A 54,520-nucleotide genomic window follows, 5' to 3' on the forward strand; every position below is an offset into this window, starting at 1 on the left:
TTCTGCTGGGTGCTCATGCGAGTCCCTGCTTCTTCAGGTCGGCCGCCAGCTCATAGAGCCCGCCGAGGTCGACGCCGCCGGCCAGCCGGGGCAGCTCGTACGTCGGTCGACCGAGCTGGGCCACGACGGCGCGCTGGGCGTCCTCGAGCGCCCGCCGCTCGGCGTGGTCGTGGGCCTCGGCGAGCAGCCCGTCGACGAGCCCGTCGGCGACGTCCACGCCGGCCTCCTCGAGGTCCGTCGCGACCCGGCTCGCGTCCAGCGTGCCGTCGCGGGCGGCCTCGAGGTCGGCAGGCGAGATGTCACGCGGACGCACCAGGTTGACGATGACGGCGCCGACCGGCAGCCCGGCCCGGGTGAGCTCGGCGATGCCGTCGGCGGTCTCCTGCACGGGCATCTCCTCGAGCACGGTCACCAGGTGCACGACGGTGCGCGGGGAGCGGAACAGCGTCATCACGGTGTCCGCCTGGCTGCGGATCGGGCCGACCTTGGCGAGCCCGGCGAGCTCGTCGTTCACGTTGAGGAAGCGGGTGATCCGGCCGGTGGGAGGTGCGTCCAGCACCACGGCGTCGTAGCTGATGGCGCCCTTGTTGCGGCTGTTGCGCCGGACCGCCTCGAACACCTTGCCGGTCAGCAGCACGTCGCGTACGCCGGGGGCGATCGTGGTCGCGAACTCGATCACGCCGAACCGGTCCAGCGCCCGCCCGGCGCGACCGAGCTTGTAGTACATCGAGAGGTACTCCAGCAGGGCGGACTCCGGGTCGATGTGCAGCGCGTGCACGACCCCGGGCGGCGTCCCGTTGTGGCGGAGGCCGGTGGCGATCCGGCGCTCGGCGTACGGGAGCGGGTCGACGTCGAACATCCGCGCGATGCCCTGCCGTCCCTCCACCTCGCAGAGCAGCACCTGCTGGCCCTGGGAGGCCAGGCCCAGCGCGAGCGAGGCGGCGACCGTCGACTTGCCGGTCCCGCCCTTCCCGGTGACGACGTGCAGGCGCACGCGCGACCAGTCGGCGTCGGACGTCGGCGCAGCCATGCCCCGAGCCTAGGCGACGGCCGTGCGTCCTAGGATCACCCGCATGGACAAGGTGGTGACCTCGGCCACAGAGGCAGTGGCGGACATCCCGGACGGCGCGACGCTGTCGGTGGGCGGCTTCGGGCTCTGCGGCATCCCGTCGGTGTTGATCGACGCGCTGCTGCAGGCGGGTACGACGGACCTGGACGCGGTGTCGAACAACTGCGGTGTCGACGACTGGGGGCTGGGCCGGCTGCTGGGGGAGCGGCGGATCCGGCGGATGATCTCCTCCTACGTGGGGGAGAACAAGGAGTTCGCGCGGCAGTACCTCTCCGGCGAGCTGGAGGTGGAGCTGACCCCGCAGGGCACGCTGGCGGAGCGGATGCGCGCCGGCGGGTCGGGCATCCCGGCGTTCTTCACCGCGACCGGCGTCGGCACCCAGGTCGCCGACGGCGGGCTGCCGTGGCGGTACGACGATGCCGGCAACGTGGTCGTGTCGTCGCCGCCGAAGCAGACGCAGACCTTCGACACGGCCGAGGGTCCGAAGGAGTTCGTGCTCGAGCACGCGATCGTCGCGGACTTCGGGCTGGTGCGGGCGTGGAAGGGCGACCGGCACGGCAACCTCGTGTACCGGGACTCGGCGCGGAACTTCAATCCGCTCGCCGCGATGTGCGGGCGGGTCACGATCGCGGAGGTCGAGGAGCTGGTCGAGCCCGGTGAGCTGGACCCGAACCAGGTCCACACCCCGGGGGTGTTCGTGCAGCGCGTCGTGCCCCTGACCCCGGAGCAGGCCGCGGACAAGCGGATCGAGAAGAGGACTGTGAGGACCCGCGCATGAGCTGGTCGCGTGAGGAGATGGCCGCGCGGGCGGCGTCGGAGCTGTCGGACGGGTCGTACGTCAACCTCGGGATCGGACTGCCGACGCTGGTGCCGAATTACGTCGGTGACGACGTGGAGCTGGTGCTGCAGTCGGAGAACGGGATCCTGGGCGTGGGTGCCTATCCCTGGGAGGGGGAGGAGGACCCGGACCTGATCAATGCCGGCAAGGAGACCGTCACGCTGCGGCGTGGGGCGTCGTTCTTCGACTCCGCCACCAGCTTCGGGATGATCCGCGGCGGCAAGATCGACGCCGCGATCCTCGGCGCGATGCAGGTGAGCAGGGCCGGTGACATCGCGAACTGGATGATCCCAGGGAAGATGGTCAAGGGCATGGGCGGCGCGATGGACCTGGTCCACGGCGCCAAGCGGGTGATCGTGCTGATGGAGCACGTCGCCAAGGACGGCTCGCACAAGATCGTCGAGGAGTGCTCGCTGCCCTACACCGGCCGCGGCGTGGTGCAGCGGATCATCACCGACCTCTGCGTCATCGACGTCATCTCCGAGGGGTTGCGCCTCGTCGAGCTCGCGCCCGGGGTCACCGAGGACGAGGTCCGCGAGAAGACCGAGCCCGAGCTGGCCTGATGCGGATCGCGGTCGCGGGCGGCACCGGCGTCGTGGGGCACCACGCCGTCGAGGTGGCGCGCGAGCGCGGCCACGAGGTCGTCGTCCTGACCCGGTCGGCGGGAGCGGACCTGACCACCGGCGAGGGGGTCGCCGATCGGCTCGCCGGGGTCACCGCGGTCATCGACGCGACCAACGTCCGCTCGCAGCGGCGGGCCGCCGCGGAGGCGTTCTTCGCCGGCGTGACGCGCACCCTCCTCACGGCCGGACGGGACGCAGGAGTCGGCCACCACGTCGTGCTCTCGATCGTCGGGATCGACGACGTGGACAGTGGCTACTACGCCGGCAAGCGGCTCCAGGAGCGGGTCGCCGCCGAGGGCGGGGTGCCGTGGAGCGTGCTGCGGGCGACGCAGTTCCACGAGTTCGCCCAGCAGGCGCTCAGCTTCGCGCGGCTCGGCCGCTTCTCGCTGGTACCGCGGATGCTCAGCCAGCCCGTGGCGGCCCGCGAGGTGGGCGCGGCACTGGTCGACCTGGCGACGGGGGACGCTGTCGGCCGGGCGCCGGACCTCGCCGGGCCGGAGGTGCACCAGATGGTCGACCTCGCGCGCCGGGTGGCGGAGCGGGACGGGCGGCGCGTCGTACCCGTGCGGCTGCCCGGGAGGGCCGGCGCCGCGATGCGGTCCGGCGCGCTGCTGCCACGCGGGGACGGCCCGCGCGGCCGGATCACGTTCGACGAGTGGCTGGCATCGCGATGAGCGATGAGTTCGGCCGGGAGAAGGGGTCGGTGGGGACATGAGCATCATCGCGAGCATCACGGTCTCGGTCGACGGCTACGTGACCGGGCCGGACGACGGTCCCGAGCTCGGCCTCGGGCGTGGCGGGGAGCGCCTGCACTACTGGGTGATGGGTGGCCCCTGGACCTACGGCGGCGAGCACGACTTCGCCATGAGCGACGCCGACAAGGCGTACTACGAGCCGCTGGTCGCGCGACTCGGCGCGGGCATCGTGGGACGCGGGATGTACGACGCGGCCGGCGCCTGGGGCGGCGCGAACCCGTTCCCCGGCACCCTCGTCGTGCTGACCCACCGCATCGAGGACCAGCCTGACCCGGCCAACGGCTTCCACTTCGTCAACGGCCTCGACCACGCGCTGGAGGTCGCGCGGACCGACGCGGGCCACCGCGACGTGGCGATCGGCGGTGGCGCGGACCTCATCCGGCAGGCCCTGAGGGCGGGGGCCGTCGACGAGCTGGTGATCTCGACGGCGCCGGTGATCCTGGGCGCGGGCAAGCGGCTGTTCGACGGCTTCGAGGAGGACGTCGACCTGCGCATCCGCAGCGTGCACCCGTCGGAGTGGGCGGTGCACACGACCTACGACGTGCTCCGTCGACCGGACGGCTGACCCGTCCGGGCCGCCGTGACCACGGCGAGGACCGCGACCGCCGCAGCGAGCACGTAGACGGAGGCGAACGGGTCGATCCCGGCGGCCTTCGTGGTGGCGAAGACGACGCCCGACACCGAGAGCGCCAGCGCCCCGCCGAGCGAGTCCGCGATGGACAGGGCGGAGGAGTTGAAGCCCCGGTCCGAGTCCGACGACGCGGCGAGCATCGCCACGCCGGTGCGGGGATAGCCCAGCCCCATGCCGGCGCCGGCCACGACGTACGCCGCCATCGCGAGCGCCCAGGGGACGTGGATCCGGACGGCGAGCGCGAGGGCGACCGTGCCGACCAGCAGCAGCGCGCAGCCCCAGCGCATCACCGCGACGTCGGACACCCGGCTGCCGAGGCGGGACTGGACCTGGCTGGCCGCGGCCCAGGTGAGCCCGACCGCGGTGAGGGCGAGGCCGGCGATGCCCGGGGTGAGGCCCCACTGCTCCTGCAGGACGAAGACGATGTAGGCCTCGGCGGCGAAGAACGATGCGCTCATCAGGCCGCGGGTGCCGATCACCGAAGGCAGTCCGCGACGGGCCAGGAGCGAGCCGGCGGGCAGCAGCTTGCGCAGGGCCAGCAGCACGACGACCGCCGCGGGCGGGAAGACGCCGAGGGTGAGGACGGCGACGGCTCCCACGAGCGCCCACGCGAGACGGGACCGGGGCGCCGGCTCGCCGGCGGGCGGCGTGCCGACGCTGCGGAGGGCAGGTGCGACGAGCGCGGCGGCGCAGGCGGCCAGGGCGACGGCGCCGAGGAACACCCCAGCGCCAGCCGGCGGTGTGGGCGACGAACGCCGCGAGCGCAGGGCCGAACAGCGACGGCAGCACCCAGGCCGCGGCGAAGCTCGCGAAGATCGCCGGCTGGAGGACCCGCGGGAAGACCAGGCCCACCAGCACGTACAGGCCGACGGTCAGCGCGCCGCCGCCCAGGCCCTGGAGCACCCGGCCGGCGACCAGCACCTCCATCGACGGCGCGAGGCCGCAGACGACCAGCCCGAGGGCGAACAGCGCGAGCGACGCGACCAGCGGGACGGCGGGGCCGCGCCGGTCGCTCCAGGCGCCGGCCGTGACCATGCCGACCACACCGCTGGCCAGCGGCGCCGCGAACGACAGCGCGTACAGGCCGACCCCGTCCAGGTCGGCCGCGACGGTCGGCATCACGGTCGTCACGGCCGTCGCCTCGAACGCCACGAGTGCGCAGAGCGCGAACATGCCGACCGTCGTGACGGCGTACGCCGGCGAGAGCAGCCGCGGCCGGGCCGCGGCTGCTTCGGTGAGGGTCACGGATGGACGGTAGGACCTCAACCGCGGTCGAGGTCAACAGGATTCGCCCGCGACTGACCGTGGGTGGACCCCGGTCGGTCCACGAGTAGGGTGCCGAACATGACCAAGTGGGAGTACCTGACGGCGCCGATCCTGACGCACGCGGCCAAGCAGATCCTGGACAACTTCGGGGCGGACGGGTGGGAGCTGGTGCAGATCGCGCCGGGCATGAACCCGGAGAACCTGGTCGGCTACTTCAAGCGGCCGGTGCAGGCATGAGCGCCGTCGAGGACCGGCTCGCCGAGCTCGGGCTGATCGTGCCGGAGGTGCCCGCCCCGGTGGCGGCGTACGTCCCGGCCGTGGTGTCCGCCGACCTCGTGTTCACCTCGGGCCAGCTCCCGATGAAGAACGGCGAGCTGATGGTCACCGGGAAGGTCGGCGGCGAGGTCAGCGTGGAGGAGGCCGTCGCATGCGCCGAGCAGTGCGCGCTGAACGCCATCGCCGCGGTGAAGTCGATGATCGGTGACCTCGACCGGGTCGCGCAGGTCGTGAAGGTCGTCGCGTTCGTGGCGTCCACGCCGGACTTCACCGGGCAGCCCGGGGTCGCCAACGGCGCGTCCGAGCTGTTCGGCAAGGTCTTCGGCGATGCCGGCGTGCACGCGCGGTCGGCCGTCGGCGTACCCGTGCTGCCGCTGGACGCACCGGTCGAGGTCGAGATCGTCGTCCGCGTCGGCTCATGAGGATCCCGCTCCCGCCGGTCCAGCTGCCGGACCGGCTGGTCGCGGTCGCCCGTGAGTTCGAGGACGGGCGGCAGACGCCGGCGGAGCCGCGGAACGCCGCCACGGTGATCCTGATGCGCCCCTCGCCGGACGGGCCGGAGGTGTACTACCTGCGCCGCCAGGTCTCGATGGAGTTCGCCGGCGGCATGTGCGTCTACCCCGGCGGCGGTGTCGACCCGCGCGACTTCGACTCCACCGTGGCCTGGGCCGGTCCCGCTCCGGCCGAGTGGGCCGCAAGACTCGGGTGCGACGAGGAGACCGCGCGGGCGCTCGTGTGCGCCGCCGTACGCGAGACGTTCGAGGAGTCCGGCGTGTTGCTGGCCGGTACGTCGCCCACCGACGTCGTCGCCGACACGACCGGTGACGACTGGGAGGCGGACCGGGTCGCGCTGGAGTCGAGAGCCCTGTCGCTGACGGAGTTCCTGAACACGCGCGGCCTGGTGCTCCGCACCGACCTGCTGGGGGTGTGGGCCGCGTGGCTGACCCCGATCTTCGAGCCGAAGCGCTACCGCACCTGGTTCTTCGTCGCCTCGCTGCCCGTCGGGCAGGTGACCCGCGACGTGTCGACCGAGTCGTCGTCCGTGGCGTGGATCCCGGCGCGGGTCGCGGCCGACCAGGCCGACGCGGGCGACCTCGCGCTGATGCCCCCGACGTACCTGACGTCGATGGAGGTCGGTTCGCTCGGGTCGCCGGAGGAGGTGCTCGAGGTGGCGGCGTCGAGGTCGGTGGAGATGTTCACGCCGTCGGTCGAGCCGCTCGGCCCGGGCTGGACGCTGTCGATGCCGGACCGGCTGCGGCCGCTGGTCAGCGCGCGGCGCCGCGCATGACACCCTGGGGGGGCGGGGCGTACGGGTCCCGCGGGCGCTGCCTGCTCGCGCCGAACCCCGGCGTGATGACCCTGGACGGCACCAACACCTGGGTGCTGCAGGAGCCCGGCTCCTCGGCGTCCGTCGTGGTCGACCCGGGGCCGCTCGCGGACGGGCACCTCGACCGGCTCACTGCCGAGCTCGGTGACGTGGCGCTGGTGCTGCTGACGCACCACCACTTCGACCACGCCGAGGTGGCCGTGGAGTTCGCCCGCCGCAAGGGCTGCGCGGTGCGCGCGCTGGACCCGGGGTTGTGCGTGGACGCGCCGCCGCTCGTCGACGGCGAGGACCTGCTCGTCGACGGGCTGTCGCTGCGGGTGCTCACGACCCCTGGTCACACCGCCGACTCGGTCTCGCTGGTGCTGCCCGCCGACGGCGCGCTGCTGACCGGCGACATGGTGCTCGGCCGCGGGACGACCGTGGTCGCCCACCCCGACGGGCAGCTCGGCCCGTACTTCAGCTCGATCTCGCGGATGCGATCGCTGGTCCTCTCCGGGGAGGTGCGCACCCTCTGGCCCGCGCACGGCCCGGTCCTCGACGACGCCCTCGGGGTGCTCGACTTCTACCTCGCGCACCGTCGCGAGCGGCTCGCCCAGGTCGAGCGCGCGCTCGCCGAGCTGTCCGTCCCTCTCTCGCCCGGGCTCGCGGCGGACCCGACCCTGCCCCGGCGCGTGGTCGAGGTCGTGTACGCCGACGTCGACGAGTCGCTCTGGGGCGCCGCGGAGCTCTCCGTCCGCGCCCAGCTCGCCTACCTCGCCTCCCCTTGAGCCGGGGGTTCTGACGGTCGACTCGACCGTCAGAGGTCCCGACTCAACGGGCGCGACGGGCCAGGCGCTCGACGTCCATGATCACGACCGAGCGGGGCTCGAGGCGGAGCCAGCCGCGCGAGGCGAAGTCGGCGAGGGCCTTGTTCACGGTCTCGCGGGAGGCGCCGACCAGCTGGGCGAGCTCTTCCTGGGTGAGGTCGTGGTGCACGTGCACGCCGTCGTCCGCGGTGCGGCCGAACCGGTCGGCGAGGTCGAGCAGCGCCTTGGCGACCCGGCCGGGGACGTCGGAGAACACCAGGTCGGCGACCACGTCGTTGGCCTTGCGGAGCCGGCCGGCGAGCTGGGCGAGGAGACCGCGGGCCACGACCGGGCGGCCCTCGAGCCAGCGCAGCAGGTCCTCGTGGGAGAGCGACGCGAACGAGGCGTCCGTGACGGCCGTGACGGTCGCCGAGCGCGGGCCCGGGTCGAAGAGCGAGAGCTCGCCGAACATCTGGCCGGGGCCGAGGATGGCGAGCAGGTTCTCCCGGCCGTCGGAGGACGTGCGGCCGAGCTTCACCTTGCCGTCGAGCACGATGTAGAGCTTGTCGCCCGAGTCACCCTCGTGGAACAGCACCTCGCCGCGGCGCAGCTTCGTCTCCGCCATCGACGCGCGCAGCGCGGTCGCGGCCTCGTCGTCGAGCGCGCTGAACAGCGGGGCCTGGCGCAGTACGTCGTTGTCCACGAATCCTCCTGGTGCGTCGACCCGCGGCACACGGGTACGCCGCGAATCCTATCCAGTGGGAAACTTCACAGGAACCAGCCGGTCGGGCGGGTCGCCATCCGGCACCGAATCGGTCGTGTCGGCGCCTCGCCGTACGCTGGGGCGCGTGCCCGCCCCCGTCGCCGCCGAGACCCGTACCGGCCTCGTGCGTCGTGCCCGGAAGATCAACCGGATCCTGGGCGAGACCTACCCCGACGCCACGACCGAGCTGGACTTCGACGACCCCTTCCAGCTGCTCGTCGTCACCGTGCTGAGCGCGCAGACCACGGACAAGCGGGTGAACGCCGTGCGGCCGACGCTGTTCGCCGCCTACCCGGACGCGAAGGCGATGGCCGCGGCCGACCGCGCGACCCTCGAGGGCATCGTCGGGCCGCTCGGGTTCTTCCGCGCGAAGACCGAGTCGCTGCTCAAGCTGAGTGCCGCCCTCGTCGAGGACCACGACGGCCAGGTGCCCCCGCGCCTGGTGGACCTGGTCAAGCTCCCCGGCGTCGGCCGCAAGACCGCGAACGTCGTCCTCGGCAATGCCTTCGGCATCCCCGGCATCACCGTCGACACCCACTTCGGCCGGCTCGCCCGCCGGTTCGGCTGGACCGCGGAGACCGACCCGGTCAAGCTCGAGCACGCGGTCGGCGAGCTGTTCCCGAAGAAGGACTGGACGATGCTCAGCCACCACCTGGTCTGGCACGGCCGCCGCGTCTGCCACTCGCAGAAGCCCGCCTGCGGGGCGTGCCCGGTGGCCAGGCTCTGCCCCTCGTACGGCGAGGGCCCCACCGATCCCGTCGTCGCGGCCAAGCTGGTGAAGACCGAGGGCAGGGCATGAGGCGTCTCCTGCCGGCCGCGCTCGTCGCGGCCGTGCTGGTGCTGGCCGGATGCACCTCGGACGACGTCCCCGCGCCGGGGGCCGCGAAGATCGACGTCGACACCCCGCAGCTGCGCCAGCTGAAGGCCGACGCCGGGATCGAGCCGTGCACGCCCGGCACGGGCGACCCGGTCGACGGCGGGCTCCCCGAGGTCACGCTCCCGTGCCTCGGCGGTGGCGACGACGTCGAGTTGGCGACCCTTCGCGGGCCGCTGATCCTCAACATCTGGGGCGAGTGGTGCGGCCCCTGCCGCAAGGAGATGCCTGCGGTCGCGGACTTCTACCGGCGGTACGGCGACCAGGTGCCGGTCATCGGCATCGACTATCAGGACCGGCAGACCGGGCCGGCCATCGAGTTCGCGCAGCACGCCGGGGCCACCTACCCGCAGCTCGCCGACACCCAGGGTGCACTCCGCGCGCAACCACCCGTGCCGGCGCGCGTACCCGTTCCCGCGTTCCTGTTCGTGGACGCCGACGGGACCGCATCGCTGGTGACCGGCGGCATCGGCTCCGCCGACGAGCTGGTCGAGCTGGCGAACCAGCACCTCGGGACCGACCTGTGATCCCCGACTGGCTCGAGCCGGTCCGCGCGGGCGCGGCGGCGATCTCGGCCGACGACCTGACCCGGTTCACGCCGCCACCGGGGGGAGATGCCCGCGAGGGCGCCGTCCTCATGCTCTTCGGCCAGGGCCCGCGCGGTGGCGAGCTGCTGCTCACCGAGCGCGCGCACGACATGCGGTCGCACCCGGGGCAGGTCTCGTTCCCCGGCGGTTCGGTCGACCCGGGCGAGTCCGCGGTCGAGGCCGCGCTGCGCGAGGCGCAGGAGGAGATCGGGGTGGAACCCGTTTCGGTGGAGGTGTTCGGGCAGCTGCCCGAGCTGTGGCTGCCGCCGAGCAACTTCGCGGTGACCCCGGTCCTCGGCTGGTGGGCCGAGCCGGCGGCGGTGAGCATCGTGAGCCCCGCCGAGGTGCACGCGATCCACCACGTGCCGATCGAGGAGCTCCTCGACCCCGAGCACCGGGTGATGGTGCAACACCCGCGGATCGGCTACACGAGCCCCGGGTTCCTCATCGGCCCGGCCAACGACGTCATCCTGTGGGGGTTCACCGCGGGGATCATCGCCCGGTTGTTCGACTTCCTCGGGTGGACGCGCCCGTGGGACGAGACCCGGGTCCGCGATCTTCCGGCGTACATGCTGCAGGCTGACCCCCGACGGTCGCGTCTCCTGGACATCGAGGACGAGCCCGAGGACGACCCGGACCACGAGGAGGACGACGGGTGAACCTGCTCGACTGGCTCCTCATCGTGCTCGTCCTGGCGTACGCGCTCTCCGGCTACTGGCAGGGCTTCATCACCGGTGCGTTCGCGACGGGCGGCCTCCTGCTCGGTGGCCTGTTCGGCGTCTGGCTGGCGCCGGTCGCGCTCGGTGACGCGAACCCGTCGCTGATGGTGTCCCTCGGCGCCCTGTTCATCGTGATCCTGTCCGCCTCCCTGGGCCAGGCGACGCTGCAGTTCGCCGGCACCCGGATCCGCGACCGGATCACCTGGCAGCCCGCGCGCGCCCTCGACGCGATCGGCGGCGCCGCGTTGAGCGCGGTGGCGGTGCTGATCGTCGCCTGGGCGCTGGGTGTCGCGATCTCGGGCTCGCGGATCACCGGGATCACGCCGCTGGTGCGGAGCTCGGCGGTCCTCGGGGAGGTCGACGAGGTCCTGCCGGCCTCTGCGGGCAACGCGTTGCAGGCGTTCAACGACGTGGTCGGCACCAGCTTCTTCCCGCGCTACCTCGAGCCGTTCGCCCCGGAGCGGATCGTCGACGTCGGCCCCGGCCCGAGGCGACTGCTGAGCGACCCGGACGTCCAGCGCGCCGAGACCAGCGTGCTCAAGGTGCGCGGCACCAACGAGTGCGGCAGGGGCGTCGAGGGCTCCGGCTTCGTGTACGCCGCCAACCGGCTGATGACCAACGCACACGTGGTCGCCGGCATCGATGATCCCGAGGTGGTCGTCGGCGACAGCACGGTCGACGCGGAGGTCGTCTACTACAACCCCGACATCGACGTCGCGGTGCTCGCCTTCGACAGCGGTGACATCCCGCCCCTCGACCTGGACCACCACGCCGAGGCGCAGGACGGGGTGGCCATCCTCGGTTACCCCCAGGACGGCCCGTACCGCGTCGAGCCGGCCCGGATCCGGTCCGAGCAGCGGCTCCGCTCGCCGAACATCTACGGCGACGGCGCGGTGATCCGCGAGGTCTTCTCGCTGCGTGGCCGGATCCTGCCCGGCAACTCCGGCGGGCCGATCATCACGTCGGCCGGCGACGTCGCGGGCGTCGTGTTCGCCGCGTCGGTCACCGACCACGACACCGGCTACGCCCTCACGACCTCCCAGGTCGCCCAGGCGGCCGCGACCGGGCAGAGCAGCTCGGCCCAGGTCTCCACGGGCGACTGCGCCGGCTAGCGACCCGCGCGGCGAGGCCGGGTCAGCTCTCGCCTACGACTGGCCCTTGAGAGCCCTCGGGATCTCGCGGCCCTGGCCGATCGCGCGCTCGGGCGCCCTGACCTGCTTGACCTTCCGCACCCCGATGTAGCCCAGCAGCGCGGCGACCAGCATGTAGAAGCCGAACACGATCAGGAACGCCCAGTGCAGGTCGAGACCCTCGCCGTTCCAGTTGATGAAGTAGGCGATCGACACCGACAGCATGATGATCGCGAGGACGATCAGGAAGGCCGCGCCGGCGAAGAGGCCGATGCCCGTGCCGCCGGCCCGGACGCTGACCTTGAGCTCGGACTTCGCGAGCTGGATCTCCTTCTGGACCAGGGAGGAGATGTCCCTGGTGGCGTCGTGGACCAGCCGGCCGATGGTCGGATCGGGCTCCTGGACCTGGTTGCTCGCCATGCGCGTCACCCTATCGAACCCTCAGCCCGCGTCGTCGTCGTGCTCGTAGACGTCGGGTACCCCGTCCCCGTCGCTGTCACGCTCCTCCTGCTCGCAGATCCGCCGGTACACCCGGTTCCGCGTGCGCAGCACCACGCTCGCGACGAGCACGGCGACCAGCGAGCCGACCAGGACGCCGACCTTCGTGGTGTCGTCCTCCGACGTGCCGTGCCCGAACGCGAGCTCGCCGATCAGCAGCGACACCGTGAACCCGACGCCCGCGAGGATCGCCATGCCGGTCACGTCGACCCAGCTCAGCTCGTCGTCGAGGTCGGCGCGGGTGAACGTCGACAGCAGCCAGGTGGATCCGGTGATGCCGATCGTCTTGCCCAGGACGAGGCCGCAGACGATGCCCAGCGCGAGCGGGTCCGTCAGCGCGTCGCGGAGCCCGGACAGGCCGCCGACGTCGACCCCGGCCGCGAAGAACGCGAAGACGGGTACGGCGATCCCCGCCGACACGGGGCGGACGACGTGCTCGATCCGGTCGGCCCGGCGCACCGGGACCGTGAAGCCGAGCAGCACACCGGCGACGGTCGCGTGCACGCCGGACTCGTGCACGAACGCCCATGCCAGCACCGCGAGCGGAACGAGCGCCCAGGCGCCGTACCCGCGCCGGACCAGCACGCCGAACGCGGCCAGCGGCAGGGCAGCCGCGAGCAGCCAGAGCAGGTGCAGCTGGTCGGTGTAGAAGAGCGCGATCACCGTGATCGCGAGCAGGTCGTCGACGACGGCGAGCGTGAGCAGGAAGGTGCGCAGCCCCGTCGGCAGGTGCGTGCTGATCACCGCGAGGACCGCCAGGGCGAACGCGATGTCGGTCGCGGTGGGGATGGCCCAGCCGACCAGGTTGTCGGTGCCGAGGTTCCAGAGCACGAAGACCAACGCGGGGACGACCATCCCACCCACCGCGGCGATCACCGGCAGTGCGGCACGCCGTGGATCGCGCAGGTCGCCGGCGACGAACTCGCGCTTGAGCTCGAGGCCGGCCACGAAGAAGAAGATCGCGAGCAGCCCGTCGGCCGCCCAGCCGCCGACGGTGAGGTCGAGGTGGAGGGCGTCCGGCCCCACCACGGTGTCGCGGATCCGGAAGTACGCGTCCTGCCACGCGCTGTTCGCCCACACGAGGGCGACGGCGGCTGCCGCGATCAGCAGCACGCCGCCGGTGGTCTCGGCGCGCAACACCTCCGCCGTGCGCGAGCTCTCGAGGAACGAGCCGCGCGTGAACAACCGGCGCTGCGGCGTGGACTGGCTCATGGTGCTCCTCGGGGTCGGCGAAGGACTGCCGACCAGACTTCCCGGCGCACCGGGAGCCACCCTACAAGCGCATCAGTCCTCGGCCTTGCCGGAGTCGATGCCCTCCGAGATCATGTCCATCACCGACGAGTCGGCCAGCGTGGTCACGTCACCGACCTCGCGGTGCTCGGCGACGTCCTTCAGCAGGCGGCGCATGATCTTGCCCGAGCGGGTCTTGGGGAGCTCGGGGACGATCATGATCTGGCGCGGGGTCGCGATCGGGCCGATCTCCTGGCGGACGTGCTTGCGGAGCTCGGCGACGATGTCCTCGCCGCCGTCGCCGGCCTCCTCGCGCAGGATCACGAAGGCGCACACGGCCTGGCCGGTGTCCTCGTCCTTGGCGCCGACGACCGCAGCCTCGGCGACCTTGGGGTGGGAGACGAGCGCGGACTCGATCTCGGTGGTCGAGAGCCGGTGGCCGGACACGTTCATCACGTCGTCCACGCGGCCCAGCACCCAGATGTCGCCGTCGTCGTCCTTCTTCGCTCCGTCCCCGGCGAAGTAGTAGCCCTGGTCCCTGAAGCGGGCCCAGTAGGTGTCGATGAAGCGCTCGTCGTCCCCCCAGATGGTGCGCAGCATCGAGGGCCACGGGGCGGTGAGCACGAGGTAGCCGCCCGACCCGTTGGGTACGGCGTCGCCGGCCTCGTTGACCACCTCGGCCGAGACGCCCGGGATGGGGGTCATCGCCGAGCCCGGCTTGCCGCGCGTGACGCCCGGCAGCGGGCTGATCATGATCATCCCGGTCTCGGTCTGCCACCAGGTGTCGACCACGGGGGTGCGGTCGCCGCCGATCACCTGGCGGTACCAGATGTAGGCCTCGGGGTTGATCGGCTCACCGACCGACCCGAGGATCCGCAGCGAGGACATGTCGTACCGGTCCGGGATCTCGCGGCCCTGCTTCATGAACGAGCGGATCGCGGTCGGCGCGGTGTAGAAGATCGTCACGCCGTAGTCCTGGATGATCTTCCACCAGCGGCCCCGCTCCGGACTGTCCGGCGTGCCCTCGTACATCACCTGCGTCGCGCCGTTCGCGAGCGGCCCGTAGACCATGTAGCTGTGGCCGGTGACCCAGCCGATGTCGGCGGAGCACCAGTAGACGTCGGTCTCGGGCTTGAGGTCGAAGACCGCCCAGTGCGTGTACGACGTGCCGGTCAGGTAGCCGCCGGTGGTGTGCAGGATGCCCTTGGGCTTCCCCGTCGTGCCCGAGGTGTACATGACGTAGAGCGGGTGCTCGGCGTCGAACGCCTCCGGCGTGTGCTCGGTAGAGGCCGCGTCGACCGCGTCGTGCCACCAGACGTCCACGTCGTCGTTCCACTCGACGTCCTGCCCGGTGCGCCGGACGACGAGCACCTTCTCGACGGTGTGGCCCTGCGCGGAGGACTTGGCGCGCGCCTCGTCGACCGCCGGCTTCAGCGCGGCCGCCGCGCCGCGGCGGTAGCCACCGTCGGAGGTGATGACCACCTTGGCCTGGCAGTCGACCAGGCGCGAGGAGAGCGCCTCGGAGGAGAACCCACCGAACACGACCGTGTGTGGGGCGCCGATCCGCGCGCAGGCCAGCATCGCGATCACGGCCTCGGCGATCATCGGCAGGTAGATCGCCACCCGGTCACCGGTGCCGACGCCGAGCTCGGTCAGCGCGTTGGCAGCCTTGCTGACCTCGTCCTTGAGCTCGGCGTAGGTCAGGTCGCGGGTGTCGTCCTCCGGCTCCCCGATCCAGTGCAGCGCCACCTTGTCGCCGCGGCCCGCCTCGACGTGCCGGTCCACGCAGTTGTACGACGCGTTGAGCCGGCCGCCGACGAACCACTTCGCGAACGGCCGGTCGTCCCAGTCCAGCACCCGGTCCCACTTCTCGTCCCAGGACAGGCGCTCGGCCTGCTCGGCCCAGAACGCCTCGGGGTCCTGAGCGGCCCGGTCGTAGGCCTCGGCCCGGAGGTTCGCGTGCTCGGCGATCTCCGCCGGCGGCTCGAACCGGCGGTCCTCCTTGAGCAGGTTGGAGAGGGTCTCTTCGCTCACGATCACTCCTCGATCGGGTAGGGACGAGGTGGCACCCGCCACACTAGTCAGCGAGTGGCGACGGGGAACACCTGACGCTTGTGGGTGAACGCGGTGACCCCGGCCAGCGAGGCGTACCAGGCGGCCAGGGCCGTGGCCACGCCGCACCAGCCGCCGATCTTGCTGATCGTCTCCGAGGTGGCGAAGTCGCCGATCGCGAGCAGGAGGAACGTGATCGTCAGCAGCACGAAGACCGCGAGCACCGCGCCGCTGACCCGGGTCGCCGCGATCGTCATGTACGCCGTGAAGATGCCCCACGCCAGCAGGTAGAGCCCCACGGTGTTGCTCACGTCGCCCTCCGGCGAGCCGGTGAGATCGGTGTGCCCGGTCAGCCACCAGAACGACACCCAGAAGGCGCCGTACGACGCGAACGCCGTCGCCCCGAAGGTGTTGCCCTTCGCGAACTCCCACATGCCGGCGGCGAACTGGGCGATCCCGCCGTAGGCGAGCGCGAGCCCGAACACCACCGGCTCGACCTTGAACAGGCCGGTGTTGACGAAGCTCAGGACGAACGTCGTGAGTGCGAACGCGGCGAGCCCGAGAGGCGCGGGGTCCGCGATGTAGGGGCCGCGGACGGGGACCGGGCTGGCTTCCTGGCTGGCTTCCTGGGTGGTCGTCATGGAGATCTCCTCACGCGTGGTTGCGGAGGATCGCCCGGTCGGCTCGCCCGAGGGTGGCCGCCCGAGGCGGTCCACGGCCGCCCGTACCCGATGGACCGGATCGACAAACTCGTGAGGCCGTGAGCGCGTGAGACCGAGCTGCCCTCGCGCCGGTCGGGCCCGGCGATCGAGCTGGCCGGCACCAGCTGGCGGTCAGCGGAAGTCGATGAGCAGCACGTCGGAGTCCGAGCCGTCGTCGGCGATGGGCTCCTCCGCGGTCTGCGGGGCCGGCTCCTGCCCGCGGTCGAGTGCGGTGGCGCGGAAGCAGCGGGTCTCGTACGGCAGCTGCATGCCGTCCATGCCGCGACCGTAGTCGTCGTAGAAGGCCACGATCTCGGCCAGCCGGTCCGCGCGCGCGTCCTCGTCGAGCACCGCGAGGGTCGAGCGCGACAGCGCGAGGTCCTGGATGGAGTCGCGGTCGACGACCTGCCAGTGCCGGAACGTCGTCTCCTCGACGGAGCCGAAGAATTCGTTCGTGGCCAGCACCTGGTCGCTGCGGTGGGTGTCCTGGTTGCCCAGCAGCACGCCGAGCCGGCGCACCCACGGGATCCGCTCGTCGCGCAGGTTCCACGTGACGGCCAGCCGGCCGCCCGGCCTGAGGACCCGGGCGATCTCCGGGAACGCCCGGTCGTGGTCGAACCAGTGGAATGCCTGGGCGACCACCACGACGTCGTACGACGCGTCCGGAGCGGGGATCTCCTCCGCCCCGGCCACCGAGGTGGGAACGTCGGGCAGCCGCTCGCGGAGCCGCTCCAGCATCTGCTCGTCGGGATCGGTCGCGTGCACGTCGTGGCCGAGCCCCACCAGCACCTCGGTGAGCTTGCCGGTGCCGGCGCCGAGCTCGAGGACCGTGGTCGGCTGCTCGCCGACCAGCCAGGCGGCCGCCTCGCGCGGGTAGGAGGGGCGGGCGCGGTCGTAGGCGTCCGCCACGGAGCCGAAGGAGCGGGAGGGATCGGTCATCGGACTCACCGTACCCGCCGATACGGTGGGATCTCGTGAGCACAGACCCGCTGTCCCGCCTGGCCTCCCTCGAGGGCGTGCCGTCGGCGTACGCCGCCGTTCGCGACGGGATCGACGTGATGCTGCGCGACCGCGGCCTGCGGCGTACCTCGCCCGAGACGACGATCGAGTCGCTGCTGCGCGGCGCCCACGCGAGCGGCGTGCTCGAGGGGTCGGCCGCCACGCTCGCCGAGGTGCGCGCGGGCGCGGGGGACGAGGTGACGCTCGACGCGGTGCGGGTCTCGACGGAGCTGCTGTCCCTGTCCCCGTCCCTGTCCCGGTCCCCGCTCCAGGCGCTGGCGCGGATCCACGCGCTGGCGGCCGCGGGGCTGCCCGAGGAGACGCGCGGCCGACCGCGCGACGGCGACGCCGCCGATCGGCTCCGCGGCGTCGGCGAGCTGCTGGTGCGGCCGACCGGGGCGCCGTCGCTGCTGGTGGCCGCGGTCGTGCACGCCGAGCTCGCGACCGCCGCGCCGTTCGGCTCGCACAACGGCATCGTCGCCCGCGCCGCCGAGCGGCTGGTGCTGGTCGCGCGCGGCGTCGACGAGAAGTCCCTGGTCGTCCCGGAGGCGGGGCACCTGGCGCTCCGGGCGGCGTACGAGTCCAACCTGCGGGGGTACGCCGAGGGCGGTCCGGCCGGCGTGCACTCCTGGCTGCTCTACGCCGCGGAGGCGTACGCGGCCGGCGCGGAGGCGAGCCCGCTGCGACGGGCAGCCGAGTAGCCGAGGTCTTCGGCTCAGTCGGTCTCGCGCGACGCGATCCGCGCCTTCGACGCGGCTGGGGTCATGGGCCTCGAGACGCGCCGTCGCGGCCTCCTGCGTCGGTCGCGGGCGCTCCTCGGCCTCCTCGCGCGACGCGACCCGCGCCTTCGGCGCGGCTCGCTGCGCTCGGACATGCGAACGGCACCCGGCGTTCGAGTTCGTTGGTCCGGGTGCCGCCGCTGACACGTGAATCCGTGGGCTACCAGGCGTGCATCATCAACTACTGCCCCGGGAGTATCCCGGTCCGGCAAGCGCCCTGTAGGAAGGGTAGATCGCCGCGTGGGTACCCGGCTCACGTGCTGCACTGTTGAGTTCTGCCACCCTGTCTACGCCTCTTCACCCAGACCTTCAAGGGGCCTCGAGGGGTTGACAGCCGGGCCACGTCTCTGCCGGTCGGCAGGTCCGGCAGGCAGAGGTCCGATGGGGTGACAGGGGCCGCCCAGCGTGCGGCTCGCGCCGCCGGCCTCCGGCAAGGTGGAAGGTTCCGGTGGTGGCTACACGTCGAGCCGGCGGCGGCGGGCGCTCGCCCAGAGGACGCCGCCCACGGCGACCATGCCGCCGACGGCGAGCGCGGCCAGGGTCGGGCCCGCCGGCGGCAGCGGGACCCGGGAGCGCAACGCGACCGGCTTGGTGAAGACCAGCACCGGCCAGCCCTTCTCCGCGGCGATCCGGCGCAGCTCCTTGTCGGGGTTCACCGCGTGCGCGTGACCGACCGCCTCGAGCATCGGGACGTCGGTGACCGAGTCGCTGTAGGCGTAGCTGTTCTCGAGGTCGTAGCCCTGCTGCGCGGCCAGCTCCTCGATCGCGCGTGCCTTCTCCGCGGCGTAGGCGTAGTACTCGATGCCGCCGGTGTACCGGCCGTCCTGGATCTCCATCCGGGTCGCGACCACGCGGTCGGCGCCGAGCATCGCGGCGATCGGCTCCACCACCTCGGCGCCGGACGCCGAGACGATGACGACGTCGCGGCCGGCGAGGTGGTGCTCCTCGATCAGCGACACCGCCTCGTCGTACACGAGCGGGTCGACGACGTTGTGCAGCGTGTCCGCGACGATCTCGCGGACGGTGGCGACGTCCCAGCCGGCGCACAGCTGGGACATGAACTGCCGCATCTTCTCCATCTGGTCGTGGTCCGCGCCGCCGACGAGGTAGACGAACTGCGCGTACGCCGAGCGGAGCACCGCGCGGCGCGAGATGAGGCCACCGGCCTGGAAGGGCTTGCTGAACGCGAGCGTGCTCGACTTCGCGATGACCGTCTTGTCGAGGTCGAAGAAGGCCGCGGTCGGGCGGAACGCCATGCGGCCATCGTAGGCGGTGGCGACCCACCTACTGTCCACAGGATCCGTCTGGAACGCCCTTGTCCACAAGGGCTCTCGGCTTCGGTGCGCCCGGTCTGCGTTCGCGGGAAGCATCGACGCATGACCGCACCCCTCGTTGTCACCCGTGACCAGGCCCTCCTCGACGAGCTGCTCCGCCTGGCCGCCGCGGCCGGCGTCACTCCCGACGTCGCCGCCGACGGCGGTGCCGCGCTGCGTGGCTGGACGGCCGCGCCGCTCGTGCTCGTCGGCTCGGACGTGGCCGAGGACCTGGCCCGCATCTGCCCGACCAGGCGGCCGCGCGTGTACGTCGTCGCGTGGGGCGTGGTGCCCGACGAGATGTTCCGCACCGCGCTCGCGGTGGGCGCCGAGAGCATCGCCCAGCTGCCGCGCTCGGAGGCGTGGCTGACCGAGCTGCTCACCGACCTCGGGGACCCGGGCGGCCCGTCGGCCGAGGGCCTGCTGGTCGGCGTGGTGGGCGGGAGCGGTGGTTCCGGGGCGACCACGTTCGCCTGCGCCCTCGGGCAGGTCGGGGCCCGGCGCGGGCGCGCGCTCGTCGTCGACGCGGACCCGCTCGGCCCCGGCCTCGACCGGGTGCTCGGGCTCGAGGACCGGGACGGCGTGCGGTGGGACGGGCTCTGCGACACCACCGGGAGGCTCAGTGCCCGGGCGTTGCGCGAGGCGTTGCCCCGGCGCGACGACCTGGGCGCGCTGACCTGGCGGGCCGGTGGTCCCGGCACCCTCCAGGCGTTCGCGGCGCGCGAGGTGCTCTCGGCGGCGCGGCGCGGCCACGACCTCGTGGTGGTCGACCTGCCGCGCACGCCCGACCCGCTGGTCGACGAGATCGCCGCCCGCTGCGACCGGCTGCTGGTCGTCGTGGTCCCCACGGTCGTCGGCGTGGCGTCGGCGGTTCGCACGTGCGCCCGGCACCGCGACCCGACCACCGTGCGGCTGGTCCTGCGAGGGACCGGCATCGACCCGCTGCAGGTGACCCGCGCGACCGGCGTGCCCGTGCTGGCGACGATGCCCGAGCAGCGCGGCCTCGACGAGGCGATCGACCTGGGGCTCGGCCCGGTCCGCTCCCGCCGGGGAGCGCTCGGCCGGACGGCCACGGCGGTGCTCGACCAGCTGTGCCTGCTGCGGGCGGCGGCGTGAGCACGCTGCCGCTGGACGACCTCGAGGCGGTCCGCGACCGGCTCGCCCGGAGCCCCGGCGAGCTCACCCCGCACCGGGTCGCGGAGGCGCTCCGCGAGAGCGGCCGACCGGTCGGCGACGCCACCGTGCTCGCGGTCTACGAGACGCTGCGCCGCGACGTGGTCGGCGCAGGGCCGCTCGAGCCGCTGCTCCGGACGCCGCACGTCACCGACGTGCTCGTGAACGGCCCCGACCACGTCTACCTCGACCGCGGTGCCGGACTCGAGCCGACCACGGTGCGGTTCCCGGACGAGGCGGCGGTGCGCCGCCTGGCCCAGCGGCTCGCCGCCCTCGGCGGCCGGAGGCTCGACGATGCCACGCCGTACGCCGACCTCAGGCTGCCGGACGGCACCCGCTTCCACGCCGTCCTGGCGCCGCTCGCGCGGCCCGGCACGCTGGTCTCGCTGCGCGTGCCACGGTCCCGCACGTTCACGGTCGACGAGCTGGTCGACGCCGGCACCCTCACCCCGGACACCGCCCGCCTGGTGCTCGCGGTCGTCGAGGCACGGCTCGCGTTCCTGGTCAGCGGGGGCACCGGGTCCGGCAAGACCACCCTGCTCGCCGCGCTGCTGTCCCGCGTGGCCGCTGACGAGCGGATCGTCGTGGTGGAGGACGCCAGCGAGCTCCGGCCGGACCACCCGCACGTCGTCGCCCTGGAGGGGCGACCCCCGAACATCGAGGGGGCCGGTGCCGTCGAGGTCCGCACCCTGGTCCGGCAGGCACTCCGGATGCGGCCGGACCGGCTGGTCGTCGGCGAGGTCCGCGGCGCCGAGGTCGTCGACCTCCTCGCCGCGCTCAACACCGGGCACGAGGGTGGCTGCGGGACCTTGCACGCCAACTCCGCCGTCGACGTGCCCGCCCGCGTCGAGGCGCTCGCGCTCGCGGCCGGGCTCGGACGGGACGCCGCGCACAGCCAGCTCGCCTCCGCCGTTCACGTCGTGCTGCACCTCGGGCGTGGTGCCGACGGCGTCCGCAGGCTCCGTCAGGTCGCCGTCCCCGATCGGCGGCCTGACGGTCTCGTCTCGATGGTGCCCGCGCTCGAGATCGACGACCGCGGCGTGGCGACCCCTGGACCGGCCGCCGCCGCACTCGCCGCCCGGGTCGATCGGTGACCGCCGTCGCCGCGACCAGCGCGGCGCTCGCCGTCCTCCTCCTGCTGCGACCGGTCCCTCGCACGGAGCCGCTCCGCGGACCGCGGCCGCTGCTGCTCGCCGTGCCGGCGCTCGTGCTCGTGGCCCTCGTCGTGCCCCGCCTCGGCGCCCTGGTCCTCGTGCTCACCGGCGCCGCGCTCGGTGGGCTGGGGCTGTGGCGGCGGCGCCGACGACGACGCGAGGCCTCCCTGGTCGCGGGCCACGTGCTGGAGACCTGCGAGCTGCTCGCGGGGGAGCTCGCCGCCGGACGACCGCCGGGCGCTGCTCTCGACCGTGCGGCGACGGCCTGGCCGCCGCTGGGGCCGGTCGCGGAGGCGTTCCGGGTCGGTGCCGACGTGCCGTCGGCGCTCCGGGCGCTCGGAGACGGGCTGGACGGCGCCCGCGACCTGCGAGTGGTCGCGGGCGCCTGGCAGGTCGCGCACCGCACCGGTCAGGGACTCGCCTCCGCCGTCGACCGGGTCGCCGACACCCTGCGCGCCGCCGCCGCGACCCGGCGGCTGGTCGAGGGAGAGCTCGCGTCGGCGCGGGCCACCGCGCGACTGGTCGCGGGCCTGCCCGTCCTCGCCCTGCTGATGGGCACCGGCGCCGGCGGGGACCCGTGGGGGTTCCTGCTGCGCAGCCCGGCAGGCCTCGCCTGCCTGGCCGGTGGTCTCGCCTTCGGCCTGGCCGGGCTGTGGTGGATCGAGGCGATCGCGGCCGAGGTCGAGGACCGGTCGTGACCACCTGGGTCCCGGTCGCGGCCGCGGCCGCGGCGGCGGCGCTGGCGCTCCCGGTCCGGCCGGTCCTCCGGCACCGGGTTGCAGCGGCACCGCCGTCCCCGGCGGTCGGGTGGTTGCACCGGCACCGGCTGGTCTGGAGCGCGCTGGCCGGCCTGGGTGCCTTCCTCTTCCTCCAGGGCCCGGCCGCGCCGGCGGTGGGAGTGGCCGCGGCGGTCGGCACCTGGGTCGCGGTCGGCCGGGCCGAGCCGGCCGACGTCCGCCGACGCCGGGCCGAGGTCCGGCGGGACCTGCCGCACGTGGTCGACCTGTTCGCCGCCACGCTGCGCGGCGGTGCCGCGCCCGGCGACGGGGTGGCCGTGGTGTCAGCGGCGTTGCCCGGCGCGGCGGCCGACCGGCTGGGCACCGTGGCGGCCCGGCTGTCCCTCGGCCTGGACCCGGTCCAGGTCTGGGAAGGCCTCGCGGAGGACCCGGACCTCGGCCGGCTCGGTCGCGCGCTCGCCCGCGCCCAGGCCTCGGGGGCGCCGGTGGTTACGGCGGTGGAACGGCTCGCCGACGACCTGGCGAGGTCGGCTCGTGCCGAGACCGAGGAACGCGCCCGCGCCGTCGGCGTGAAGGCGGCACTGCCGCTCGGGCTGTGCCTGCTGCCCGCGTTCCTGCTGGTCGGGATCGTGCCCCTCGTCGTCGCCCTCCTGAGCGCGCTCGACCTTGGATGACAGCCCACCTCCCGTCCACCGCGACCGCGGCGACGGCGGACTCCACAGCAGGGCCGGCAACCAGGGCGAACGGTCCCCGCGATCGCGGAGGGTCGACCCGTCGGCCGCACCGAGCGGTCGGGATCGGAGACCCAGATGACCCACCCCCTTCGCCACCACCGTCACAACCGCCGCAGCCGTCGCGAGCAATGCGGCATCACCACCGCGGAGTACGCCGTCGGCACCGCAGCCGGCGCGGGGCTCGCCGGCCTGCTCTACAAGCTGCTGACCGGCGGGTTCGGTGACCAGCTCCTCAAGACCCTGTTCGATCACGTGCTCGGGCTGCTGGGCATCGGATGACCCGGCCGGCCCGGCACTCCGACCGGGGCGCCGCGACCGCCGAGCTGGCGATGGTGCTGCCGCTGCTGATCGCGGTCACCCTCGGCCTGGTCTGGCTGCTCGCGGTCGGCGCCGCGCAGGTCCGCGCCGTCGACGCCGCCCGGGAGACCGCCCGCGCGGCCGCCCGGGGTGACGCGGTGGCCGAGGCCGTGGCCCGTGGCGAGCGGGTCGCCCCGGAGGGCAGCCGGGTCAGCGTCCACGACGACGGCGACCAGGTGACCGCCGTCGTCGTGGGCCGGGTCTCCGGCCCGGGCGGGCTGTTCGGACGGCTGCCCGGTGTCACCGTCAGCGCCCAGGCGGTGGCGGCCGTGGAGGACTCGTCGCCGTGAGGGGCGAGCGGGGATCGGCCACCCTGTTCGCGGTCGCGTGCCTGGCGGTGTTGATCCTGCTCGGCGCCGCGCTCGGCGTCGTCACGGCGATGGTCCGCGCCCACCGGGCCGCGCAGTCGGCGGCCGACCTCGCGGCGCTCGCGGTCGCCGATGCGGTCGGCACCGGCCGCGACCCGTGCTCCGCCGGAGCGGTGGTCGCGGCGGCGAACGACGCCCGGCTGGTCGCCTGCGACCTGGTCGGCCGCGACGCCACGGTGACGGTGACGGTGGGCGGCCCGCACTGGCTCGGCCAGGTCGCCGACCTCTCCGCCGACGCCCGCGCCGGGCCCGCCTGACTAGAAGGAGCGCTCCTCGCGGTCCTGCTCGTCCTTGCGCTCCTCGGCCTCGCGTCGCTCGAGCTTCTCGTGGAGCTCGTTGAGCTGCTTGCTCTCGCGGCGCTGGCGGAGGGTGCGCTTGGTGCCCCACTTGGAGAACCCGAAGCCCCACACGATCGCGAGGCCGGCGCCGAGGCCGACGAAGAACATCGCCGTCGCACTGAGGTCCACGCCGAACAGCTCGGTCGAGCCGTCGGCGGTGAACAGCGCGCCCACGACGGCGACCGCACCGACACCCATCAGCAGCAATCCGAGGACGACCATGGCCGGACCCTACGGCCCGCCGAGGAGCACGTCGAGGAGGGCGGCCGCGCCGGCCTTGTCGAGCGGGTTGTTCTGGTTGCCGCACTTGGGGGACTGGATGCACGACGGGCAGCCCTCGTCGCAGGCGCACGAGAGGATCGTGTCGCGGGTCGCGGTCAGCCATGCCCGGGCGGCCCCGAAGCCGCGCTCGGCGAACCCGGCACCACCCGGGTGCCCGTCGTAGACGAACACGGTGAGCCGTCCGGTGTCGGGGTGCACCGCGGTCGAGACACCGCCGATGTCCCACCGGTCGCACGTGGCGAACAGCGGCAGCAGCCCGATCGAGCAGTGCTCGGCGGCGTGTGCGGCGCCGGGCAGGTCGCGGCCCGTGAGCCCGCCCTCGGCCAGGGCGTCGTCGGGGACGGTCCACCACACGGCCGTGGTGCGCAGGGACCGCTCCGGCAGGTCCAGCGGCTCCTCGCCCAGCACGTCACCGCCGGGCTGGCGGCGCTTGAGGAACGACACCACCTGGTGGGTGACGTCGACCTCGCCGAAGGAGAGCCGGCAGTCCCCCCACGAGGCGTACTCCCGCTCGCGCACGATCGCGATGTCGGTGACCTCGCGGGCACTGGTCGAGTAGCTCGGATCCGCCCGCTCGATGACCGCCACGTGCTCCTCGAGGTCGAGCGAGCGCACCAGCCAGGTCTCGCCGCGGTGCACGTAGACGGCGCCGGCATGGGCGGTGCCGTGCGCGCTCGAGGCGTCGACGGTGCCGATCACGCGTCCGGTCTCCGCCTCCACCAGCTGGACGGGCGAGCCGCCGGTCGACCGGATGTCGGCGAGGTCGCTGGCCCGGCGGCGGTCGGTCCAGAACCAGCCGCGGGGCCGGCGGCGCAGCAGCCCGCCCTCGGTCAGCGCGTCCACCACCTCAGCGGCGGTCGGGCCGAACAACGGCAGGTCGGCCTCGGTGAGCGGTGCCTCGTACGCGGCCGCGCACAGGTGCGGGCCGAGGACGTAGGCGTTCGACGGGTCGAACACGGTCGCCTCGACCGGGGCGCCGAGCAAGGCGTCGGGGTGGCTGACCAGGTAGGTGTCCAGCGGGTCGTCACGCGCGACCAGCACGCCGAGCGCATCCTGCGCGCCCCGGCCGGCGCGGCCGACCTGCTGCCACAGCGCGGCACGGGTGCCGGGGAAGCCCGCCATCAGGACGGCGTCGAGGCCGCTGATGTCGATGCCGAGCTCGAGTGCGTTGGTCGCGGCCAGCCCCGTCAGCTCGCCGCGGCGCAGTGCCTCCTCGATCGAGCGGCGCTCCTCGGGCAGGTAGCCGCCGCGGTACGACGCCACCCGGCCGGGCAGCGAAGGGTCGACCTCGGCGAGCAGCTCGGCGGCGGTCATCGCGACCTGCTCGGCACCGCGACGCGAGCGGATGAAGGCGAGGGTGCGGATGTCCTCCGCGACCAGGTCCGCGAGCAGGTCGGCGGTCTCCGACGACGCCGCCCGGCGCACGGGGGCGCCGTTCTCGCCGGTGAAGGACGTGAACGGCGGCTCCCAGAGCACCAGGGACACCTCGCCGCGCGGCGAGGCGTCGTCGGTCACCGCGAGCACGTCGAGGCCGGTCAGCCGGTGCGCGAACACCTCCGGGTCGGCGACCGTCGCCGACGCGAGGACGAACGTCGGGGCCGCGCCGTACATCGCGCAGACCCGGCGCAGCCGGCGCAGGACGTGCGAGACGTGCGCCCCGAAGACGCCGCGGTAGTGGTGGCACTCGTCGACGACGACGTACTGGAGCGAGCCGAGGAAGGACGTCCAGCGCGCGTGTCCGGGGAGCAGCGACCGGTGCAGCATGTCGGGGTTGGTCAGGATGTACTCGGCGTGGTCGCGTGCCCAGTCCCGCTGGTCGCGGCTGCTGTCCCCGTCGTGGGTGGTGACCCGGACGTCGAGGCCGAGGGCGGAGATCCCGGCGAGCTGGTCCTGGGCGAGTGCCTTGGTGGGTGCGAGGTACAGGACGGTCGCGCCGCGCTGGCCCCGGGCGCCGCGCGAGCCACGCACGGCCGACAGCGCGGGCAGCTGGTAGCCGAGGCTCTTCCCGGACGCGGTGCCGGTCGCCATCACGACGTGCTGACCGTGGTGCGCCGCGTCCGCCGCGGCCGCCTGGTGCTCCCAGGGGCGGGAGACCCCGCGTGCCGAGAACGCCGCGACCACGTCCGGGGCCGCCCAGTCCGGCCACTCGGCGTGTCGGGCGGGGCGTGCCGGCAGCACCTCGAGGTGGCGCAGCCGGTCCTCGCGGCCGGGTACGGCGGCGAGCCGCTCGACCACGCCGGCCACGCCGAGGGGTCGGGATCCGAGCGCCGAAGTCACCTCGCCATTGTCCGCCACGGCACCGACAGGCCGGCCCGCGGGCAGCCCATGGGCAGTCGGTGGAGAGGTTCCCGGGAGCGGCGCGACCGGCCCGACTGTCCACTACTTGTGCACACAAGGGCGCGGGCGTGGTTTCATTGTGCAGGCCGGATGTCGGGGTTCACGCCGCGACGCCTCCGGCGACCTGACCAGTAGGACCGGGGAGACATAGGTGGACCTGACTCTGACGACGCGCGACGCCGGTGGCAAGACCATCGTTGCCGTCGGGGGCGAGATCGACGTCTACACGGCCCCGAAGCTGCGCGACAAGATCACCGAGCTCGTCGCGAGCGGTGTCTACGACATCGTCATCGACATGGAGGAGGTCGAGTTCCTCGACTCCACCGGCCTCGGCGTCCTCGTGGGCGGCCTGAAGAAGGTGCGCGCGCACGACGGCTCGCTCCAGCTCGTCTGCAACCAGGACCGGCTGCTCAAGATCTTCCGCATCACCGGGCTCGCGAAGGTCTTCGTGATCCACGACTCCGCCGACGCGGCGCTGGCCGGCAACTGACCTCCGCAACGGGCCCGTCGTCACCTGACGACGGGCCCGTTGCGCATTTCTCCCCCGTCACCGGACCCCTTGTGTGGGTCGGGTCACATCCCGGTGCCCACCCGGGGCGTGCCATGCGTAGACTCCGGCGCGTCCGTGAGATCTGCATCACTCCATCTCTTCCAGGAGGAAGCGCATGACGGGGATCGCTCCCGCTGTCGTCGAAGTCTCCGGAGGCAATCTCGTCCTGGTCATCGTCGTCGCACTGATCGCGCTGGGCGCGCTCGCGATGGCGGCGATGTTCCGCCAGGAAGTACTTGCCGCCGGTGAAGGCACCGACAACATGAAGAACATCGCCCAGGCGGTGCAGGAAGGTGCGAACGCCTTCCTGCAGCGGCAGTTCCGCACGCTCGCGGTCTTCGCCGCGATCGCGTTCGTCCTGCTGCTCGCGCTGCCAGCCGACGACGCCACGGTCCGGATCTTCCGCTCGGTGTTCTTCCTGGTCGGCGCCGGCTTCTCGGCCTCCGTCGGCTACCTCGGCATGTCGCTCGCGGTGAAGGCGAACCTCCGGGTCGCCGCCGCCGCGCAGGAGTCGGGCCGCGAGACCGCGATGAACATCGGCTTCCGCACGGGTGCCATGGTCGGCATGCTCACCGTCGGCCTCGGCCTGCTCGGCGCGAGCATCGTGGTGATCCTGTTCCAGGAGCACGCGCCGCACGTGCTCGAGGGCTTCGGCTTCGGCGCCGCGCTGCTCGCGATGTTCATGCGCGTGGGCGGCGGCATCTTCACCAAGGCCGCCGACGTCGGTGCCGACCTGGTCGGCAAGGTCGAGAACAACATCCCCGAGGACGACCCGCGCAACGCCGCCACCATCGCGGACAACGTCGGCGACAACGTGGGCGATTGCGCCGGCATGGCCGCGGACCTCTTCGAGTCGTACGCCGTCACGCTGGTCGCGGCGCTGATCCTCGGGTCGCAGGCGTTCGGCGACCAGGGCCTGGTGTTCCCGCTGCTGATCCCGGCCATCGGCGCACTGACCGCGGTCGCGGGCGTCTACCTGTGCAAGCCGCGCGAGGGCGAGAACGGCCTCGTCACGATCAACCGTGCCTTCTACGTCTCCGCGGCGATCGGAGCGGTCGCGAGCATCGTGCTCGCGCTGGTCTACCTGCCCACCGACTGGAACGACCTGGACAACGCCTCCGGCCAGGCCGCGGACATCGGTCCGGGCGTCTTCGCCGCCGGCGCCGTCGTCATCGGCATCGTGCTGGCCGCCGCCATCCTGGCGCTGACCGGCTACTTCACCGGCACCGACTACCGCCCGGTCAAGGACGTCGGTAAGATGTCCCTCACCGGCGCCGCCACGGTGATCCTGTCCGGCCTCTCCGTCGGCTTCGAGTCGGCCGTCTACACCGCCGGCGTGATCGGCGCCGCCGTGTTCGGTGCCGCACTGCTCGCGGGCGGCTCGACCGGCCTCGCGCTGTTCGCGGTCTCCCTGGCGGGCTGCGGCCTGCTGACGACGGTCGGCGTCATCGTCGCGATGGACACCTTCGGCCCGGTCTCCGACAACGCGCAGGGCATCGCGGAGATGTCCGGCGACGTCGACGAGCGCGGTGCGCAGATCCTCACGGAGCTCGACGCGGTCGGCAACACCACGAAGGCCATCACCAAGGGCATCGCGATCGCGACCGCCGTGCTGGCGGCGAGCGCCCTGTTCGCCTCCTACACCCAGTCGGCGTTCGAGTCCGTCCAGGAAGCCGGCGGCGGCGTCGGCGACGTGCTCGGCGACTTCCTGGTGTACGACGCCAAGCTCATCGTGGGCGCGCTGCTCGGCGCGAGCGTGGTGTTCCTGTTCTCCGGCCTCGCGATCAATGCCGTCGGCCGGGCCGCCGGCGCGGTCGTGTTCGAGGTGCGCCGCCAGTTCCGCGAGATCCCCGGGATCATGGAGGGCACCGGCCGTCCGGAGTACGGCAAGGTCGTCGACATCGTCACCCGCGACTCGCTCCGCGAGCTCGCCACGCCCGGCCTGCTGGCCATCCTGGCCCCGATCGCCGTCGGCTTCGGCCTCGGCGTGGGGCCGCTGGCCGGGTTCCTGGTCGGTGCGATCGTGACCGGCACGCTGATGGCGGTCTTCCTCGCGAACGCCGGTGGCGCGTGGGACAACGCGAAGAAGCTGGTCGAGGACGGCAACCACGGCGGCAAGGGCTCGGAGGCCCACGCCGCGACGGTCATCGGTGACACGGTCGGCGACCCGTTCAAGGACACCGCCGGTCCGTCGCTCAACCCGCTGCTCAAGGTGATGAACCTGGTCTCGCTGCTGATCGTCGCCGCGGTCGTGAAGCTGTCGGTCGGAGCGGACGAGAACGACCCGCTGCGGATCGTGATCGCGCTCGTCGCGTTCGCCGGCATCGTCGTGGCGGTCTACATCTCGAAGCGGCGCACGGTCTCGATGGGAGACGACGAGGCCGGCCAGGCCGTCCCGCCGCCGCCCCCGCCGCCGGTCCAGGCCGCTCCGCCGAGCGACCCGGCGCCCACCCAGCAGTTCGAGGCGCCGACGCAGCACTGATCGGCCCGAGCACCGGCTGACGAGACAACCTGGCCCGCCCGAGGATCCCTCGGGCGGGTCAGCTCATCTGCGGACCGTCAGCTTCACGACCTTCGACGCGGCGCCCGCCACGGTCGCGGACCCGGCGTACACGGCCTTGAGCTTGTGCGCGCCCGGCTTCAGCCCGGTCAGTTTGACGACCAGCCTGCCGTGCCTGCCCTTCGCGAACGCCGCCTTCTTCAGCAGCTTCCTGCCGTCGTAGACCTTCACGCCGCCGGTGGGCGAGCCCATGCCCGGCACCTTGAGCACCAGCTTCAGGACCGCTGCCTTGCCCTTGTCGACCGTCTTCCTCGCGAGCGAGGCGGACAGCCGCGACGCGAGCTTCGCGACGTGCACCGGCGCGGTGGTGAACTTCCCGGCCTTGTACGCCGGCCGGGTCGCGGTCACCAGGACCGTGAGGTCCTTGCCCACGTCCGCCTTGTCCACCTGGTAGGTCTGCGCCACAGCGCCGCTGATGGCGGTCCCGGCGCGCAGCCACTGGTAGGTGTACGACGGCGGCCCGGAGCCCTCGGTGCCGCCGGTCCACTGGCCGGGGTCGGCGGTGAGCAGCTTGCCCACAGCGCCGGTGCCGGTGACCCGCGGCTTCATCACGAACTGGATCGCGTCGCCGATCAGCGGCTGGACCGGGTCGCTGGTGATCGTGTTGTCCGTGAACCCGTCCTTGTGACCGGTCACCGTCACCGACACCGCGTGACCGAAGTCCGCTGCCGCCAGTGCGTACGTGGCGGCCGTGGCGCCCGCGATCGGGGCGTCGTCGCGGAGCCACTGGTACTTGCTGGTCGCATCGCTCGGGTCCCAGGTGGGCCCGGACAGCGTCAGCGTGGTCCCGACCTTCCGGGCGCCGCCGATCGTGACGTCGCCGGTCGGGCTGACCTGGGTGCCGGTGGCGAGCGGGATGTTCAGGGCATCCGTCACCACGGTGAGGCCGGGCACGCCGAGCAGCGCGCCGGTGACCTGCGCCGAGATCGCGTGACCGGCGTCCTCGAGGCCGGGCACGTAGGTCTGGCCGGTCGCGCCCGGGATCGGCGCTCCGTCGCGGAGCCACTGGTACGACGTGGTCACGCCGGGCAGGCTCCACACCGGGTCGGTCAGCGCGATCAGCTGTCCCACCTCGGCGGACGCGGGCAGGCCGAGCCCGCCGACGAGCGTGAGGATCGTGTCACCGGGGTCCCCGGGGTCCCCGGGGTCACCCGGACCGGCCGGGCCGATCACCGGGACCGCGTTGCTGGTCCACGTGCAGCCGATGGCCCCGAGCAGCGTGACCGCCTGCTGCACCTGGATCACCTGGCCGGCGTCGGAGTCCACCGGCGTGTACGACGTCCCACCGCTCCGGAACGTGGTGCCGTTGCGCAGCCACGAGACCGAGCTGCTCACCAGGCCGAGGTCCCACGTCGGAAGGTCCGCGCTCAGGAGGTCGCCGACGGAACCGGTGCCGTCGAGGGAGCCGCCCGTGCTGCGCCCGTCGCAGAGTGCGCGGGCGGAGGACGGGCCGGCCAGGCCGACGGCGAGGCCGGTGGCGATCAGGACGGACACGAGCAGGGCGCCGAGGGCGCGTGAGAACCGAAGCATGGCCGCGTGATGCCCGTCACAGGGGCTCCCCAATCTGCGGTCTGGACCATCGCTCAGGAACGCGGTCTAGTGTCGCCCCGTGAGTGCGCCGTCGATCTCGGAGCTGCCGCGTCGCCTGCGCGCGGCTCTGGTGATGGCCGGCTTCACCTACGACGGCGTCGCCGAGGTGCTGGGCCCGGTCGCGCAGGCCGCGCTGGCGCGCAACGAGACGACGCCCGGTCTCCGCCGTACGACGGGGGGCTGGCCGCTCGAGACGCTGATCCGGCTGTTCCTCCTGCAGGCGCCCGTCGAGCTCGCCGCCGCCCAACGAGCCCTGCCCGGGCTGGTCGACCAGCTGGTGGCCGAGGGCTTCCTCGAGCGGGCCGTCGGCGAGGTCGCGGCCCTGCTGGACGTGCGGCCGTACGCCGCCGACGACCAGCACCTGTGGGTGGCCAGCGACCTGACTCCCGGGCTGGACGGGGGCGCCAGCAGGGTCGGTCCCGACCACGTGCTCGGGATCAGCTCGGCGTCGACGTCACTGGCCCAGCTGACCATTCGCGACCCGGTCGAGCGCTCCCTGGACCTCGGCACGGGTTGCGGGGTCCAGGCCCTGCACCTGGCCGGGCACAGCGCGACCGTGGTCGCCACCGACGTCAACCGGCGGGCGCTGTGGCTGGCCCGGTTCAACGCCGCGCTCAACGAGGTGCCCGCGGCCGTCGACTTCCGTGAGGGCTCGTTCTTCGAGCCGGTGGCCGGCGAGCGGTTCGACCTGATCGCCACCAACCCGCCGTTCGTGATCTCGCCGGCGACCGACGAGCGCCTCGTCTACCGAGACTCGGGGCTGCCGGGCGACCGGGTCGTCGAGGACATCGTGCGGGGCGCCCCGGACCACCTCGCCGACGGCGGCTGGTGCCAGGTGCTCGCCAACTGGGTGATCGCCCGGGGCGTCCCGTGGGACGAGCGGCTCGCCGGCTGGGTCCCCGAGGGCACCGACGCCTACGTCGTGCAGCGCGAGGTGGTCGACCCCGCGGCGTACGTGGAGCTCTGGCTCAAGGACGCCGGCCTGCACGGCTCGGTGGACTACCTGGTCCGCTACGACACCTGGCTGTCCTGGTTCGAGGAGCAGCGCATCGAGGCCGTCGGCTTCGGCTGGATCAACCTGCACCGCACGGGCTCCTCGGGGCGCGAGCTCCTGGAGTGGCCGTACGACGTCGAGCAGCCGATCGCGCCCGCGATCCGCGACTGGGCCCGGGCCGCCGCCACCCCGGTCGACCTCGACGCGCGGCTGATCGCGCGCACCGACGTGCGCCAGGAGACGCTGGGGCCGCCGGGCGCCGAGGACCCGGAGACGGTGCTGTTGCGCCAGCAACGCGGCTTCCGGCGGGCCCGCCGGGCGGACACGGTGGAGGCGGCGCTGGTGGGCGCGTGCGACGGCGAGCTCACCGTCGGCCAGATCCTCGACGCGATCGCGCAGCTGCTCGGCCTCGACCCCGCCGGGACCCGGGAGCGCTACCTGCCGGTGGCCCGCGAGCTGGTCGCCGAGGGGTTCCTCACCGCTCGCTGAGCGGCCGCCCGGGAATGGCTTTCGCGCGGTTCGCGCTACCGTGTCCAGCCGTACGTCAGAAAACACCCCAGGAGACAGAGGACCAGTGGCCCACAAGTTGGTGATCGTCGAATCCCCGGCGAAGGCCCGCACGATCGGCGGGTACCTCGGCCAGGGGTACGTCGTCGAGTCCTCCATCGGCCACATCCGCGACCTCCCGAACAGCGCCGCCGACACCCCGTCGAAGATCAAGGACAAGCCGTGGGGCCGCCTGGCGGTCGACGTCGACAACGGCTTCGAGCCCTACTACGTGGTGCCGCGGGACAAGAAGTCCCACATCTCCAAGCTGAAGTCGCTGCTCAAGGACGCCGACGAGCTCTACCTCGCGACCGATGAGGACCGCGAGGGCGAGGCGATCGCCTGGCACCTGCTCGACGAGCTCAAGCCCAAGAACATCCCGGTCAAGCGGATGGTCTTCCACGAGATCACCAAGCCCGCGATCCTCGCCGCCGCGGAGAACCCCCGCGAGCTCGACATGGACCTCGTCGAGGCCCAGGAGGCGCGCCGCATCCTGGACCGCCTCTACGGCTACGAGGTCAGCCCGGTCCTCTGGAAGAAGGTCATGTCCGGCCTCTCCGCCGGCCGTGTGCAGTCGGTGGCCACCCGGCTGGTCGTCGACCGGGAGCGCGAGCGGATGCAGTTCCGCCTCGCGTCGTACTGGGACCTCGAGGGCACCTTCGACGCCGGCGCCGCGCACGACCAGCGGATGTTCCCCGCCAAGCTGCACTCCGTCGACGAGGTGCGGGTCGCGCGCGGCTCGGACTTCGGCCAGGACGGCGTGCTCAAGGCGAACGCGAACGTCGTGCACCTCGACCGGGCCCGCGCGGAGGCGCTGGCGGCGGCCCTCCAGGACACGACCTTCGACGTCCGCTCGGTCGAGGCGAAGCCCTACCGGCGCTCGCCGTACGCACCGTTCCGCACCACCACGCTCCAGCAGGAGGCCAGCCGCAAGCTCGGCATGAGCGCCTCGGTGACGATGTCGGTCGCGCAGCGGCTGTACGAGAACGGCTTCATCACCTACATGCGTACCGACTCCACCACCCTCTCCGGCGGCGCGGTCGGCGCGGCCCGCGCGCAGGTCCGGGAGCTGTACGGCGCCGAGTACCTGCCCGACGCCCCGCGGGTCTACGCCAGCAAGGTCAAGAACGCGCAGGAGGCGCACGAGGCGATCCGGCCCGCCGGTGACAGCTTCCGGACGCCCGCGCAGACCGGCCTCACCGGCGAGCAGTTCCGGCTCTACGAGCTGATCTGGATGCGGACCGTCGCCTCGCAGATGAAGGACGCGGTAGGCCAGTCCGTCTCGATCCGGATCGGCGGCGCCGCGGCGTCCGGCGAGGACGTGGTGTTCTCCGCGACCGGCCGGGTCATCACCTTCCACGGGTTCCTCAAGGCGTACGTCGAGGGCACCGACGAGGGCGCCCAGAAGGACGACGCCGAGACCCGGCTGCCGAACCTCGTCGAGGGCGACGCCGTCAACGCCGCCTCGATCACCGCGAGCGGCCACGAGACCAAGCCGCCGTCGCGCTACACCGAGGCCACGCTGATCAAGGAGCTCGAGGACCGGGAGATCGGCCGGCCCTCGACGTACGCCTCCATCATCGGCACCATCCTCAACCGCGGCTACGTCTACAAGAAGGGCACCGCGCTGGTGCCGGCGTGGCTGGCGTTCTCGGTGACCCGGCTGCTCGAGGAGCACTTCCCGCGGCAGGTGTCCTACGAGTTCACCGCGGGCATGGAGGACGTGCTCGACGAGATCGCCGGCGGCCGCAAGGACCGCAACACCGAGCTCGCCGAGTTCTACTACGGCTCGGACACCGTGACCGGTCTCAAGCCGCTGGTCGACGGGCTCGGTGACATCGATGCCCGTGAGCTGGCGACCTTCCCGATCGGCGACGCGGACTCCGGCATCCACCTGCGGGTCGGCCGCTACGGTCCGTATCTCGAGGGTCCCGACGACGAGGGCACGCCGTACGCCGTCCGCGCCAACGTGCCCGACGACCTGCCGCCGGACGAGCTCACGGTCGCCAAGGCCAAGGAGCTGCTGGCCAACCCGGCCGGCGAGGAGATCCAGCTCGGGGTGCACCCGGAGTCCGGCCTGGAGATCGTGGCGAAGAACGGCCGGTTCGGGCCGTACGTCACCGAGGTACTGCCGGAGGATGCGCCCAAGAGCGCCCGGCCGCGCACCGGCTCGCTGTTCAAGTCGATGTCGCTCGACACGATCACGCTCGACGACGCGTTGAAGCTGCTCTCCCTGCCCCGCGTGGTCGGCACCGCCGAGGACGGCGAGGAGATCACCGCGCAGAACGGCCGCTACGGGCCCTACCTGAAGAAGGGCACCGACTCCCGCTCCCTGGCGTCCGAGGACCAGCTGCTCACCATCGGCCTCGACGAGGCGCTGCGGATCTACGCCCAGCCGAAGCAGCGCGGGCGCGCCGCGGCCGCCGCGCCGCTCAAGGAGCTCGGCGTCGACCCCGTCTCGAAGCAACCGGTCGTGGTCAAGGCCGGCCGGTTCGGCGAGTACGTCACCGACGGCGAGTACAACGCGACCCTCCGCAAGGACGACTCGGTCGACGCGATCACGCTCGAGCGCGCGGCCGAGCTGCTGGCCGAGCGTCGAGCCAAGGGCCCCGCCAAGAAGGCGGCGAAGAAGACCGCGAAGAAGAGTCCGGCCCGGAAGACCGCGAAGAAGGCCACCAAGAAGACCACGAAGGCTGCCGCCAAGAAGTCGTGAGTGCCGGCCGCGCCGATGGGTACCCCGGGGCATGGTCGATTCAGCTGAGGGTCGTAGGCGCCTCCTGTTGCTCGTGGTCCTCGGCATCATCGTGCTGGTCGTCGCGGCGTACCTGGTGATCGCGCAGGTCGAGGGCGACCACACCGACCAGATCGACCCGCAGAACGGCGACTCCGCCCCCAGCCTGGTCCGCTGAGCCGGCGGCCGGCCGACCCGCGGTGGAATCCGTCGGCGGTGCCCCGTAGGTTCTCCGCGTGAGCACGGGACCCGGGGTGTACGCCGACACCGGCGTGTTCGTGTGCTTCGAGGGCGGCGACGGCTCGGGCAAGTCCACCCAGTCCGAGCGCCTCGCCACCTGGCTGGAGGAGGAGGGCTACGTCGCCCTGCTGACCTTCGAGCCCGGTGACACCGAGGTCGGGCGCAAGCTCCGGACCATCGTGCTCAGCCCCGAGACCGGGGAGATCTCCGACCGCACCGAGGCGCTGCTCTACGCCGCCGACAAGTCCGAGCACGTCGACTCCGTCGTGCAGCCGGCACTGGACCGCGGCGAGGTCGTCATCACCGACCGGTACGTCGACTCGATGCTGGCCTACCAGGGCACCGGCCGGGCGCTCGCGCTCGACGAGGTCGAGCAGGTCGCGCGGTGGGCGACCCACGACCTGCGGCCGCACCTGACCGTGGTGCTCGACCTCGAGCCCGCGCACGGGCTGGGCCGCTTCGAGGAGCGGGACCGGATCGAGGGCGAGTCGCTGGAGTTCCACCAGCGGGTCCGGGAGAGCTTCCTGCGGATGGCGGACGCCGACCCCGACCACTACCTCGTGCTCGACGCCCGGGCCGACCTCGACGAGATCACCGCCCAGGTCCGGAAGGCCGTCGTACCCCTGCTGGCCCAGGCGGTCAGGCGGTGACCGTCTGGGACGGGCTGGTCGGCCAGCCGAAGGTGATCGAGGCGTTGAAGGCCGCCGCCTCGGGCCACGGGATGAGCCACGCCTTCCTCTTCACCGGCCCTCCGGGGTCGGGGCGCTCGAACGCCGCGGTCGCGTTCGCCGCTGCGCTCCAGTGTGAGCAGGACCCGCCCGGGTGCGGCACCTGCCACGCCTGCCACACGGTGCTCGCCGGCTCGCACGCCGATGTCAGCACGGTCCGCACCGAGGGCCTGTCGATCGGCATCAAGGAGGTGCGCGACCTGGTCCGCCGCTCCGCGCTCGCGCCGGTGGGCAGGCGCTGGCAGATCGTGATCGTCGAGGACGCCGACCGCGTCACGGAGCCGGCGTTCAACGCGCTGCTGAAGGCCATCGAGGAGCCGGCGGAGCGGACCGTGTGGATGCTCTGCACGCCCACGGTCGAGGACGTGCTGCCCACGATCCGCTCGCGCTGCCGGCTGGTCTCGCTGACCACGCCGACCGCCGACGACGTCGCGGACTTCCTGGTCCGCACCGACGGTGTCGACGGCGCGCTCGCGTCGTACGCCGCGCGCGCCAGCCAGGGCCACATCGGTCGTGCCCGCGCGCTGGCCCGCGACGACGAGACCCGCAACCGGCGCCGCGAGGTGGTGGCGATCCCCGCGCAGCTGACCTCGCTCGGTCGCTGCATGCAGGCCGCGTCCCGGCTGACCGAGGTCGCCAAGGAGGAGGCCGACGCGATCACGGTCGAGCTCGACGCCCGCGAGAAGTCCCAGCTCGACACGGCGTACGGCGTGGTCGAGCGCGGCCGCCGGCCCCGCGAGTACGCCCCCGCCCTGCGTGACCTCGAGCAGGACCAGAAGCGGCGCGCCAAGCGCCGCCAGCTCGACGTCGTCGACCGCGGCCTGATGGACCTCGTGTCGGTCTACCGGGACGCGATCGCGGTCTCCGCCGGCGCACCCGGCCAGCTCGTCAACGAGGAGATCCGCGCGGACGTCGAGCTCCTCGCGCGGGTGTCGCCGCCGGAGACCAACCTCCGGCGGATCTCCGCGATCTTCGAGGCCCGCGAGCAGATGCTCGAGTTCAACGTGCAGCCCGCGCTGGCCCTCGAGTCGATGATGGTGGCGCTCGTCGCTCCCGAGGCCCGGACCAGGTGAGGCGGCTGGTCGTCGCGCTCGTCGTGATCGCGCTGGTGTTGGGCGCCGGCGTGGTGACGGCGATCGTGGAGGTCGGTGACCGCGGCTCGGCGACCGCGGTCCCGACCACCGCTCCGGAGCCCGGTGCGCAGCGGCCGCCGGAGGCCGCGCTCGCGCCGTACTACACCCAGCAGCTGTCCTGGTCGCAGTGCCGGGACGGGGACTTGTGCTCGACGCTGACCGTGCCGCTGGACTACCACCACCCGGACGGCGACACGATCGGCCTCGCGCTGCTGATGGTGCCGGCCGCGGACCCGGGGCACCGGATCGGCTCGCTCGTGGTGAACCCGGGTGGCCCGGGTGCGTCCGGCACGGACTACGCCGCCAACGCCTCGTCGGTCTTCCGGCAGCCGATCCTCGACGTGTACGACGTCGTCGGCTTCGACCCGCGCGGCACCAGCGGCAGCGACCCGGTCGACTGCCTCAGCGACGGCGAGCTCGACCAGTACGTCGCCGAGGACCCGGACCCGGACACCTACGCCGAGACCGTGCAGTACCTGCACTGGGTCGACGAGCTCGGCCGCGGCTGCGAGGAGCGCTCCGGCGAGCTCGCCGCCCACGTCACCACGGTCGAGGCGGCTCGCGACATGGACGTGCTGCGAGCTGCCCTGGGCGAGTCCCGGATGGCCTACTTCGGCGCGTCGTACGGCACCAAGCTCGGCGCGACGTACGCCGACCTGTTCCCCGACCGGGTCGGCCGGCTGGTGCTCGACGGCGCGGTCGACCTCTCGATCAGCTCCCGGCAGCTGAGCCTCGAGCAGGCCGCCGGCTTCGAGACCGCGCTCCGCGCGTACGTCTCCGACTGCGTCGACCGGGGCGACTGCTTCCTCGGCGCCTCGCTCGAGGACGGGCTGGCGAGGATCAGGGGACTTCTCGACTCGGTCGACGCGAGCCCGCTGCCGACCGACGACGGCGACCGCCAGCTGGAGGTCGGCAACGCGTTCTACGGCGTCGTGCTGCCCCTCTACAACCGCGACTACTGGCAGTACCTCGACCAGGCGCTGCAGCAGGCCTTCAGCGGGGACGGCACGCTGCTGCTGCGCTTCTCCGACCTCTACAACTCGCGCGGTGCCGACGGCTACACCGACAACAGCACCGAGGCGCTGTACGCGATCAACTGCCTCGACGACCCCTACGCGATCGCCGCGAGCGAGGTGCCGGCCAACCGGGCGGACTTCGAGAAGGCATCCCCGACGTTCGGCCGCGTGTTCGCCTGGGGGCTGACGACGTGCGACGGCATCCGGGTGCAGGCCACCGAGCACGACCGGAGGATCGACGCGAAGGGTGCGGCGCCGATCGTCGTCGTCGGCACGACCCGGGACCCGGCCACGCCGTACGAATGGGCCGTCCACCTCGCCGACCAGCTGGACTCCGCGGTGCTGGTGAGCCGCGACGGCGACGGCCACACCGGCTACAACGCCGGCAACACCTGTGTCGACACCGCGGTCGAGGACTACCTGGTCGACGGCACCGTTCCGGAGGACGGCCTCAGCTGCTGATGCTCGCCGCTCTCAGCGCAGCATCCTGGCCAGGCCGAGCACGCCCGAGCCGACCAGCTCCAGCCAGCTGAATGAGTCGTCCCACAGCACGATCTTCCCGTCGCGCACCTCGAAGGTCCCGCGGACGCCGAACGACGTCTTCCACGGCCCGGCGCTGATCACGTCGGTGCGGTCGGTGAGCACCACGTCACCGTCCGCGGCGACGTGCTTCCACCGGACGTCGAAGCCGATGCCGCGGCTCTCCATGTCGCGCAGCATCGTCCGCACGCGTTCGCCCTGGAACGCCGGCAGTCCGGTGTTGCGCCACACCACCGCGTCGTCGAGGAGCGCGAGGGCGGCATCGGTCTCCTTCCGCGCGAGGTGCTCGAGGAAGCTGCGTACGACGAGGTCCGGTGTCGAGGTGTTCATGCTTCGACCGTAGCGCCGCCCCGGGGACGGATCGGCTCGGCGATCGCCTGGATGCGCCTGGTCGCGAGCTCGATCATCAGCTCGGCGGCGGGGGACAGGGTCGCCCCGGCGCGGTGCACGATCGCGAACGTGTCGTACTGGCGGGGCCGGAGCGGGACCCAGCCGGCCTTCGGGGCCAGCCGGGGCAGCAGCTGGCGGGCCGCGCCCCGCGGGACGATCGTGTCGGCGTACCCCAGTCCCACCAGCTCGACCGCGGTCTCGATGTCCTCGACCTCGATCCGGGTCTGCGGGTTGCGACCGGTGGCGTGCAGCATCTGGCGCAGGGTCTGGCGGGTCGAGTCGGTGGCGCGGAACGTGGTCTCCGACATGACCAGCGAGCTCTGGGCCAGCCGGCTCGCCGTGACCGGCCCCGTCAGGTTGGCCGGGTCCGCGCTCACGTACACGAGCTCCTCGCGGGCGACGGGCGTGATCGTCAGCCCCTCGCTCGCGATCGTCGAGACGGCGAGCATCGCCGCCTCGAGCCGGCCGCGACGCAGCTCCTCGGCGACCTCGGTGGAGTTCTGGCCGATCAGCTCGACCCGCACCCCGGGGTAGCGCGCGAGGACGTCGGCGATCAGCCCCGCCCCGGCGTACAGGCGGGCGATGCCGAACATGCCGAACCGGATGGTGCCGGTCTCCAGCGACTTCGCGCTGCGTGCGGCGTCCTGGGCCTCGCGCACCGCGGCCAGCACCTTCTCCGCGTGCGGGCGCAGCGTGTCGGCCACCGTCGTCGGGACGACACCGCGGCCCACCCGGCGGAAGAGCTGGACGCCGAGCGACTTCTCCAGGGACCGGATCTGCTCGGACACCGACGGCTGGGCGTACCCCAGCTCCTCGGCGGCGGCGGTCAACGACCCGTGCTCGTAGGTGGCCAGGAAGCAGGTGAGCTGATGCAGCGAGAGCATCGGCGAAGGCATAGGCATATCCTAGATTTTGTGAAGGAAAGCAAGGCTATCCCTTTGTCTTCTACTGACGGACCATGGAGGGGTACCCGTCCGCTGTCCTCGAGGGAGGTCACCATGTTCGACCACCACTGCACCGCCTGCGCCCAGCGCCAGCTGATCTTCCCGAGCCAGATCACCGGCGTGGCCAACACCGACCACGGCATCGTCGTGAGCTTCACCTGCGCGTGCGGCGCCGGCCAGACGATGCTCACCGGCCGCAGGAAGGCGTCGACCGAGAAGGTCACGCTCGCGGCCTGAGCCAGAACCGCCCGGACGCCGGTCCCGATGCCGTTTTCGCGCACCGGACCGGCGTCCGTATACTTCCTCGGGTTGCCCGGACCGGACCACTCCGGACTCCGGGCAGTGCGCCGCCTTAGCTCAGTCGGTAGAGCGATTCACTCGTAATGAATAGGTCGTCGGTTCGATTCCGACAGGCGGCTCCAACTCGTGGATGACCCCGGGTCGTCCTGCCGAGCGGCTCGGGCTCGTGCGCTAGGCGCGGGCTCCGTGCGCAGGCGCGGATCCAGCTGCCCACGAGGTCACGCTGCTGCTCAGCCGCCTCCGGTGGCCAGGCGCATGAGGTCGGTGTCGAAGTCGACATCGGCGTCAGAGCGTTCCGCGCGGCTCGCGTTCCCGCCGAACTGGTGCTGGTGACCAGCCCAGTTCTCGTCGGCTATCGCCCGTGCGACGTCGCTGCGGACCAGGAGCGTGAGCTCGGTGGCCGCACGAGCGATCCGATTGCCCAGGTCGCTCGCGCCCCAGTCCTCGGGCGCTGCGTAGACGGACGTAGGCGTCGGGATGGCCCGAAGGAAGGCGAACAGCGGTCGCAGCTGTTCGTCGACGACCATTGCGTGTCGCGGGGAGCCCCCGGTCGCAGCCAGGACGACGGGCTTGGCGATGAGCAGGTCGTTGTCGATCAGGTCGGCGAAGGACTTGAACAGACCGCTGATCCCGGCCTTGTAGACCGGCGCGCTGGCCACGATCGCGTCTGCCTTGGCGAGCAGGTCGAGGGCTTCCTGGACAGCCTCGGTCGGGAATCCGGCTACCAGGGAGCGGGCGATGTCGACCGCGATCGGGGCCAGGTCGATGACGCTCACCGTGACAGGCGTGCCGGATGCCCGGAGGGTGTCGACGGCTCGCTGGGCGATCCGGTCGGCCAGCAGCCTGGTCGACGAGGGGGTGCTGACGCCCGCGCTGACCACGACAACAGCGACGGGGCTCGGCGGGGCGGCTGGGGTGGTGGTGGCGTTCACGTGCGGTTCCTCTGGGGTTCGTGACTGGCGTCGGCCGCGGCCAGCAGCGCGGTGCTGAGTTCCAGCAGGGTGGCGAGCTGGTCGGCGTCCAGTGCCCGGGTCATCGCTTCGGTGACCTGGCGAGCGTGTGCTCGTCCCAGCCGGCGCTGTGTCTCGGTGCCGGCGGCCGTGAGCCGGATGCGGTAGGCGCGGGCGTCGTGGGGGTCGTTGCTGCGCTCGACCAGGCCGCGGCGCTCCAGCCGGGCGACCAGCCGCGAGATGCCTGCCTGGGTCAGCAGGACGTCGTCGCAGAGCTCCGTCATGCGCAGGCCGTTCCGGGCGCTGGCCAGCGCGTAGAGGACGCCGTACTCGCGCGGGAGGAGATCGCCCCAGTCGCCCTCCCGCTCGAACTCGAGCGCGAGGGTCGACTGGGCGCGGAACATCGCCTCCCAGGCCTGGTTGGCGAGCCGGATCTGTCGAGCGTCCATCACACGACCTCCGGGAACCGGGCCTCGACGCCCGCGTCGCTGTCCTGGTACGGCGAGGTGCCGGACAGGTTGTCGCCCCGGTTCGGGTTCGGGCGCGGCTGCCGCGGCTGGGCGTCGCCGTACTTGGCGCTCACGAGGGACGCGTGCGTGGGGGCCTCGGGGACGTCGGGGGCGCGTCGGGCCGCCAGCTCCCGTCGCAGCACCGGGACCACCTCGGTGCCGAGCAGCTCGACCTGCTCCAAGGCGACGGCGACCGGGAGCGAGAGTCCGTCGACCGCGAACAGCTGCCGCTGGTAGTCGCCGAAGCCCTCCTGGAACGTCATCACCTTGTCGATGACCTGCTGCGGGCTGCCCACCGTGAGCGGTGTGGCGGCCATGTGGTCCTCGAGGCGGGAGCCGCGGAAGACCGGGTAGTTCTCGAAGTAGGGCTTGAACTGGCGCACCGCGTCCTGGGAGTTCTTCGCGATGAAGGACATCCCGCCGAGCCCGACGATCGCCTGCGCGGCGGTTCCGTGACCGTAGTGCCCGAACCGGCGCCGGTACAGGTCGACCAGAGGCTTGAAGTGGAAGTGCGGTGCCAGCACGTGGTTGGCGAAGAAGCCGTTGCCGTAGAACGCAGCCTGCTCGGCGATCTCCGGGGTCCGGATCGACCCGTGCCAGACGAACGGGGGCACGTCGTCCAGCGGCCGCGGCGTCGAGGTGAAGCCCTGCAGCGGAGTCCGGAACCGGCCCTCCCAGTCGACGACGTCCTCGCGCCACAGCCGGTGCAGCAGGTTGTAGTTCTCCAGCGCCAGCGCGACGCCCTGCCGGATGTCCTTGCCGAACCACGGGTAGACCGGCACGGTGTTCCCGCGCCCGACCATCAGGTCGAGCCGGCCCTGCGCGACGTGCTGCAGCATCGCGTAGTCCTCGGCCACCTTGACCGGGTCATTGGTGGTCATCAGCGTGACCGACGTGCTCAGCATGATCCGCTGGGTCAGGGCCGCGATGTAGGCGAGAAGCGTGGTGGGCGAGGACGGTACGAACGGCGGGTTGTGGTGCTCGCCGAGCGCGAAGACGTCCAGGCCGACGTCGTCGGCGCGCTGGGCGACCGCGACGATGTTGCGGATCCGCTCGGCCTCGCTCTGGGTGTAGCCGGTGCCCGGCTCCGGGGCGATGTCGCCCACGCTGAAGATGCCGAACTGCATGATGTGCTCCTCCCGCGCGTCAGCAAGATGCTTGACTGTGCATGCAGTTGAACAACATGACTGCGCATCTATTCCGGGCGCTGGCGCGACGGCGTTGCGCCGCGTCAGTGACCGGCGCTCTGGCCGCCGTCGATGTGGAGGATCTCCCCGGTCACGAAGGGGGACTGCTCGAGGTAGACGACGCCCCGCGTGACGTCGGTGATCCGACCGGTCGTGCCGATCGGGTGCTGCCGGTCGAGGAGCTGATGGGTCTCGGCGGAGAACGTCGAGGTCTCGATGACGCCGAGCGAGACCGCGTTCACCCGGATGCCGTGTCCGGCGTACTCGATCGCGAGGGACCTGGTGGCCGCCGCGATGCCGCCCTTGCTCAACGCGGTCAGCGCCGACGGCACCGCAGACGAGGCGCTCTCCACGAGGGTGCTGGTCAGGTTGACGACGTGACCGCCTGCTCCCTGCGCCAGCATCTGGACGACTGCGGCCCGGGTCAGGTGGAAGAACCCGTCGACGTTGGTCCGCATCACCGTCCGGTAGTCCTCGTCGGTGATGTCCTCGAAGGGCCCGGCGATGAAGATGCCGGCGTTGTTCACCAGCGTGTCGAGCCGCCCGAACCGCCCCATCGCCGCGTCCACGACGTCGCGCGCGAGAGCGGGGTCGCCGACGTCGCCGGCCACGGTCTCCAGGGTGGCCGTCGACTGCGGGGCGATGGAGCGGGAGTTCGCGACCACGGCGTAGCCGAGGTCGAGGTAGGCATCGACCAGCGCCGCACCGATGCCGTGAGAGGCGCCGGTGATGGCGGCCACCCGAGGGGCGTTCATGGACACTCCCTGCGTCCGGTCGACCCGGCGGTCCGGCCCGCTGCGACGCCGCCCTTCGCTGCGTCCGGTGCAGCCACAGTCGGGGGAGGGGGCGTCGGGAAGAGCACGATGCCGCCGGCTACGGCTACCTCGCCGTAGGCGCGCGCGAGGTCGTCCAGGCTCGCGTGCCGGTTCAGGCCGCTCGGGTTCGGGACCACCCAGACCGGGACGTCGCCGAGCCGGTCGCGCTGCAGTCCCGGGCGCGCGTCCGGATTGCCGAACGCGGTCCGGTAGGCGGTGATGCCGAGGACCGCGACCGTGGCCGGCGCGATGCGTTCGATCCGTTCGGCGAGCGCCACCGCTCCCGCGACGAGCTCCGCCGCGGTGAGCTCGTCGGCACGGGCCGACGCTGCGGGGACGATGGAGGTGATGCCGACGCCCCGCTCGAGCAGTCGCGCGCGGTCCTGCGCCAGCAACCCCTCGGAGGCGTCGATCCGCCGGTCGACGATCCCCGCGCGATGGAGCGCCGGGAAGAAGCGGTTGCTTCCGCCGCCGAAGTGCGCCTGGACCGCTACCGAGCGAAGGCCGGGATTGATACCGACGAACAGCACGCGAGTGTCCGACCCGTACAGGTCGGGCAGCGTGTGACCCCGGAACGCGGCGAGCTCGGCGCGGGTGAAGCGCATCCGTGCACTCTACGATCGCCCGCCACGAGCGTGTCGGGCGCTGGTCTCCACGTGCCCGTCGACCGCGCGCCTTCGCGGGCCGGTACTGGCCATCACGGTGGCGCCCCCCGCAGTCGCGGCGTCCGCGCCGACTGCCTCGGCCGGCGGCACGACTCGGCCGCGGACCCCACCTAGGTCCCCGAGCGGTTCTGACCCACCACCCCAAGCAGGCGCGCGGTGATGACGACGACCGGGGACCCGGAAGTCACCTGCCGGGTCCGGGGCGACCAGTGGCCGGGCCCGGGTGCGACCAGTGACTTACCCGGGCGCGATCACCACCCTCCTGGACCGACGCTCACGCAAGGAGGGATTCAGGTGAACCGTAGCTACTCGGACCCGGAGATCCGGGTCCGCAACACCGAGATCGTCGGCCGACTGGCAGCCGCTTCGGCCGTCGAGCGACGAGCATTGGCCGACGAGCTGGTGCTCAACAACCTGGCGATCGCCCGCTCCATCGCGCGTCGGTACGCTCGACGCTCGAGCTTCGGGTCGGATGTCGAGCAGGTCGCGTACCTTGCCCTCGTCCTCGCAGCCCGGGGGTACGACCCGACACGTGGCACCGACTTCCTGGCGTACGCCGTCCCGTCGATCACTGGTGCGGTCAAGCACTACTTCCGGGACTCGGCGTGGATGATCCGGCCACCGCGACCCGTTCAGACCGCACACGTGCGCGACGAGGGGCAGCGAGAGCAGCACACGGTCTCCGGTATCAGCGTCGAGACCTGTTTCCGCCCACGAAGCCTCGATGCGCCCGCCACCGGGGACCTGATCCCGGTCGGCGCGCTGATCCGCGACGACGACGACCGCACGTGGGAATGTGCCGACGCGCGCCTGCTGCTCCTCCCGCATCTGCGCGAGCTGTCACCACGGGCCCGCCAGATCCTGCGGCTGCGGTTCGTCGAGGACCGGACCCAGGACGAGATCGCCGCCACGCTCGGCATCTCCCAGTTCCACGTGTCGCGACTCCTGAACCGATGCCTGGGCGACCTGCGGGACCGCCTGAAGGGCGCGGCGTGAGGGGTCCTCACGCGGCAGGGACCGACCGAGCCGGAAGAAGGGGTCGACGACTCGATTCCGGCCGGCGGCTCCAACGCGACGTCCGACCTGCGTCACCTCGACCCGGTTCGCGGGGACCAGGCCCCCTAGGGCCGGGCGCGACCTGCGACGCGACGGTGATGGTCGGAGTCGATGAGGTCGGCGTAGCCCGGATTGTTCTCGATGAACGTGTGTACGACGGGGCAGTAGTTGATGACGGTCCTTCCTTGTGCCCTCACATCGTCGAGAGCTCGGCGGATCAGCTCCATCGAGACGCCGAGGCCCCGGAAGTCCGGCAGCACCGAGACGGCGAGCAGTGCGATCCGGTCAGCCCCGACGAGGTTGTAGGGGATCCCGCCGATCGTGGCGCCGTCGACGATGGCTTCGTAGATCCCGGCCGTCTCGTCGTTGAGCACGTCAACGGTGAGCGGCGAGGCGTCGGAGCTGTCTGTCGTCGCATCGTGGAGAACGGACCGGCCCAGGTCTGGGGTCTGCCCCGGTCCGTCGCGCTGGTCCGAGTGCTTGACGGCGCAACGTGCGAGCGAAGAGGCGGGGTGCTCGCGGGAGTAGTCCGGTCGCGGCTCCTGGGGTCGCTGGTGACCAGCCTCGCCGCCCACACGCCCGCCGTACGGCCGCCCGTGGTCGGCGTACTCGTCCCGGAGGAAGATGAGCTGCCATGGGCCGGCCGTGAAGTGCGACCCGGTCCGGAGGACCTCGTGTCGACCACTGCTGGTCGCCCCGTCGCCGAGCATCGTCAGGACGTATTCGTCATTCGCCTCGTGAAGGACCCTGGCGTGCAGCGCATCGGTGGCGGAGAGCTCGAGGTCTGAGTCAGCTGCCGATCCGATGTGGATGAGGTCGCACCTGATCTCGTGGACGTACCGCTCGTGGTCGCTGGTAGCGAGGATGCGCGGGTGCCCGGCACCCCAACCGGCGTGTGTGGTGGTCACGGTGTGCCGCCTCGGCGTGGCGTTCTGCTCGGACATGATCGCGATCCTCCGTCTTCGACTTCTGCTGGCGACCGTCCCTGTACGACGCCTTCCTCACCGGGCATGCGGGTGCCCTGGAGTCACGGACGCACGTTGATGATCGTCTTCCCCTTGCGGCGCTCCGTGGCGGTCAACGTGGCGACGGCGTCGTCGAGGGACGCGATGTCTCCGATGTTGGTCCGGAGACGCCCCTGCTGCACACGCTGGACGATCTCGGTGAGCTGGAGACGGTCGGCCTCGACGACGAAATCGACCGAGAGGCCGTCAGCGGGCCGGTGCTCCACCGGGCCGACGACGCTGACGAGCGTCCCGCCGGTCTTGATCAGGGCAGCCGAGGCCTTCTGGACGTCGCCGCCGATGACGTCGAAGACCAGGTCGACGTTGCCCACCTCGGCGAGGCCATCGTCCTCGAGGTCGACGAACTCGTGTGCCCCGTAGTCGAGTGCCTTCTCGCGGTCGGCGCCTCGACCGGTCCCGATCACGAAGGCACCGGCCTCGCGGGCGAGCTGGGTCACCATGGTGCCGACTGCGCCCGCCGCGCCGTGAGCGAGCACGGTCTGCCCGGCCTGGAGGCGACCGTGCTGGAACAGGCCCTGCCAGGCGGTGAGGCCCGAGATGGGCAGGGAGGCACCGGTCGTGAAGTCGACGTCGCCCGGCAGCGCGGCCAGGTTGCGTGACTCGACGGCGACGTACTCCGCCAGCGTGCCGTCGCGGTGCCAGTCGGCGATGCCCAGCACCCGCTGTCCCACGGACAGCCCGGTCGTGCCGTAGCCGAGCGCAGTGACGACGCCGGCCATCTCGTGGCCGAGGATCGCCGGTGCCTTGTCGTGGCCGGCGCGATCCGTCCAGGTCGAGGGCCAGTCGACCTCGGTCGAGACGAAGCCGGCCGCGTGGACCTGAACGACGACGTCATTGATTGCGGGTGCCGGCTCGGGCCGGTCCACCAACTCCATTCCGGCTGTCCCTGCGGACTGGTCCGTCACGACGATCGCCTTCATGTGCTGTCTCCTCTTCTTGATGGCCGGCCTCGATGGGTCGAACCGGACTGTGTCTTCAGTGTGCGCCGAGCGAACGGCCGTGAGTCCGCCCGAGCGTGGGGCTGGTTTTGGGACGGGGTCGCGCTCAGTTCGCCCGGCGTGGGCCGTGTGGATTGCGTGCGGCGACGAGGGTGGTCAGCGTCGCAACCAGGGCGAGTACGCCGTACCCGAGGGCGATCTGGGGGAGCGGGAGAGTGCTGGCCAGGTGGCCGGCGATGAGGACCGGGACGGTTGCTCCGCCGTAGGAGAGCAGGTAGACGACACTGAAGAGTGGGGCCCGCTGGGGAATCGTGCTGCCCTGGAGCAGGCCGCGGGTGGTGGAGCTGATCGCGATCCCTTGGCCGGCGCCGGCCAGCACGGTCGCGGCGATGAACAGCGGCAGCTCGTCAACCGTGATGGCTGCGATCAGCCCGGCGACGCCGAGGAGGAACGCGGCCATGCCGAGTCGTTGACCCGAGGCGGTGTCGACCGCGCCGCTGAGCGGGGCGCCGAGCGCACTGGACGCCATGTAGGCGGCGAAGACCAGGCCCAGGACGAGGGAGCTCTGGCTGTGGAGCTCGCCCTCGACCAGTGCAGGCACGAACGCTTGGTAGAACGCACCCATGGCCCACGTGGCCAGGAGGACAGCGGCGGCGACCGGCAGCAGCTGTCGGACGTGCGAGGCGGCAGCGACCTGCGGCCGCAAGGACCTCCAGGCTCCTGGGGTCCGCGGTGCAGTCTCGCGACTGACCGCGATCAGCGCCACGGCCACGAGCAGGACGACGATCTCGACCAGGAAGATCAGGTCGCGCGGCCAGGGTGCGAACTCGACCAGGCCTCCCGAGACGACCGCACCGACAGCGAGACCGAGCATGACTGTCTGGCTCGACGCCACCGATGCCAGCCAAGCGGGCTCGGCCGGTGCGGCGTCGACGATGTAGGAGGTGAGGCTGCTGCTGGCCAGGCCGGCGCCGATGCCCATGAGGAGCCGGCCGGTGATCAGGACGCCGATGTGGTGCACGTCGAGCAGCACCAGCGAGCCCGCCACCAGGAGGAGAAGGCTGGCGATCGCCACGGGCCGTCGGCCCACGTGGTGGGACAGCCTGCCGAAGACCAGCAGGGTGATCAGCGTGGCGGCCGAGTAGGCGACGACGGTCATCGAGATGTCGCCGTTGGTGAACCCGTCCGCCGCTCTGTAGATGTTGAACAGGGGGATGGTCGATCCCACGGTCGCGAACGCCACGACGAGCGAGACCACCGCCGGCACGAACGCCGAGCAGCGCCATGACCTGCTCGACCGCTTCGACGTCCCCGACGGTGCCCTCGGGCCAGGGGTGGCCGGCGTGCTCGGGATGGCCGCGGCGGCCGGCAGGTTGCCTGTCGCGCCGACGCGGCCGTCTCGGACCGTGACGTGCTTCATCGGTTCCTTCCCTTCCTCGCTCCCCGTGGGATCGCTGTCGGCGGGCTCGTGGTCAGATGCCGCTGTCACGGGTCATGACGCGTCTCAGGCGAACGTGAACAGCTGGTCCTCGTCGAAGCGCGAGATCGGGTTCGAGTACCGCTTCTCAGGGGCGGGGTAGCCCAGCGCCAGGAGCACGGTCGTCGAGTGGCCCGTCTCGCGGATCTTGAAGGCCTTGTCGACACTCGTCGGGTCGAACCCCTCGAGCGGCGTGGCGTCGACGCCGAGCTCGGCGGCGGCCATCATGGTCAGACCCACCACCATGTAGGTCTGCTTCTCCATCCAGTGGGTGACGTCCTTGTAGCCGTAGTTGCGCAGGCTCAGGAAGTCGCGCGTCATCGACTCCCACAGGTCCTGCTTGGCCGGGTCGGGGAAGCGGCCGTCGGCCCTTTCCTTGTCGAAGACCGCCGCGAGGTGGCTCTCGGGGAGGTCGGCCCGGGTGGTGACGATGATCGTGTGCGAGGAGTTCAGGATCTTCTCCGCGTTGTCCTGGAACCGTTCGCCGAGGTTGGCCGCCAGGCGCTCCTTGCCGTCGTCGGTGGCGAGCACGTAGAAGTGGTTCGGCTGGATGTTGGTCGAGGTCGGCGCCGAGCGGAGGAACTTCAGCAGCTGCTGGAGGGTCTCCTGGGGGATCGTCTTGGTGGGGTCGAAGTACCTGGTGAGGTGCTTGGCCATGAGCTTGTCGAGGTCCATGTGGGCTGGCTTTCTGCTTGTCTTCGATGAGCGTGAGTTCGATCCGGTTGGTGTCGCCGGGCGGCGGCTACCTTTCGCGGCTGAGCAGCTGCGTTGCGCGGTCGAAGCCGAGTCCGGTCGTTGCGGACGCGAGGTCGCCGTCCGTGAGCGCCACTACTGCCTCTTCGAGCGCGCCCATCGCGTGGGTGTAGAGCGTGGGGCCCACGCTGATGCGCCTGGCGCCGAGCCCCTGCAGCTCTGACACGGTGAGCACCTCGTCCGCCGGAGAGATGAGGACGTTGACGGGCTTCGGCGCTACCGCGGTGATCATCGCCACGAGTGCATCGCGGTCAGGTGGGAAGGGGGCGAACAGCACGTCGGCTCCGGCCTCGGCGAAGGCGGTCAGGCGACGGATGGTGTCGTCGAGGTCCGGTCGTCCCTGGATGAAGTTGTCCGTGCGACCGGTGATGACGATGCGCTCCTTGCCTGCGGCCACGGCACTCCGGACCCGGTTGACGGCGTCGTCGAAGGTGCGGATCGGCTGCTCGGGATTGCCCGTGGTGTCCTCGATGCCGATGCCGGCCAGACCATGGTCGACAGCCTGTTCAACGGTCACGGCGACGTCCTCCGGCGCTTCGCCGTACCCGTCCTCGAAGTCTCCGTTGACCGGCAGGCCGGTGAGCTGAGCGAGCAGGCGCGCGTGGGCGAGGTGCTCCTCGCGGCTGATGCAGCGGCGTCCGTCGACCCGGCCGAGCGTCGCGGCCAGTGCGACCGACGAGGTCCCCAGGGCTTCGAAGCCGGCATCGGCGAGCATCAGTGCAGAGAGGCCGTCCCAGGCGTTGGGCATGACGAAGCCACCTTCGCGGGCATGCAGGGCCAGGAACCTCTCGTAGGACTCGGAATTGGGCATCGGGCACCTCTCGCTGGGCTGGTAGCGGCGGTCAGGAATGAGGGACGGAGTGTTGGTGTCGCGGGGGAGGGCTGCCTTTACGCCGGGACGGCGGCCAGGTTGGCGCCCGAGTCGCCGTACCGAGGTCCTGGACGCGGTCAGACCTCAGCGCCGTTGCAGGGGCAGCGTCCGGGTCAGGCGAGTGCGGCCCGCACGCTCTCGCGCAGCTCGGGGATGACCTCGGTCTCGTACCAAGGATTCTTGGCCAGCCATCGAAAGTTCAGGGGAGAGGGATGGACCAGCGGGATGGTGCCGGGCAGGAAGTCGGCGTAGCGGCGGACAGTTGCGGTCAGTGACTCCCGAGTCCCCAGGTAGTGCCGCTGCGCGTAGCTGCCGATGAGCAGGGTCAGCTGGATGCGTGGCATCGCGCCGATCAGCTGTGGGTGCCACCGTGCGGCGAATCCCGGGCGCGGCGGGAGGTCCCCGTGGAGCCCATTGCCGGGGTAGTAGAAGTCCATCGGCAGCAGGGCGAATCGTGAGGGGTCGCGGAAGGTGTCCTCGTCCACTCCGAGCCAGTCGATGAGCCGGGATCCGCTGGCGTCGTTCCACGGCACGCCGGACTCCTGGGCCTTCCTGCCCGGAGCCTGTCCGACCACCAGGACGCGCGCCGACGCATCGGCGACATAGATCGGCCGGTAGGCCACCGCCGCCGCCCAAGCGTTGTCCGGGTCGGCGATGATCGCCGCCCGGATGCGGTCGAGCTCAGACGACGTCATGGCGCTCCTCGAGTGGTAGGTCCATTGTGCGGCAGGGGCGCGTCGCCCTCGCGGCTCGCGTCGCCCTCGACCAGGAGGACGACCAGCGGTGCAGTCAGTGGCCGAGGTCGCCGCGACGCTCTCCGTCGTCGACGAAGGTGCAGACCCGAAAGGTCACCTTGAAGGGTCGACCTCCGGTGCCGGACCCGGGCCCGTACTCGAACGAGACCTCGTAACGGTGGTCGGCGGACATCGAGCGCATCCGATAGCGGGACCCCGAGGACGCGAGATGGAGGCGGAGCATCTCGGCGCGGACCACCACAGCTGCTTTCGCGTCCGCGAAGGTCCAGCAGAACGGCGGGTGCTCGTCCGCGCGCTTGAGAGTCCTCGACGGGTCGCTCGGGCCGCTGACGGCCATGGCGGCGTAACGGATCCTCATGTGGCGACTGCTTCCCGGCCGCCCGCGCCACTCGTCCGTGGTTCGACCGCCGAGGACGCGCCCTGGAGCGCGGTGGCAGCCCCACGGCGACCTCGATCGGGCAGGTGTCGAGGCTCCGCCTCGCAAGCTGGGATCACGCTGCGCACGGTGTCCCCCTTCGATCTCGCTCGTCGCCCTGGTGTCCATCGCCCGTGTCCACGACCTCGGGAGCACCCGGTCCTGTGGGTATGTCGCTGCGTGAGGTGGTCGTCTTACGCGCGGAGCGGCCGTCGCGTCGATCAGCCGCCGTACGAGAGCCGGCGGCAGAGCCGGACCGGAGGGCCGGCGCCCCAGGTAAGACCGCCCCACCCGAGGTCACCTACCTACGCATGACCTCACGATCTCGGGAGGCGGGCACGTCACGCCCAGTGGACGTCCGCCCCTGGGTCAACCATCGAACATCTGCGGTCACGGACCGCGTCGGAAGGAAGTGGACAGCATGGGTGCATTCGAAGGCCGGAAACTGATCGCGGTCGGCGGTAGCAGCGGGATGGGACGCCAGACCGCGATCGATGTGGTCGCCGGCGGCGGCACCGCCGTGATCGTGGGCCGCAACCCGAGCCGGGTCGACGAGACCGTCGAGACGATCTCGCAGAAGGGGAAGGCATGGGGCATCACCGCCGACCTCGCCGACCGCGACGAGGTCAGGCGCGTCCAGGAGATCCTCGCCACCGACCACGCCGACGCGACCCTGCTGGTGAACTCCGCGGGGTTCTTCATCCCGAAGCCCTTCCTCGAGTACGGCGAGCCTGAATACGACTCATACCTCGAGCTCGCCCGTTCGGCGTTCTTCCTCACTCAGACCGTCACCCGGGGAATGATCGCCGCCGGCGGCGGGGCCGTCGTGAACATCGGGTCGATGTGGGCGCACCAGGCGATCGCCGCCACTCCGGCAACCGGGTATTCGATGGGCAAGGCCGCCCTCCACGCGCTCACCCACAACCTCGCCATGGAGCTGGCAGAGCACAAGATCCGCGTCAACGCCGTCGCCCCCGCCGTCGTAGCGACGCCGCTCTACGAAGGTTTCATCCCGCAGGACCAGCTCGAGGCCACCCTCGCCACCTTCGACAGCTTTCACCCTCTCGGCCGGGTGGGGACGCCTCAGGACATCGCCTCGGCTGTCACCTATCTGCTGTCCGAGGACGCCAGCTGGGTCACTGGGGCGATCCTCAACGTCGACGGGGGCGTGATGGCGGGTCGGAGCTAGACGAGAAGCTCCGTCCAACCACCCCGTCATAGCTGGCCGGGCACCACTCGGGCTGGTGCCCGGCCACGAGCTCACGGCACAACCAGGAGGAACCGCTGTGGCAACCAGGTACGAGCGAACCCCAGAAGCCGTCAGGCAGCTGACGCCGCGCCAGTACGCGGTGACCCAGGAGAACGCGACCGAGCCTCCCTTCCAGAACGAGTTCTGGAACTCGGATGAGGCCGGTATCTACGTCGACGTCGTCTCCGGGGAGCCCCTGTTCGCCTCGGTCAACAAGTACGGCAGCCGTACCGGATGGCCGAGCTTCACCGTCCCACTGGAGCTCGACAACGTCGTGGAGCTCGTCGACGACACCCACGGAATGGACCGGATCGAGGTTCGCTCGGCGCACGGGAACAGCCACCTCGGTCACCTGTTCGCGGACGGTCCCGCGGACCAAGGGGGCATGCGTTACTGCATCAACTCGGACGCGCTGAGGTTCATCGCCGTTGCCGATCTCGAGGCGAGAGGGTACGGCCAGTACCTGCACCTGTTCGACGGCGCCGGCGTACCCGCTGCTGCGGAGATCACCACGACGGAGGGTGAGGGCCGATGATCACCTACGGGTTGGACAAGGACGCCGAGACGGCCACCCTTGCCGGCGGATGCTTCTGGGGCATGGAGGACCTGCTGCGCAAGAGGGAAGGGGTTCTCGCGACGCGGGTCGGGTACACGGGTGGCACGAACGAGTACCCGAGCTACCGGAATCACCCCGGTCACGCCGAGGCCGTCGAGATCACCTTCGACCCGGATGAGGTCAGTTTCCGAGACCTGCTCGAGCTCTTCTTCCAGGTTCACGACCCGACCACCGTCGACCGGCAGGGCAATGACGTCGGGACCAGCTACCGATCCGCGATCTTCTACAACAGCGAGTCGCAACGCGATGTCGCCCATGCGGTGATCAGGGAGATCGACGAGA

General features: G+C 72.0%; 60 protein-coding genes, 1 tRNA gene and 1 pseudogene (2 of these 62 cut by a window edge). 34 read left to right on the top strand and 28 right to left on the bottom strand.

Annotated elements, in window-relative coordinates; translation table 11 throughout:
- A protein-coding gene (locus tag N538_RS0119420) for an ArsA family ATPase (RefSeq protein ID WP_028638680.1) crosses the window boundary here: on the bottom strand, nt 1–17 show its start. It extends 1,186 nt beyond the left edge of the window; 17 of the gene's 1,203 nt are visible here — the first part of the coding sequence; it begins with the start codon at nt 15–17; its stop codon lies off the left edge, out of view.
- A complete protein-coding gene (locus N538_RS0119425) occupies nt 14–1,030 on the bottom strand; it encodes an ArsA family ATPase (RefSeq protein ID WP_051549453.1) in 1,017 nt (338 codons plus the stop codon). Before N538_RS0119425 ends, N538_RS0119420 begins: the two co-directional genes overlap by 4 nt.
- A 43-nt stretch (nt 1,031–1,073) precedes the next feature.
- Here N538_RS0119425 and N538_RS0119430 point away from each other — a divergent pair, with 43 nt between their 5' ends.
- From N538_RS0119430 to N538_RS0119445, 4 genes are read left to right on the top strand one after another with little or no spacing between them, the layout of a single operon-like run.
- Nucleotides 1,074–1,847 (top strand): CoA transferase subunit A, encoded by a 774-nt coding sequence (locus tag N538_RS0119430; protein ID WP_028638682.1) that lies wholly within the window; start codon nt 1,074–1,076, stop codon nt 1,845–1,847.
- Nucleotides 1,844–2,470 carry a CoA transferase subunit B gene (locus N538_RS0119435; protein ID WP_028638683.1) on the top strand — a complete coding sequence of 209 codons (627 nt, stop codon included), beginning with the start codon at nt 1,844–1,846 and terminating at the stop codon, nt 2,468–2,470. The genes N538_RS0119430 and N538_RS0119435 overlap by 4 nt, the downstream gene beginning before the upstream one ends.
- Nucleotides 2,470–3,204 (top strand): SDR family oxidoreductase, encoded by a 735-nt coding sequence (locus N538_RS0119440; protein ID WP_028638684.1) that lies wholly within the window; start codon nt 2,470–2,472, stop codon nt 3,202–3,204. The genes N538_RS0119435 and N538_RS0119440 overlap by 1 nt, the downstream gene beginning before the upstream one ends.
- Before the next feature lie 37 nt (nt 3,205–3,241).
- The gene (locus N538_RS0119445) at nt 3,242–3,850 is read left to right on the top strand and encodes a dihydrofolate reductase family protein (RefSeq protein WP_028638685.1); all 609 of its coding nucleotides are present in this window, start codon (nt 3,242–3,244) and stop codon (nt 3,848–3,850) included.
- On the opposite strand, the gene N538_RS29130 is transcribed toward N538_RS0119445, so the two are convergent.
- Together N538_RS29130 and N538_RS29735 are read right to left on the bottom strand one after the other, a co-directional pair.
- The gene (locus N538_RS29130; RefSeq protein ID WP_197025404.1) at nt 3,820–4,638 is read right to left on the bottom strand and encodes an MFS transporter; all 819 of its coding nucleotides are present in this window, start codon (nt 4,636–4,638) and stop codon (nt 3,820–3,822) included. The genes N538_RS0119445 and N538_RS29130 overlap by 31 nt on opposite strands.
- Nucleotides 4,639–4,690: 52 nt before the next feature.
- Nucleotides 4,691–5,089: pseudogene (locus N538_RS29735) on the bottom strand (MFS transporter); the annotation flags it as partial.
- Nucleotides 5,090–5,260: 171 nt separating this feature from the next.
- Between N538_RS29735 and N538_RS28665 the strand changes: the two are divergent.
- Genes N538_RS28665 through N538_RS0119470 form a run of 4 tightly spaced genes read left to right on the top strand, consistent with a single transcriptional unit; the run spans nt 5,261 to nt 7,552 of the window.
- Complete coding sequence (locus tag N538_RS28665; RefSeq protein ID WP_155992272.1) at nt 5,261–5,419, top strand: DUF4177 domain-containing protein; 159 nt, start codon at nt 5,261–5,263, stop codon at nt 5,417–5,419.
- Nucleotides 5,416–5,880 (top strand): RidA family protein, encoded by a 465-nt coding sequence (locus tag N538_RS0119460; RefSeq protein WP_028638686.1) that lies wholly within the window; start codon nt 5,416–5,418, stop codon nt 5,878–5,880. Before N538_RS28665 ends, N538_RS0119460 begins: the two co-directional genes overlap by 4 nt.
- On the top strand, nt 5,877–6,746 hold the full coding sequence (locus tag N538_RS26330; protein ID WP_051549454.1) for an NUDIX hydrolase: 870 nt from the start codon (nt 5,877–5,879) through the stop codon (nt 6,744–6,746). Before N538_RS0119460 ends, N538_RS26330 begins: the two co-directional genes overlap by 4 nt.
- Entirely contained in the window at nt 6,743–7,552 is an 810-nt protein-coding gene (locus N538_RS0119470) for an MBL fold metallo-hydrolase (RefSeq protein ID WP_028638687.1), read from the top strand. The genes N538_RS26330 and N538_RS0119470 overlap by 4 nt, the downstream gene beginning before the upstream one ends.
- 43 nt (nt 7,553–7,595) lie before the next feature.
- On the opposite strand, the gene N538_RS0119475 is transcribed toward N538_RS0119470, so the two are convergent.
- A complete protein-coding gene (locus N538_RS0119475) occupies nt 7,596–8,273 on the bottom strand; it encodes a Crp/Fnr family transcriptional regulator (protein WP_028638688.1) in 678 nt (225 codons plus the stop codon).
- Between the two features lie 145 nt (nt 8,274–8,418).
- Between N538_RS0119475 and nth the strand changes: the two genes are divergently transcribed.
- From nth to N538_RS0119495, 4 genes are read left to right on the top strand one after another with little or no spacing between them, the layout of a single operon-like run.
- Nucleotides 8,419–9,132 (top strand): endonuclease III, encoded by a 714-nt coding sequence (gene nth / locus N538_RS0119480; protein ID WP_028638689.1) that lies wholly within the window; start codon nt 8,419–8,421, stop codon nt 9,130–9,132.
- A complete protein-coding gene (locus tag N538_RS26335) occupies nt 9,129–9,734 on the top strand; it encodes a TlpA disulfide reductase family protein (RefSeq protein ID WP_051549456.1) in 606 nt (201 codons plus the stop codon). The genes nth and N538_RS26335 overlap by 4 nt, the downstream gene beginning before the upstream one ends.
- On the top strand, nt 9,731–10,453 hold the full coding sequence (locus N538_RS26340) for an NUDIX hydrolase (protein WP_036571336.1): 723 nt from the start codon (nt 9,731–9,733) through the stop codon (nt 10,451–10,453). The genes N538_RS26335 and N538_RS26340 overlap by 4 nt, the downstream gene beginning before the upstream one ends.
- Nucleotides 10,450–11,625, top strand: a complete 1,176-nt coding sequence (locus tag N538_RS0119495) for a MarP family serine protease (RefSeq protein ID WP_028638690.1) — start codon at nt 10,450–10,452, stop codon at nt 11,623–11,625. The genes N538_RS26340 and N538_RS0119495 overlap by 4 nt, the downstream gene beginning before the upstream one ends.
- Nucleotides 11,626–11,658: 33 nt before the next feature.
- Here N538_RS0119495 and N538_RS0119500 read toward each other — a convergent pair whose 3' ends face one another.
- The 5 genes from N538_RS0119500 to N538_RS0119520 all read right to left on the bottom strand — a co-directional run bounded on the left by N538_RS0119500 (nt 11,659) and on the right by N538_RS0119520 (nt 17,063).
- Nucleotides 11,659–12,063, bottom strand: coding sequence for a phage holin family protein (locus N538_RS0119500; RefSeq protein WP_028638691.1), 405 nt, complete (start codon nt 12,061–12,063; stop codon nt 11,659–11,661).
- A 21-nt stretch (nt 12,064–12,084) separates the two neighbouring features.
- The gene (nhaA, locus tag N538_RS0119505) at nt 12,085–13,353 is read right to left on the bottom strand and encodes a Na+/H+ antiporter NhaA (protein WP_028638692.1); all 1,269 of its coding nucleotides are present in this window, start codon (nt 13,351–13,353) and stop codon (nt 12,085–12,087) included.
- 72 nt (nt 13,354–13,425) lie between these two features.
- Entirely contained in the window at nt 13,426–15,405 is a 1,980-nt protein-coding gene (acs, locus tag N538_RS0119510) for an acetate--CoA ligase (protein WP_028638693.1), read from the bottom strand.
- A 47-nt stretch (nt 15,406–15,452) separates the two neighbouring features.
- Nucleotides 15,453–16,064, bottom strand: a complete 612-nt coding sequence (locus N538_RS26345; RefSeq protein WP_036571337.1) for an acetate uptake transporter — start codon at nt 16,062–16,064, stop codon at nt 15,453–15,455.
- A 192-nt stretch (nt 16,065–16,256) separates the two neighbouring features.
- Nucleotides 16,257–17,063: a class I SAM-dependent methyltransferase gene (locus tag N538_RS0119520; RefSeq protein ID WP_028638694.1), complete on the bottom strand. Its 807-nt coding sequence runs from the start codon at nt 17,061–17,063 to the stop codon at nt 16,257–16,259.
- Nucleotides 17,064–17,098: 35 nt separating this feature from the next.
- Between N538_RS0119520 and N538_RS0119525 the strand changes: the two genes are divergently transcribed.
- Nucleotides 17,099–17,824 carry a hypothetical protein gene (locus N538_RS0119525; protein WP_028638695.1) on the top strand — a complete coding sequence of 242 codons (726 nt, stop codon included), beginning with the start codon at nt 17,099–17,101 and terminating at the stop codon, nt 17,822–17,824.
- Between the two features lie 533 nt (nt 17,825–18,357).
- Here N538_RS0119525 and N538_RS0119530 read toward each other — a convergent pair.
- Nucleotides 18,358–19,158: an HAD family hydrolase gene (locus N538_RS0119530; protein WP_028638696.1), complete on the bottom strand. Its 801-nt coding sequence runs from the start codon at nt 19,156–19,158 to the stop codon at nt 18,358–18,360.
- Nucleotides 19,159–19,278: 120 nt separating this feature from the next.
- Here N538_RS0119530 and ssd point away from each other — a divergent pair, with 120 nt between their 5' ends.
- The 7 genes from ssd (at nt 19,279) to N538_RS0119565 (ending at nt 23,995) form a co-directional block, all read left to right on the top strand.
- Nucleotides 19,279–20,331, top strand: a complete 1,053-nt coding sequence (gene ssd / locus N538_RS0119535; RefSeq protein ID WP_028638697.1) for a septum site-determining protein Ssd — start codon at nt 19,279–19,281, stop codon at nt 20,329–20,331.
- Entirely contained in the window at nt 20,328–21,482 is a 1,155-nt protein-coding gene (locus N538_RS26350) for a TadA family conjugal transfer-associated ATPase (protein ID WP_036571541.1), read from the top strand. The genes ssd and N538_RS26350 overlap by 4 nt, the downstream gene beginning before the upstream one ends.
- Nucleotides 21,479–22,240, top strand: coding sequence for a type II secretion system F family protein (locus tag N538_RS26355; RefSeq protein WP_051549457.1), 762 nt, complete (start codon nt 21,479–21,481; stop codon nt 22,238–22,240). The genes N538_RS26350 and N538_RS26355 overlap by 4 nt, the downstream gene beginning before the upstream one ends.
- Nucleotides 22,237–22,953 carry a type II secretion system F family protein gene (locus N538_RS0119550; protein ID WP_028638698.1) on the top strand — a complete coding sequence of 239 codons (717 nt, stop codon included), beginning with the start codon at nt 22,237–22,239 and terminating at the stop codon, nt 22,951–22,953. Before N538_RS26355 ends, N538_RS0119550 begins: the two co-directional genes overlap by 4 nt.
- A 135-nt stretch (nt 22,954–23,088) precedes the next feature.
- Nucleotides 23,089–23,292: a DUF4244 domain-containing protein gene (locus N538_RS0119555; protein ID WP_028638699.1), complete on the top strand. Its 204-nt coding sequence runs from the start codon at nt 23,089–23,091 to the stop codon at nt 23,290–23,292.
- Nucleotides 23,289–23,660, top strand: a complete 372-nt coding sequence (locus N538_RS0119560) for a TadE family type IV pilus minor pilin (protein ID WP_028638700.1) — start codon at nt 23,289–23,291, stop codon at nt 23,658–23,660. Before N538_RS0119555 ends, N538_RS0119560 begins: the two co-directional genes overlap by 4 nt.
- Complete coding sequence (locus N538_RS0119565) at nt 23,657–23,995, top strand: Rv3654c family TadE-like protein (RefSeq protein WP_028638701.1); 339 nt, start codon at nt 23,657–23,659, stop codon at nt 23,993–23,995. Before N538_RS0119560 ends, N538_RS0119565 begins: the two co-directional genes overlap by 4 nt.
- On the opposite strand, the gene N538_RS0119570 is transcribed toward N538_RS0119565, so the two are convergent.
- Both N538_RS0119570 and N538_RS0119575 read right to left on the bottom strand, forming a co-directional pair.
- On the bottom strand, nt 23,996–24,298 hold the full coding sequence (locus tag N538_RS0119570; protein ID WP_028638702.1) for a hypothetical protein: 303 nt from the start codon (nt 24,296–24,298) through the stop codon (nt 23,996–23,998).
- 9 nt (nt 24,299–24,307) lie between these two features.
- On the bottom strand, nt 24,308–26,635 hold the full coding sequence (locus N538_RS0119575) for a DEAD/DEAH box helicase (RefSeq protein WP_081790626.1): 2,328 nt from the start codon (nt 26,633–26,635) through the stop codon (nt 24,308–24,310).
- Between the two features lie 211 nt (nt 26,636–26,846).
- On the opposite strand from N538_RS0119575, the gene N538_RS0119580 reads away from it, so the two are divergent.
- The gene (locus tag N538_RS0119580; protein ID WP_028638704.1) at nt 26,847–27,185 is read left to right on the top strand and encodes an STAS domain-containing protein; all 339 of its coding nucleotides are present in this window, start codon (nt 26,847–26,849) and stop codon (nt 27,183–27,185) included.
- 175 nt (nt 27,186–27,360) lie between these two features.
- Complete coding sequence (locus tag N538_RS0119585) at nt 27,361–29,727, top strand: sodium-translocating pyrophosphatase (RefSeq protein ID WP_028638705.1); 2,367 nt, start codon at nt 27,361–27,363, stop codon at nt 29,725–29,727.
- A gap of 63 nt (nt 29,728–29,790) precedes the next feature.
- Here N538_RS0119585 and N538_RS0119590 read toward each other — a convergent pair whose 3' ends face one another.
- Nucleotides 29,791–31,335: an Ig-like domain repeat protein gene (locus N538_RS0119590; protein ID WP_028638706.1), complete on the bottom strand. Its 1,545-nt coding sequence runs from the start codon at nt 31,333–31,335 to the stop codon at nt 29,791–29,793.
- A 79-nt stretch (nt 31,336–31,414) separates the two neighbouring features.
- Here N538_RS0119590 and N538_RS0119595 point away from each other — a divergent pair, with 79 nt between their 5' ends.
- The 6 genes from N538_RS0119595 (at nt 31,415) to N538_RS0119620 (ending at nt 39,245) form a co-directional block, all read left to right on the top strand.
- Entirely contained in the window at nt 31,415–32,878 is a 1,464-nt protein-coding gene (locus N538_RS0119595) for a DUF7059 domain-containing protein (protein WP_028638707.1), read from the top strand.
- Between the two features lie 85 nt (nt 32,879–32,963).
- Nucleotides 32,964–35,648, top strand: coding sequence for a type I DNA topoisomerase (topA, locus tag N538_RS0119600; protein WP_028638708.1), 2,685 nt, complete (start codon nt 32,964–32,966; stop codon nt 35,646–35,648).
- A 67-nt stretch (nt 35,649–35,715) separates the two neighbouring features.
- A complete protein-coding gene (locus N538_RS29555) occupies nt 35,716–35,844 on the top strand; it encodes a hypothetical protein (RefSeq protein WP_269320362.1) in 129 nt (42 codons plus the stop codon).
- Between the two features lie 58 nt (nt 35,845–35,902).
- Complete coding sequence (tmk, locus tag N538_RS0119610) at nt 35,903–36,556, top strand: dTMP kinase (protein WP_028638709.1); 654 nt, start codon at nt 35,903–35,905, stop codon at nt 36,554–36,556.
- Nucleotides 36,553–37,707, top strand: a complete 1,155-nt coding sequence (locus tag N538_RS0119615; RefSeq protein WP_028638710.1) for a DNA polymerase III subunit delta' — start codon at nt 36,553–36,555, stop codon at nt 37,705–37,707. The genes tmk and N538_RS0119615 overlap by 4 nt, the downstream gene beginning before the upstream one ends.
- The gene (locus N538_RS0119620; protein ID WP_028638711.1) at nt 37,704–39,245 is read left to right on the top strand and encodes an alpha/beta hydrolase; all 1,542 of its coding nucleotides are present in this window, start codon (nt 37,704–37,706) and stop codon (nt 39,243–39,245) included. The genes N538_RS0119615 and N538_RS0119620 overlap by 4 nt, the downstream gene beginning before the upstream one ends.
- 12 nt (nt 39,246–39,257) lie before the next feature.
- Here the strand turns inward: N538_RS0119620 and N538_RS0119625 are convergent, their stop codons facing one another.
- Together N538_RS0119625 and N538_RS0119630 are read right to left on the bottom strand one after the other, a co-directional pair.
- Nucleotides 39,258–39,653, bottom strand: a complete 396-nt coding sequence (locus N538_RS0119625; protein ID WP_028638712.1) for a limonene-1,2-epoxide hydrolase family protein — start codon at nt 39,651–39,653, stop codon at nt 39,258–39,260.
- Nucleotides 39,650–40,609: a LysR family transcriptional regulator gene (locus tag N538_RS0119630; protein WP_231496278.1), complete on the bottom strand. Its 960-nt coding sequence runs from the start codon at nt 40,607–40,609 to the stop codon at nt 39,650–39,652. The genes N538_RS0119625 and N538_RS0119630 overlap by 4 nt, the downstream gene beginning before the upstream one ends.
- Nucleotides 40,610–40,711: 102 nt before the next feature.
- On the opposite strand from N538_RS0119630, the gene N538_RS0119635 reads away from it, so the two are divergent.
- A complete protein-coding gene (locus tag N538_RS0119635) occupies nt 40,712–40,894 on the top strand; it encodes a hypothetical protein (RefSeq protein ID WP_028638714.1) in 183 nt (60 codons plus the stop codon).
- A gap of 109 nt (nt 40,895–41,003) precedes the next feature.
- Nucleotides 41,004–41,079, top strand: a tRNA-Thr gene (locus N538_RS0119640).
- A 108-nt stretch (nt 41,080–41,187) separates the two neighbouring features.
- On the opposite strand, the gene N538_RS0119645 is transcribed toward N538_RS0119640, so the two are convergent.
- The 5 genes from N538_RS0119645 to N538_RS26365 form a co-directional block, all read right to left on the bottom strand.
- Nucleotides 41,188–41,889, bottom strand: a complete 702-nt coding sequence (locus tag N538_RS0119645; RefSeq protein ID WP_051549458.1) for a CE1759 family FMN reductase — start codon at nt 41,887–41,889, stop codon at nt 41,188–41,190.
- The gene (locus N538_RS26360; RefSeq protein WP_036571339.1) at nt 41,886–42,356 is read right to left on the bottom strand and encodes a MarR family winged helix-turn-helix transcriptional regulator; all 471 of its coding nucleotides are present in this window, start codon (nt 42,354–42,356) and stop codon (nt 41,886–41,888) included. Before N538_RS26360 ends, N538_RS0119645 begins: the two co-directional genes overlap by 4 nt.
- Nucleotides 42,356–43,543: a CE1758 family FMN-dependent luciferase-like monooxygenase gene (locus N538_RS0119655; RefSeq protein WP_028638716.1), complete on the bottom strand. Its 1,188-nt coding sequence runs from the start codon at nt 43,541–43,543 to the stop codon at nt 42,356–42,358. Before N538_RS0119655 ends, N538_RS26360 begins: the two co-directional genes overlap by 1 nt.
- Before the next feature lie 104 nt (nt 43,544–43,647).
- A complete protein-coding gene (locus tag N538_RS0119660; RefSeq protein WP_028638717.1) occupies nt 43,648–44,358 on the bottom strand; it encodes an SDR family NAD(P)-dependent oxidoreductase in 711 nt (236 codons plus the stop codon).
- Nucleotides 44,355–45,023, bottom strand: coding sequence for a mismatch-specific DNA-glycosylase (locus N538_RS26365; protein ID WP_081790594.1), 669 nt, complete (start codon nt 45,021–45,023; stop codon nt 44,355–44,357). Before N538_RS26365 ends, N538_RS0119660 begins: the two co-directional genes overlap by 4 nt.
- A gap of 354 nt (nt 45,024–45,377) precedes the next feature.
- Between N538_RS26365 and N538_RS0119670 the strand changes: the two genes are divergently transcribed.
- A complete protein-coding gene (locus N538_RS0119670) occupies nt 45,378–46,079 on the top strand; it encodes a sigma-70 family RNA polymerase sigma factor (protein WP_028638718.1) in 702 nt (233 codons plus the stop codon).
- A gap of 125 nt (nt 46,080–46,204) precedes the next feature.
- Here the strand turns inward: N538_RS0119670 and N538_RS27630 are convergent, their stop codons facing one another.
- The 7 genes from N538_RS27630 to N538_RS0119705 form a co-directional block, all read right to left on the bottom strand.
- Complete coding sequence (locus tag N538_RS27630) at nt 46,205–47,083, bottom strand: GNAT family N-acetyltransferase (protein ID WP_051549459.1); 879 nt, start codon at nt 47,081–47,083, stop codon at nt 46,205–46,207.
- A gap of 83 nt (nt 47,084–47,166) precedes the next feature.
- A complete protein-coding gene (locus N538_RS0119680) occupies nt 47,167–48,084 on the bottom strand; it encodes an NADP-dependent oxidoreductase (RefSeq protein WP_028638719.1) in 918 nt (305 codons plus the stop codon).
- A 124-nt stretch (nt 48,085–48,208) separates the two neighbouring features.
- Nucleotides 48,209–49,522: an MFS transporter gene (locus N538_RS26375; protein WP_081790596.1), complete on the bottom strand. Its 1,314-nt coding sequence runs from the start codon at nt 49,520–49,522 to the stop codon at nt 48,209–48,211.
- Nucleotides 49,523–49,606: 84 nt separating this feature from the next.
- Complete coding sequence (locus N538_RS0119690; protein WP_028638720.1) at nt 49,607–50,254, bottom strand: nitroreductase family protein; 648 nt, start codon at nt 50,252–50,254, stop codon at nt 49,607–49,609.
- A 67-nt stretch (nt 50,255–50,321) separates the two neighbouring features.
- Entirely contained in the window at nt 50,322–51,143 is an 822-nt protein-coding gene (locus N538_RS0119695) for an isocitrate lyase/PEP mutase family protein (RefSeq protein ID WP_028638721.1), read from the bottom strand.
- A 173-nt stretch (nt 51,144–51,316) separates the two neighbouring features.
- A complete protein-coding gene (locus N538_RS0119700; protein WP_028638722.1) occupies nt 51,317–51,898 on the bottom strand; it encodes a uracil-DNA glycosylase family protein in 582 nt (193 codons plus the stop codon).
- Nucleotides 51,899–51,992: 94 nt separating this feature from the next.
- Nucleotides 51,993–52,316: a hypothetical protein gene (locus N538_RS0119705; RefSeq protein WP_155992276.1), complete on the bottom strand. Its 324-nt coding sequence runs from the start codon at nt 52,314–52,316 to the stop codon at nt 51,993–51,995.
- Between the two features lie 478 nt (nt 52,317–52,794).
- Between N538_RS0119705 and N538_RS0119710 the strand changes: the two genes are divergently transcribed.
- From N538_RS0119710 to msrA, 3 genes are all read left to right on the top strand, one after another.
- Nucleotides 52,795–53,562 (top strand): SDR family NAD(P)-dependent oxidoreductase, encoded by a 768-nt coding sequence (locus tag N538_RS0119710; protein ID WP_028638724.1) that lies wholly within the window; start codon nt 52,795–52,797, stop codon nt 53,560–53,562.
- 97 nt (nt 53,563–53,659) lie between these two features.
- Nucleotides 53,660–54,157, top strand: a complete 498-nt coding sequence (msrB, locus tag N538_RS26380) for a peptide-methionine (R)-S-oxide reductase MsrB (protein ID WP_051549460.1) — start codon at nt 53,660–53,662, stop codon at nt 54,155–54,157.
- Nucleotides 54,154–54,520 carry the 5' portion of a peptide-methionine (S)-S-oxide reductase MsrA gene (msrA, locus tag N538_RS0119720; RefSeq protein ID WP_036571347.1) on the top strand. The gene runs 167 nt beyond the window's last position, so 367 of the gene's 534 nt are visible here — the first part of the coding sequence; its start codon is at nt 54,154–54,156; the stop codon falls past the right edge of the window. Before msrB ends, msrA begins: the two co-directional genes overlap by 4 nt.

Origin of the sequence: Nocardioides sp. URHA0032, from assembly GCF_000620645.1 — a bacterium.
Taxonomy (GTDB): domain Bacteria; phylum Actinomycetota; class Actinomycetes; order Propionibacteriales; family Nocardioidaceae; genus Nocardioides.

Bases quoted from the DNA above. Each gene is read 5' to 3' on its own strand.
- N538_RS0119655 (WP_028638716.1), bottom strand. From the start codon at position 43,543: ATGCAGTTCGGCATCTTCAGCGTGGGCGACATCGCCCCGGAGCCGGGC.
- N538_RS0119530 (WP_028638696.1), bottom strand. From the start codon at position 19,158: ATGGCGTTCCGCCCGACCGCGGCCTTCTTCGACCTCGACAAGACGGTC.
- N538_RS0119570 (WP_028638702.1), bottom strand. From the start codon at position 24,298: ATGGTCGTCCTCGGATTGCTGCTGATGGGTGTCGGTGCGGTCGCCGTC.
- N538_RS0119625 (WP_028638712.1), bottom strand. From the start codon at position 39,653: ATGAACACCTCGACACCGGACCTCGTCGTACGCAGCTTCCTCGAGCAC.
- N538_RS26360 (WP_036571339.1), bottom strand. From the start codon at position 42,356: ATGGACGCTCGACAGATCCGGCTCGCCAACCAGGCCTGGGAGGCGATG.
- N538_RS0119500 (WP_028638691.1), bottom strand. From the start codon at position 12,063: ATGGCGAGCAACCAGGTCCAGGAGCCCGATCCGACCATCGGCCGGCTG.
- N538_RS0119435 (WP_028638683.1), top strand. From the start codon at position 1,844: ATGAGCTGGTCGCGTGAGGAGATGGCCGCGCGGGCGGCGTCGGAGCTG.
- N538_RS27630 (WP_051549459.1), bottom strand. From the start codon at position 47,083: ATGTCCGAGCAGAACGCCACGCCGAGGCGGCACACCGTGACCACCACA.
- N538_RS26330 (WP_051549454.1), top strand. From the start codon at position 5,877: ATGAGGATCCCGCTCCCGCCGGTCCAGCTGCCGGACCGGCTGGTCGCG.
- N538_RS26335 (WP_051549456.1), top strand. From the start codon at position 9,129: ATGAGGCGTCTCCTGCCGGCCGCGCTCGTCGCGGCCGTGCTGGTGCTG.
- N538_RS0119460 (WP_028638686.1), top strand. From the start codon at position 5,416: ATGAGCGCCGTCGAGGACCGGCTCGCCGAGCTCGGGCTGATCGTGCCG.
- N538_RS0119700 (WP_028638722.1), bottom strand. From the start codon at position 51,898: ATGACGTCGTCTGAGCTCGACCGCATCCGGGCGGCGATCATCGCCGAC.
- N538_RS0119710 (WP_028638724.1), top strand. From the start codon at position 52,795: ATGGGTGCATTCGAAGGCCGGAAACTGATCGCGGTCGGCGGTAGCAGC.
- N538_RS0119430 (WP_028638682.1), top strand. From the start codon at position 1,074: ATGGACAAGGTGGTGACCTCGGCCACAGAGGCAGTGGCGGACATCCCG.
- N538_RS0119555 (WP_028638699.1), top strand. From the start codon at position 23,089: ATGACCCACCCCCTTCGCCACCACCGTCACAACCGCCGCAGCCGTCGC.
- N538_RS26365 (WP_081790594.1), bottom strand. From the start codon at position 45,023: ATGCGCTTCACCCGCGCCGAGCTCGCCGCGTTCCGGGGTCACACGCTG.
- N538_RS26345 (WP_036571337.1), bottom strand. From the start codon at position 16,064: ATGACGACCACCCAGGAAGCCAGCCAGGAAGCCAGCCCGGTCCCCGTC.
- N538_RS0119445 (WP_028638685.1), top strand. From the start codon at position 3,242: ATGAGCATCATCGCGAGCATCACGGTCTCGGTCGACGGCTACGTGACC.
- N538_RS0119470 (WP_028638687.1), top strand. From the start codon at position 6,743: ATGACACCCTGGGGGGGCGGGGCGTACGGGTCCCGCGGGCGCTGCCTG.
- N538_RS0119440 (WP_028638684.1), top strand. From the start codon at position 2,470: ATGCGGATCGCGGTCGCGGGCGGCACCGGCGTCGTGGGGCACCACGCC.
- N538_RS0119585 (WP_028638705.1), top strand. From the start codon at position 27,361: ATGACGGGGATCGCTCCCGCTGTCGTCGAAGTCTCCGGAGGCAATCTC.
- N538_RS0119695 (WP_028638721.1), bottom strand. From the start codon at position 51,143: ATGCCCAATTCCGAGTCCTACGAGAGGTTCCTGGCCCTGCATGCCCGC.
- N538_RS0119660 (WP_028638717.1), bottom strand. From the start codon at position 44,358: ATGAACGCCCCTCGGGTGGCCGCCATCACCGGCGCCTCTCACGGCATC.
- N538_RS0119635 (WP_028638714.1), top strand. From the start codon at position 40,712: ATGTTCGACCACCACTGCACCGCCTGCGCCCAGCGCCAGCTGATCTTC.
- N538_RS0119630 (WP_231496278.1), bottom strand. From the start codon at position 40,609: ATGCCTTCGCCGATGCTCTCGCTGCATCAGCTCACCTGCTTCCTGGCC.
- N538_RS0119560 (WP_028638700.1), top strand. From the start codon at position 23,289: ATGACCCGGCCGGCCCGGCACTCCGACCGGGGCGCCGCGACCGCCGAG.
- N538_RS0119520 (WP_028638694.1), bottom strand. From the start codon at position 17,063: ATGACCGATCCCTCCCGCTCCTTCGGCTCCGTGGCGGACGCCTACGAC.
- ssd (WP_028638697.1), top strand. From the start codon at position 19,279: ATGACCGCACCCCTCGTTGTCACCCGTGACCAGGCCCTCCTCGACGAG.
- nhaA (WP_028638692.1), bottom strand. From the start codon at position 13,353: ATGAGCCAGTCCACGCCGCAGCGCCGGTTGTTCACGCGCGGCTCGTTC.
- N538_RS26375 (WP_081790596.1), bottom strand. From the start codon at position 49,522: ATGAAGCACGTCACGGTCCGAGACGGCCGCGTCGGCGCGACAGGCAAC.
- N538_RS0119690 (WP_028638720.1), bottom strand. From the start codon at position 50,254: ATGGACCTCGACAAGCTCATGGCCAAGCACCTCACCAGGTACTTCGAC.
- N538_RS0119590 (WP_028638706.1), bottom strand. From the start codon at position 31,335: ATGCTTCGGTTCTCACGCGCCCTCGGCGCCCTGCTCGTGTCCGTCCTG.
- N538_RS0119680 (WP_028638719.1), bottom strand. From the start codon at position 48,084: ATGAAGGCGATCGTCGTGACGGACCAGTCCGCAGGGACAGCCGGAATG.
- N538_RS0119705 (WP_155992276.1), bottom strand. From the start codon at position 52,316: ATGAGGATCCGTTACGCCGCCATGGCCGTCAGCGGCCCGAGCGACCCG.
- N538_RS0119425 (WP_051549453.1), bottom strand. From the start codon at position 1,030: ATGGCTGCGCCGACGTCCGACGCCGACTGGTCGCGCGTGCGCCTGCAC.
- N538_RS28665 (WP_155992272.1), top strand. From the start codon at position 5,261: ATGACCAAGTGGGAGTACCTGACGGCGCCGATCCTGACGCACGCGGCC.